We start from the raw sequence: 57,671 nt of genomic DNA on the forward strand, positions 1-57,671 counted from the left end.
GCCTCAATGGCGCCCGGGCGGGGGTAACTAGTCGACCTCTAGCGAGAGCAAATCGGCTAAGGTCTCGCGCCGCAGCATAGGTTTTACCTGCCCCGCGCGCACGGCGACCACCGCGGGCCGCACCGCGCCGTTGTAGCGCGAGGACATCATGTACTGGTAGGCGCCGCTGGCCGCCGTCGCCACGATGTCGCCGCTGGTGATGTCCTCCGGCAGGTCCCGCTCGTCGACCAGGATGTCGCCGGATTCGCAATGGAAACCCACCACGCGGGAAGGCACCTCGACGCCGTCGGTGTAGCGGCCCATGACCCGCAGGTCGTACTCGGAGCCGTACATGGCCGGGCGGATGTTGTCGCTCATGCCGCCGTCGACGGAGAGATAACGCCGCAGCGGCAGCTCCTGCTTGCCGGTCTCCACGTCCTTGACCGTTCCCACGGAGTAGACCGCGATGGCGGATCCGGCCACCAGCGCACGGCCCGGCTCGACCAGGACGAAGGGCGGGGTAATCCCCAGCGCGTCCGCCGTGGCGCCGACCGCGGTGAGCAGATCGTGGGCCACAGCCCGCACGTCCAGGGCCTCTTCGTAGGGCATGTACGGGATGCCGAAACCGCCGCCCAGGTCCAGCTCCGGCAACGTGACACCCAGCTCGGTATGGATGCGCGAGTACAGCGCCATGACGCGCTCGGCGGCCAGCTTGAAGCCCTCGGCGTTGAAGACCTGGGAACCGACGTGGCAGTGCAGGCCGACCAGCTCGAGGTTATCGGCGGCCAGGCAGGCGCGGGCGGCATCGAAAGCCGCGCCGGTGGCCAGCGAGATGCCGAATTTCTGATCCTCGTGGGAGGTGGCGATGAACTCGTGGGTGTGGGCGTCCACGCCCGGCTTCACGCGCACCATCACCTTCTGGACGCGCCCCAACTCGCCGGCGATCTGGTTGAGCATCTCCAGCTCGTCGGTGTTGTCGAGCACCACGTGGCCCACCCCGTGTTCCACGCAGTCGCGCAGGTAGCCCGGGCCCTTGTTGTTGCCGTGGGCGGTCATGCGCGCGGCCGGGAAGTTGCCGGCCAGGGCGATGAGCAGCTCGTTGTGGGAGGCCACGTCCAAGCACAGGCCCTCCTCGTTGACCCACTGCACGATCTTCTTGCAGATGAAGGCCTTGGAGGCGTAATGGACGTGAGCGGGCCCGCCGAAGGCGGCGGCCATGTCTCGGCAGCGGGAGCGAAAGTCGTCCTCGTCGAAGACGTAAAGCGGCGAGCCGTACTCTTCCACCAGGTCAGGCACGGGGACCCCGGCGACGGTGACCACACCGTCTTCCTCGCGCTGGGCGTTGCGGGGCCACACATGCGCCGGCAGATCGTTGAAATCGGCCATTACATCCGCTCCGGGGCGGTCACGCCCACCATGGTCAGGGCGTTGGCCAGGGTGGTGCGGGCGGCATCGGAAAGCGCGAAGCGGGCCGAGTGCACCGGCTGGGCCTCCTCGCCGGCCTTGGGCAGGACCTGACACTGGTCGTAGAAGCGGTGGAAGCTGGCGGCCAGCTCCTCGGCGTAGCGGGCGATACGGTGCGGCTCGCGCAGCTGCGCGGCCTCGGCCACCACGGCGGGGAACTCACCCAGGGTGCGGATGAGGTCACCCTCGCGGTCGTGGGTCAGAAGGGACAGGTCCGCGCCGTCGGCGGTCACGCCGGCCTCGGCCGCCTTGCGCGCCAGGGAGCACAGGCGCGCGTGCCCGTACTGCACGTAGTAGACCGGGTTATCGGAGGACTGGGACTGCCACAGGCCCAGGTCGATGTCGATGGACTGGTCCACGGACGAGCGCACCAGCGAGTAGCGGGCGGCGTCCACGCCGATGGCGGCCACCAGGTCCTCCAGCGTGATGACGGTGCCCGCGCGCTTGGACATGCGCACCGGCTTGCCGTCGCGCAGCAGGTTGACCATCTGGCCGATGAGGACCTCGACCGCGTCGGCGTCATAGCCCAGGGCCGCGGCGGCGGCCTTCAGGCGCGGCACGTAGCCGTGGTGGTCGGCGCCGAGCATGTAGATGTTCAGGGTGTGGCCACGGTCGAATTTGTCCGCGACGTAGGCGATATCGCCGGCGATGTAGGCGGCGTTGCCGTCGGACTTGACGACCACGCGGTCCTTGGAGTCTCCGTAGTCGGTGGATTTCAGCCACCAGGCGTTATCCGCCTCGTAGAGCTCGCCTTGGGCCTTGAGCTGGTCCAGGGCGCGCTCGACCGCGCCGGACTCGAACAGTGAGTTCTCGTGGAAGTAGACGTCGAAGTCCACGCCGAATTCGTGCAGGGACTGCTTGATCTGGGCGAACATCATGTCCACGCCGTCAGCGCGGAAGGCTTCCTGCACCTGCTCCGGGGAGCCGTCCAGGGCGGACGGGTTCTTCTCCAGCACCGCGCTGGCGATGTCCTGGATATAAGCCCCGCCGTAGCCGTCCTCCGGGGTGGGCTCGCCCTGGGCGGCCGCCACCAAGGAGCGGGCGAAGCGGTCGATCTGGCCGCCGTGGTCGTTGAAGTAGTACTCGCGGGTGACTTCCGCGCCGCTGGCCTCCAGCACGCGGCCCAGGGAGTCACCGACGGCCGCCCACCGGGTGCCCCCGAGGTGGATGGGCCCGGTCGGGTTCGCGGAGACGAACTCCAGGTTGATCTTCTGCCCGGCAAAGGTGGTGTTCTTGCCGAAGTCGGAACCGGCCTCGCGGATCTTGCCCACCACGTCGCCTTGGGCGGCGGCGGCCAGGCGGATGTTCAAAAAGCCTGGGCCAGCGACGTCGGTCTCCGCGATCGCGTCCTGCTCGTCCAACGCGACGGCCAGCCAGGTGGCCAGCTCGCGCGGCTGGGTGCCCGCCTTCTTAGCGACCTGCAGCGCCAGGTTGGTCGCGTAATCGCCGTGTTCCGGGTTGCGCGGGCGCTCCACGGTCACGGTCTCGGGGATAACGGAGATATCCAGGTCGTGTTCCGCCAACACGTCGGTTGCGGTGTCCTTAATCAGTTGTGCCAGTTCTGCCGGAGTCATAACCCTAAACTCTATCGAATATCCCGTTTGACTACCGCACTAACCCCGCTAGTGCATGAGATACCCCATAAGCAGATCGAAATGGTCTGCCAACGCACAGGTCCGCGCTATGCTTTTCTTAACTCAGTGTGAGTTTCTAAGTCGGTTTATCCCCGACTAACCACAATGAGGACCGTGTACTACCTGCTGAGCCCCGAATAGTCGGGGCCTCCCTATCTGGAGAATTCGAGGACGCATCTTGTTTGAGATCAACACCTCAGCGATCGGGGACAGCCTCGGGCTCACCGCGCTCGTGGCCACCCTGCCGCTCATCGCCTTTTTCATTATGTTGCTGGGCTTCAAGGCCCGTGCCCACACCTCCGGCGCGGTCGCACTGCTGACTTCCCTAGTGATCGCCATCGTGGGCTTCGCGATGCCCATCGACATGGCCCTCTCGTCCGCCGTCCGCGGCGGCCTCTTTGGCCTGCTGCCCATCGTCTGGGTCATTATCACCGCCATCTGGTTCTACGAAATTACCGTGGCCTCCGGCCGGTTTGAGGATCTGCGCAAGACCTTCGACCTGCTCGGCGACGGCGATATCCGCATCCAGGCCATCCTCATCGCCTTCTGCTTCGGTGGCCTGCTGGAGGCCTTGGCTGGCTTCGGCGCCCCGGTAGCCATTACCGCCACCATGATCATGGCGCTCGGTGTCAAGCCGCTGCGCGCTGCGACCGTGGTCCTTATCGCTAACACCGCGCCCGTGGCCTTCGGCGCCGTGGGCATCCCGGTGACGACCGCTGGCGAGGTCGGCGGCCGTACCTTGGAGCAGACCCACGACATCGCCGCGCTGATTTCGCTGCAGGTGCTGGTCATCGCCGCCACCGTGCCCTTCCTCATCGCGTTCATCCTAGACGGGGTGCGCGGCGTGAAGGAGACCGCTCCGGCGGCCGCCGTCATCGGCATTTCCTTCGCCGTGGCCCAGTGGCTCGCCGCGACCTTCTTCGCCTACCAGCTGACCAACGTCATCGCCTGCATTGTCTCCCTGGGCTGCGCCTTCGCCTTCCTGCGCGTCTGGAAGCCCAAGGGCGTGGCCGCCCTGCGCGAGCGCATGGAGCTGCCCGCCCAGGACGGCACCAGCGATCTCACCGGCCGCCGCATCTGGATGGCCCTGCTGCCCTACGCCGTGGTCACCGCGGTCTTCGCCGTGGCAACCACCATCCCGGCCCTGTTCGGCTTCTGGGTCATCAATACCGGCTGGCCCTTCCTGGACGGGACGATCGTGGACGCGACCGGCAACGTCATGGACACCAGCTTCAGCTTCAATGTCTTCGGCAATCCCGGCACGCTGCTGCTGATTTCCGGCATCATCGTCACGATCATCTACCACTTCTTCAACGAGAACGGTCGCTACAAGCTGAGCTTCGGCCAGCCGGTGAAGGCTTTCGGGGACGTCGTTTCCCGTATGAAGTTCTCCGCCCTGACCATCATATTGGTCCTGGCGCTGGCCTACACCATGAACTACTCCGGCCAGACCATCACCATTGGTGAGTTTGTCTCCTCGGCCGGCGGCATCTTCGCGTTGTTCTCCCCGGTGCTCGGCTGGATCGGTACCGCCGTGACCGGCTCGGACACCTCGGCCAACGCCCTGTTCGCCAACCTGCAGGTCGCCGCCGCCGAGCGCATCCACGTCAACCCGGACCTGATGCTGGCCGCCAACACCTCCGGCGGCGTAGTCGGCAAGATGATCTCCCCGCAGTCGCTGGCGATTGCGGCCACCGCCGTCAAGATGGAGGGCAAGGAGTCCGTCATCCTCAAGAACGTGGTGGCCTATTCGCTGGCCTTCCTGGCCGTCGTGTGCGTCATCGTCTTCCTGATGACCAACGTTCTCGGCTTCCTGGTGCCCTAACCAGTCCCGAGGGCTAGTCCCCTAAGGCTTTCCTTAGACACCCCTGATAACCCCGGATACCCCCAACCCGCCTGGGCCGGAAAACCCGCGCCCAGCGCGCGGGGCAGGCGCATGACCTGCGGACCATTTTCGCAACATTAATGTTTCGAAATATCCGCAGGTCATCGTCATTTTTGGGGGTGATTAAATACGGGATTCGCGCTAATATTTACTTCATACCCCCGTGAAATTTCTAGGAGCCTCACTTTCCGAGAGTCCCCTTAAGATCCCGCTAAACCAAGGAGCCTAATCGATGCGAATAGCATTGTTTTCCACGTGCATTGGCGACGCCCTTTTTCCGGACGCTCACAAAGCCACTGCCCTCATCCTTTCCCGCTTGGGCCACGAGGTGGTCTTCCCAGAGGAACAGACCTGTTGCGGGCAGATGCACGTCAACACCGGTTACCAGGAAGAAACGCTGGGCATGATCCGCACCTACGCGGACGCCTTCGCCGATCCTTCCATCGACTACGTGGTCTCCGCCTCCGGATCCTGCGTGGGCGCGGTGCGCGAGCAGCACGTCAAGATCGCCGACCGCTTCGGCAGCAAGGCCGACGTGGACGGCGCCAAGAAGGCCGCCGACAAGACCTACGACCTGCCGGAGTTTCTCGTCGACATCGCCCAGACCACCCAGCTGGGTGCCTTCTTCCCGCACCGGGTGACCTACCACTCTTCCTGCCACGGCCTGCGCTTTTTGAAGCTGGCGGACCGCCCCTACCAGCTGCTCAAGAACGTCGAGGGCATGGAGCTGGTCCCGCTGGAAAACGCAGAGGAATGCTGCGGCTTCGGCGGCACCTTCTCGCTGAAGAACCCCGAGGTCTCCCAGGCCATGGTCACGGACAAGACCCGCCACATCAAGGACACCCGCGCCGAGTACGTCACCGGCGGCGACTCCTCCTGCCTGATGAACATCGCCGGCGCCCTCTCGCGCCAGCAGGCCGGCATCCGCGCCGTGCACATGGCGGAGATCCTCGCCTCGACCAAGGAACACCCCTGGACGCCGAAGTCCGCAGCTTACCCGAAGGAGAAGATGCTCTAATGGCTGTTTTCACCGACACTACCCCGCCCCGTGCCCCCGAAAACTATGGCAACCTGCGCGGCGACCGCGGCTTCGTCGCCGCCGCTCACGACGGCCTGAACAACGCCACTCAGCGCCGCAACCTGGAGCATGCCACCACCACCATCCGCAACAAGCGCGCCCACGCCGTGGAGGAAACCCCAGACTGGGAGCAGCTGCGCTCGGCCGGCTCCGCACTCAAGGAGGACGTCGCCGCCCGCATGCCGGAGCTGCTGGAGCAGTTCGAAGAGGCAGTGACTGCCCGCGGCGGCATCGTCCACTGGGCCCGCGACGCCAAGGAAGCCAACGAGATCATCACGCAGCTCATCCAGGACACGGGTGAGACCGACGTGGTCAAGGTCAAGTCCATGGCCACCCAGGAGATCGGCCTGAACGAGCACCTCGAAGAGGCCGGCATCAGCGCCCGCGAGACCGACCTAGCCGAGCTCATCGTCCAGCTGGGCGAGGACAAGCCCTCCCACATCCTGGTCCCGGCCATCCACCGCAACCGCGCCGAGATCCGCGACATCTTCGTCCGGCAGATGCCGAACACGGACGAGTCCCTGCAGGCCAACCCGCCGGAGCTGGCCGAGGCTTCCCGCAAGTTCCTGCGCGAGCAATTCATGAAGGCCAAGGTGGCCATCTCCGGCGCGAACTTCGGCGTGGCCGAAAACGGCGTTATCAACATCGTCGAGTCCGAGGGCAACGGCCGCATGTGCGTGACCCTGCCGGAGACCCTGATTACGGTCATGGGCATCGAGAAGCTAGTACCGACCTTCCAGGACCTCGAGGTCTTCCTCCAGCTGCTGCCGCGCTCTTCCACCGCCGAGCGCATGAACCCGTACACCTCGATGTGGACGGGCGTGACCGAGGGCGACGGCCCGCAGAACTTCCACCTGGTCCTGCTGGACAACGGCCGCACCGCTGCCCTGTCGAACCCAGTGGGCTCCCAGGCGCTCAAGTGCATCCGCTGCTCGGCCTGCCTGAATGTCTGCCCGGTCTACGAGCGCGCCGGCGGCCACGCCTACGGCTCGGTCTACCCGGGCCCGATCGGTATCTCCCTGACCCCGCAGCTGACCGGTATGAAGGACCACCACGACCCGTCAGCCTCCCTGCCGTACGCCTGCTCCCTGTGCGGGCGCTGCGACGAGGTCTGCCCGGTCAAGATCCCGCTGTCCCAGGTCATCCTGGAAAATCGCTACCAGAAGGTCACCCACGCCACCCCGCCGGTCGAGTCCAAGCTCTTCGACCTGGTGGAGTTCGTCTGGGCCAAGCCGAAAGTCTGGAACACGCTGACCCGCCTGGTCGCCTTCGGCCGCGTGCTGGGCGGCTTCAACGGCACCATCGACAGCCTGCCGCTGTTCATGTCCGGCTGGTCGGAAGGCCGCGACACCGCCGTGCCGCCGAAGAAATCCTTCCGCCAGTGGTTCGAATCCGACGAGGCCCGCGACCTGCTCGCACAGGCCCGCGAGGAGGGCCTGCCCTCCGCCGCTGTCCAGTCCCCGGACCAGGGCTCTGAGAAGGAGAAGTAAGTCATGACCCGTACCGCTGAACAATCCCGCGCAGCCAAGAAGGAAATCCTGTCCCGCATCCGCTCCGCGCAGAAGTCCGCGGGCCTGGCCGACCACGTGGACGTCCCGCGCGATTACCAGCGCGACCGTGAGGTCGCCCCGGATGAGCTGCGCGACCTGCTGGTGGACCGCCTGGTGGACTACAAGGCCGACGTGCACGTCACCGACGCCGCGGAGCTGCCGGCCACCCTGGCGAAGATCCTGGTGGACAAGGACTGCCACGACATCCGCTACGCGCCGGGCATGGACACTGAGCTTTTCGCCCAGTTCGACGGGGAGGCCAAGCCGGACTCCAACGACGTCAACCCGCGCACGCTCAACGAGGTCGACGCCGTCGTCACGGAATCCCACGTCACCGCCGCCCAGACCGGCACGATCTCCCTCGAGGCCGGTGAGACCAACGGCCGCCGCGCGCTGACCCTGGTCCCGGACCGCCACGTGTGCATCGTCCGCCAGGAAAACATCGTCTACGGCGTGCCGGAGATGGTCTCCCGCATGAACCCGGAGCACCCGGCGACCTGGATTTCGGGCCCCTCGGCGACCTCCGATATCGAGCTCTCCCGCGTGGAGGGCGTGCACGGGCCGCGCGACCTGATCGTCGTCATCGTGAAGTAGCGCTTAGCCGCCCCCGTGGGGCCGGCGGTGCCAAAGTTGTCAGTTGTGGCGCCCTAGGGCACCCGCCGGCCCCCTTTTTGTTGAGCAAACGTGCAGTGCGTGGGAGGCGGCGATAGTGTAAAAACGCTCAGACCCTACGGTTTCCGTTATTTTCTATTTTCATTTTCTTTACTGACTCAGTTCCTAGGAGAATCAGGTGCTACGACCTTCTCAGAATCGCCCGGCCCGGGCCACTGTTTCCGTCCTGGCAGCGCTCGGGGTGGCCTGCAGCCTCGCCGCCGGCCCGGCGGTAGCCCACGAGCCCCAGAACGCCGCCCCGCAGATCCAGTGGGAGGACTGCCCCGAGCAGGTCACCGAGGACAACGCTGAGTGCGGCCGCATTGAGGTCCCCACGTACTACGACAACCCGTCGGCCGGCACCATCAGCGTCGGCTTCCTGCGCGTGCCGGCCGCCAACCCGCAGGCCAAGCGCGGCGTGCTCTTCGGCAACCCGGGCGGACCGGGCGGGGACGGCTACTCCTACTTCGGCAGTGAGCAGTTCACCTGGCCCGAGGGCATTGTCAACGAGTGGGACCGCGTAGCGGTCCAGCCGCGCGGCCTGCCCGGCTCCACCCCGGTGGAGTGCACCCAGCCGGGCGGCAACGACTTCGACGCCGCCACCCGCGCCGGCGCCTATATCCGCAACTCTTGCGAGAAGTCCACGCCCGGCTACACCAACTCGCTGACCACCGAAAACACCGCCCGCGACTGGGAAATGGTGCGCCAGGCCCTGGGCGAGGACCGGATTTCCATCATGGGGCTTAGCTACGGGACCTTGCTGGGCTCTACCTACGCCTCCTTCTACCCGCAGCACACCGACAAGGTCGTGCTGGACTCGGCCATGAGCCCCGCCCGCGCGTGGAACGGCACCCTGGCCGACCAGCAGGCCGGCTACGAGAACGCGCTGCACGATTTCTTCGACTACGTCGCGGCTAACGATGCCACCTACCACCTGGGCACCACTCCCCTCAAGGCCTACGAGGCGTGGTCGCGCAAGGTAGCCCGCGAAGCCGGCGTGCGCCCGACGGTGCTGCCGCCGGACGCCAAGATCGGCGACCTACCCCCGGGGCTGGAGTTTTCCAGCCAGCCGGCGGCCAACATCATGACTGCGACCGGTGAGCTGCGCGTCCAGGCCGAATTCCGGGGTGACAAGATCCGCAACCCGCAGGCCTCCCAGACCAACTCGAATACCCTGATGCTCACCCGCCTACTCGTGCCTTCGGCGGGCAGCTGGGAGGCGCTGGCTAAGCACATCGCCGGCATCGAGGACCTGGGCGGGCCCCAGGACCCGGAGCAGGCCCGCAAGGCTCTCGAGGCACAAACCCAGGCCCAGGCCATGCAGAACCTCATCCTGTGCAACGAGAACTCTTTCCCAGCCAACCCGGGCCTGGTCCCATCGTATGTGTGGTCGACCTATGTCACCCAGGACCCGTTCACGATGTTCAATTCCGTGTACGGGGCGGGGATCGCCTGCAATGGCCGAGGCCCGGTGACCTCCGTCCCAGCGCTGAGCGGCGCCGAGCTGGAGCACCGCCCGCTGCAGATCAACGCCACCGGCGACCCGCAGACCCCGTACCAGTTCCACGCCGATATGGCCCGCCAGATGGGCTCCCACGTCGTGACCGTCCATGGCCCGGGCCACGGCCACGTCGCGTCCGGCAACGCTGCTGTCGACGAGATCGTGGTGGACTATCTGCGCACCGGAACCAGCGACGTTAACGAAGCACCGGGGCTGATTTAACACTGACTGGCCCGATGGGTTAGAATTTCATCATTGTCGTTCCAAGAGACGGCAATGGTGAATATGTCTCCGTAGCTCAGCGGATTAGAGCATCGGTTTCCGGTACCGAAGGTCGCAGGTTCGATCCCTGTCGGGGACACCACAAAGAATGCCCGCACCCAGCAAGAAGCTCTGGGTGCGGGCCCTTTTGTTGCGGCTAGTCGTCGTCGCGCGGGGTAGGCCGCCACATGGCGATCTCCGGCGGATCGGCGAGCTTGTCGCCGGCGACCTCGATCGGGCCGAGCTCCACGAAGCCCAGCGAGCGGTACAGAGCCGCGGACTTCGGCGTGGATGCCTCCAGGTAGACCGGGGCATCGCCGGCGCGGCGCAGGCCGTGCTTGAGCATCGTCGAGCCAATCCCCTTGCCCTGGACGCGGGAGCTCACCGCGATGGCAAAGAGGTACCAATGGGCGAACCCCGGGTGGGCGTTGGCGGTGCGCGCCTCCCGCCGGGCCACGAACGGCACCGCGCGGCGAAACAGGTTGATGTACTTCGGCAGCAGCGCCATGAACTTGGGCGTCGACATCTGCTTATTCGGCCGTGCCCACAGGCCCACGCCGACGATTTCGCCGTCGTCAATGGCCAGGTCGACCTCCCCTTTGGGGAAATAGTGGCCGTAGACCTGGATTTCATAAATGGCGCGCGCGAAATCCACGTTGTTGTGCTGGCCGCCGGTGTGCGCCATGATGGAGCGCACCGCGCGGTCCTGGGCGAAGGTGTGGGCGAGCACCTCGATGGCAGCGGGAAGCTCGTCCTCGCGCGCGGGCCGAATCTCTACGTCTGCTGACTTAGTATTCATAGCTTCCAATCTAACACCGCGCAGACAAAACGCTCCCCGACCACCGTGGTCAGGGAGCGTGCAGAAACTAAAGCGGGATTAGAAGAGATCCATGGGGCCCGACTCCAGGGCGAGCATCCCGGTCATCAGCAGGCCCATCACGACGACCATGATGATGCCCATCGGGATCCACTCCAGGATGACCTTGCCGACGCCGTCACCGCGGTCGCGAGCTTCTGCCTCGCGCTTTTCCTGCTCCAAACGAGAAGTCATTACTTCGCTTCCTTTCGACTCCACTGGCCGTGACCGGCCCGATTCAACCGCTATCTTAGCAGTATCTACGTACTAGTTTCGACTCCGCCCTCCGGGCAGCTACACCCCTATAGGCTAGGCCTCAGGGTCGATGCCTTCCTCGAGGGCGGCGACGAATTCCTCCCGCGCGTTAAACAGCGCCTCGACGTCTGCCTCCGCGCCGGCGATCCACAGGCCCGTCGCCGCGTCGAAGGTCAGGGCCTTATCGGGGTGCGCCTCAAGCAGCTTTTCCATGATCTCAGCCTGCTCGGCGGTCGGCTCCCCGTCTGGGAAGTGTTCCGGATCGCCCAGGGCGGCGGATTCTTCCGGGAAGGCGGTGAGGTGGTACTGCTCGTATTGCTTGTGCGGTTGCTCGAACAACTCTTGGCCCATCATGGCCCTTACTCTACCTTCTCGCCCAGGCGGGCATCGGGGACGAAGCCGGGTTGGCCGGGGATGTTGTCCACGGCGAGCACGCCCTCGCAAAAACGCCGCAGCCCCGCGCGGTCCGCGTCCGATAAATGATCAAAGACCAGGCGGCGGACGGATTCCACGTGGGCCGGAGCGGCGCGCTCCAGGCGGCGGCGCCCCTCGTTGGTGAGCTCGATGAGCACTCCGCGGGCATCGCCAGCGCACTTGCCCTTGGTGACCAGGCCACGCTTCAGCATCCGGTTGACCTGGTGGGAGGCGCGGGAGCGGTCCCAACCCAGGTTCTTGCACAGGTCGCGCAGCCGCAGCGCCTGGCCGTCGGCCTCGGAGAGCGGAACCAGGATGGAGAAATCCGCGAGGGAGAGGTCGCTGCCGTAGAGCAGGGAATCCTCCATGCCGCGGTCGATCTTCCGCATGGAGTCGAGGAGCATTCGCCAGAGGTCCTGCTCGTCATCGTCAAGCCAACGCGTTTGCTTAGTCATAGACTCAACGTACCCTATCCCACGCGCTAGTTAACAGCTCGCTACCGCGGCTTCCCCGGGGTCTTCTCCGGCCACCTCCGCCGCCACCCGCCCCACAAGGCCGGCCTCGCGGGGCGTGAGCCCGTCGAAAACCGTGCGCTGCAGCTGCGCGGTATAGGCCGGCACGGCGCGCCCCAGCTCCTCCTTTCCGGCCTCCGTCATCCGGGCCCGCACCGCCCGCCGGTCGCTCCCATCGGTCGACTTGCTGACCAGGCCGCGCCGCGACATCCGGCTAATCTGGCGCGAGACCCGAGCGTGTGCCCAGCCGAGGACCTCGCTCAGATCCTTCAGGCGCAGCGTATACCCGGGCGCTTGAAACAGCGCCGCCAAAAGGTGGAACTCAGTCTGGGTGAGCGTGCCGCAGGATTCCAGCGCCTGGTCAAGCTTCGCCTCAACCTGCTGGGCCGCGGAGTTTAAAAGCTCCCACAGGCGCTCCTGCTCCGGGCTTAGCCAGCCGGAGAAGACAGTCTGCCGCGCAGCTGCCTCCGACTGGTCCTGCCCGGGCTGCGTCATTGCCCTAGTCCGCCCGCTTGAGATCTTCGATGTCCAGGGCCACCCTTCCTGGCACGCGCGAGTAGCGCTGCGGCATGCAGGTCAGCACGATGACCTGGGAGCGCTTGCCCACCTCGCTAAACAGCGTGGACATCAGCCGGATGCGCTCGGAGTCGGTCGAGCCCAGCGCGTCGTCGATGACCACCGGCACCGGCCTAGCACCGCCCTCTTCCCCACCGCCGGCGGACTCCTCCACCAGCTCCGCGATGGCAAACCGGGTCAGGATAGCTAGCTGCTCCCGGGCGCCGCCGGACAGCTCGTTGAGGTTGATGGTGACGTCGTCCTGGGTGCGCTGGGTGACCTCGAGGTTTTCGTTCAGCTGGAATTCGACTTCGCCGCCGTAGACCCGGCGGGCCAGCCGGCCCAGGCGGTCGGCGAACGGCGCCGAGTACTTGCGGCGGGCCTCCTCGCGGTGGCGCAGGAGCACCGCGCGCAGGTACTTCACAGCCTGCGCGCGCCGGTCCAGGGAGTCGTAACGGTTGCGGGCGTTCTCGACCTCGGCTTGGGCCTTCTCCGCGCGCTCGGCACTACCTTGGTCCCGCTCGATATATCCGGTGAGCGTGGCGATGGTCCGGTCGGCTTGCGACCAGGCGTCCTCCAGCGACTTCAGGTGCGCCTGCGCGCCCGCGTGCAGCTGCTCCGCGCGTTCCGGATCCGCCGCGTCCAAGGCCGCCCGCGCTTGCTCCCGCGCGTCGTGGGCCGCCGTCAGCCGTTCGGAGACCACGGCAAGCGCCTGGTCCAGCTCGTCGTCGCTGCGGTGCTCGCGTGCCCGGGCCAGGGACTGCTCGGCCCGGGCGACGGCGTCGCGCAGGCTTTCCACCGTGACCTGGTGGCGCATGAGCGTCTCCGAGAGGTTAAGCTCTTCCTCGCGCGCTACCGCCGCGGCGGCGTCCTCTTGCGCCTTCTGGGCCTTCTCTTCCGCCTCCTCAGCGGCAGCCAGCGCGGCCGAGGCAGTTGCGGCATCCACCAGGTCCGCGGTGTCCACGTCCGTCAGGGCTTCGCTCAGCGCGCGGTGCTCGGCTCGCAGTTGCTCCACGTCTTCGCCGGCGGCCAGCGTGTCCATCTCGTGACGCAGCCGCTCGGCCGCACGGTCCTGCTCGGCCTGGTGCTCACGCAGCGCGCGGGCCGCCTCCACGCTGTCGCAGCCTAGCGCCTCCAGTAGGTCCGCAAGCCGGCGCTGCGCGTGCTCGTATTCCTCCCGCGCTGAACGCGCGGCAGTCCCCTGCTGCCCGGCGGCAAACCGGGCCCGCAGGGCGCCGATGATCAGCTCCGTGCCGTCCTCGACGGGAACCTCGAGTTCCTCGGCCCCGGCCGCCACGGTCTGCGACTGACAGTCGACGGTAATCTCCGTGTCCGCGCCGGACTCGGAGCGGAAAAACAGCTTCGACTGCGCGGCCTCCCGCAGGCGCCGGTGCAGCTGGACGTCCTGGGACAACTGCTCCACGTCAGCCAGTTCCGCCTCGGTCACGGCGTGGCCGCGCGCGGCGATGTCTTGGCGCAGCGCGTCCAGCTGCTCGGCAACCCCATCGATCCGGCCCAACTGCTTACCCAGCTTGGCCAGCCGCTCGCTGTCTACCACCCGTTTGTGCTCGGCAGCGGCGTCCTTGCGCTGCTGGCGCGCCTCGGCCAGCGCCTTGGCATACTCCGCCGACTGCTCCCGGGCGGTCTTGAGGCGTTCGTCGGCAGCCGCGGCCTGCTCGGCCACCGGGGCGAGTTCTTCCTGCGCCGCGGCGAGCTGCTTGTGGTTGCTCTCAATCTCCGCGATCAGATCCTGGCGGCCGCGCAGATCCTCCTGGGCTCGCTCCTCGGCCTCCTGGGCCTGGTTGAAGTCCTGTTCCCGGGCCGCGAAGGCGTCCTGGGCCTGGTGCGCCGCGTTCAGCTCCGCGGTGCGTTGCTCCAGCTCCGCACGGGCCGGGTCCTGTTCTTGGGCGGCCTGCTCGCGCTGGTCGACCGCCCGCTCGTAGTCACGGACGTAGCCTTCCAGCTCCGCGAGCTCCTTGCCCGCCTGCTCGGCCGCGTCCTGGGCGGCCGATAGCTCGGTGGCCGCGCGCTTGTACTCGCCGGTCGGCTCGCCCTTCTTGCCGGTGAAATACCGCTGGTATTCCTCCTCAACCTTGTCCATGAGGCCGGAATCCTGCCCCTCCCCAAGGACCTGGCTGCCGGAGCTTTGCTCCAGGGCGTTGCGCAGCGAGGGGATGCCGACAGCCTCGACCGCCGCGCCGAGGTCGTCCTGCTTGAGGAACAGGGCTTTCACGAGATCCTGGTCTAGGTGCTCGTCCAGAATTTCTTCGAGGCGCTTATCGGCGGCGCGGCCGGTGTGGTTTTCCGGGCGCGGCACGAAGACGGTCAGCTCCGCGGCCTGCTTACTAAACCACCGCTTGAAGATCCGGAAGCGGTACGGCCCCACGGTCGCCTCCAAGGTGATTTCGGGCGAGATGTCCTTGCCCACCGGGCGTAGGACGCCCACCGTCTTCTTTGCGTGGGAGCTGTGTGCCAGTTTGAGGACCACGTCGATGGCCTCGACCAGGGTGGACTTGCCGGCCTCATTGTCGCCGTGGATGACCACCACGCCGTGGTCGGGCAGGTCTTCCAGCTTGAGGTGTTCAATGGCGCGCACATTGCGCAGCTCGAGCGAATGGATCCGCATTACTTAGCCCCTTTCCGCGCGCCCGGCGAGGAAAGCCGGAACAACAAATTCGCCGCGTCCCGGGCCACCGGGTCCGCGTCCATGTCCGCAATGATTTCTTCCAGCGCCCCGGCCGCATAGCCGCTCAAGTCCAGGTCCGCGAGCTCGTCCTCGGACGGGGCGAGGTGCAGATCCATGGTCCGGCCGCGTTCGCGCAGGTCAGCGAAGACCGGCTCCAGTGCCTCCAACTCGTGCTGCAGGCGCTGGGTGTCGTGGATACCCAGGGTCCCCTGCAGGCCATACTTGATGACGGTGCGGTCCTTGTGCGGGTAGGCCTTCAATTTCTCGATGAAGTGGTCCACGTCCTGGCTGGTGGCCAGCTCGGCGCTAAGGGCCTCGAAGCGCCACTCGCCCAGCTGGTGCTGCTCCACCGTCACCGAGGCATTGCCCGCGGCGGTCTTCTCGATGGTCACGGCCAGGGCCTTGCCGGAGTTGTTCTCGCCGGCGTCTTTGTCCACCTCGTGGAAGGCGGTAGTCTCCGGAGCCCCGGAAAACCACACCGCCCCGGTGCTGCCCAGCGGCATGGCCGAGTGGGTGTCCCCCAGCGCGAGATAGTCGATGGCCCCGGCGCGGATCTTGTCCTCGACCAGGCTTAAGTCGATCAGCTCTGCGTCATCCTCTGACGTGCGGGATTCGACCTGCCCGTGGCCGACGGCCACGCGGATCGTCTCGATGGGCTCCAGCGGCTCGAGGGCGGCCGCCACCAGGTCATGGTTGGAGCGCTTCGACAGGTACGGGGCGCCGACCAGTTCGACGCCGTCCGCGACTGGGATGGGCTCCGAGTCCCCAATGACGTGGATCCCCTCAGCCTGGGTGCGGAAGAAGATGGAGTCCGCAACCAGCGGGTCGTGGTTGCCGGGCAGCAGGTAGACCGGAACATCCAGGTGGGCAAGCGCCTCCCGGGCGCGCCCGGTGGTCTGGGGCGAGAGCGAGTTGTGTTCGAAGACGTCCCCGGCCACCACGATGAAGTCCGCGCCTACCTCGGCGGCGAGCTCGCCCAATTTGTCAATGCTGGCCAGCCGGGCCGCGTTGAAACGCGCCTGGCCGTCGCTGCCTAAGAAGCCACGCTCCATCCCGATCTGCAGGTCGGAGGTGTGGATGAACGTCGTTGAAGTCATACCCCATGTCTAACACAGCCACCGGACACACGCCCGAAGCTACTATCGAACACCCGTTTAAAGAAGCTAGCGGGTGGTCAGGTGGTGGTACATGTCCTCGATATCGGAGAGCGAGCGCAGCAAATCCACGTTGGTGTGCGAGACCGCCCGCATGGCCTTGCGCAGTAGATCCGGGTCGGAATCCTCCAGTGCCGGTGCGACCTTGGGCCGCGGCAGGTCCGGCAGCTGTCGCCCCTTCCAGAACAGGTCGTTGCGCTCGTCGTTGGTCAAGCCGGCATCGTTAGCCAAGGCATCCTGGGACGCGGCCTGCGACTCCTCCAAGACCGCTTGCTCCAGGGTCAGGAAATTCAGGCCGCGGAAGGCAAAGACCACCGACGCGTCGGCGTCGATACGGCTGGCCAGGCGATCTGCCACGGCCACCACGTGCTTGCAGACCGGGGTGGAATCCGGGCAGGAGCAGCTCAGCCGCAGGTCGTCGGCCGTGGGGGCGAAGAGCAGGTCGAGGACCTCTTCGCTTAAGTGGCCCTCGTGGGCGTTGCGCAGGGCGTTCGGGGTGCGCGCCAGCAGCTCGTTGATGCGCGCTAGGTCGTCGTTGGAGCGGTACGGCAGCTGCATCAGGACCGTGAAGGGCTCGTTTTGGGAGCCGGCGACGCGGCCGTGGATGGCGCCGTTGCGCACGTCGAGGCCCACCACGTGCCCGGCGCGCGCGTACTGGCGCCCGCGGGTGAGCCGGCCGTCGTCGGTGGCCTTGCTGATGACGGACCAGACGCGCTGGGCGGCCGGGGAGAGCACAGGCCCGGTAGCCCCGCTGCGGGTTACCTTGTTGGTCTCCTCCGCCGTGGTCACGCGCTTGCGGGTGCCGAAGTTGGCGTAGATGACGTTGTCTTTAGACACGCTCATGTCCTCGTCCTCCTACTCTCTGCCCCGGTAGCTCATCAGGGAAGCCAGCTGCTCCGGATCCAGCTCGGTGAGCCAGCCTTCGCCCTCGCCGACCACGGAGCCGGCCAGGTTGGTCTTGCCGTCCAGGATATCCTGGATGCTCTCCTCCAAGGTGCCGGCGGTGATCATCTTGTAGACCTGGACGTTTTTACGCTGGCCGATGCGGAAGGCGCGGTCGGTGGCTTGGTTTTCCACCGCGGGGTTCCACCAGCGGTCCATGTGCACCACCACGTTGGCGGCGGTCAAGTTCAGGCCCGTGCCGCCGGCCTTGAGCGACAGGATCATCGCCGGCGGGCCATCCGGGTCTTGGAAGTCCTCGACCATCTGGTCGCGTTTGTTCTTGATGACCCCGCCGTGCAGGAACGGGATTTCCCGCCCCAGCTGCTCACTCAGGTAGGGCTTCAAAATATCGCCGAAGGCGCGGTACTGGGTGAAGACCAGCAGGCGCTCGCCGGCCTGGATCGATTCGTCGACAATCCGCATGAGCTCGGCGACCTTCCCGGAGCGGTGCTTGCCCTTGATGGTCACCGGCGAGCCGTCGCCTAGGAAGTGGGCCGGATGGTTGCAGATCTGCTTGATGCGGGTCAGCGAGGACAGTACTAGCCCGCGGCGGGCCATGCCCTGGCGCTGTTCGAGTTGGACCTGGACGTCGTCCACGAAGGCCTTGTAGAGGGAGGCCTGCTCGGCGGTCATGGACACGGTGAGGATCTGCTCGGACTTCTCCGGCAGGTCGTCGATGATCTTCGGGTCCGTCTTCAGCCGGCGCATGATAAACGGCGCGGTGAGCAGGCGCAGGCGCTCGGTCATGGTGGGGTCCTGCTCCCGCTCGATGGCTTTAGCGAAGTGGTTGCGAAAAAAGCTGGTCGAGCCCAGGATGCCGGGGTTGCAGAAGTCCAGGATGGAACGCATCTCCGACAGGCGGTTTTCCACCGGCGTGCCGGTCAGCGCAACGCGGTGGCGCGACGGCAGGGAGCGCACTGCCCGGGAGCTGCGGGTCGCGGAGTTTTTAATCGCCTGCGCCTCGTCGAGGACCACGCGGTCCCACTCGACTAGGCCGAGCTGCTTGAAGTCGCGGCCGACGGTGCCGTAGGAGGTGATGACCAGGTCGGCATCGGCAGCCGCGGTCAGCAGCTCCTTATCCTTCAGGCGGCCGGATCCGTGCTGGACCAGGACGGTGAAATCCGGGACGAAACGCGCGGCCTCGCGCGCCCAGTTGCCCACGACGGACGTCGGTGCGACCACCAGGGTGGGGCCGAGCTCCTTGCCGTCCTTGCGGGCCTTTTCCTTTTCGACCGCCAGCAGGGTCAGCAACTGGAGGGTCTTGCCCAGGCCCATGTCATCGGCCAGCACGGCGCCGATATTGTTCTGCGACATCCAGTACAGCCAGTCGACGCCGCGGCGCTGGTATTCGCGCAGCTCCGCATGCACGGTGTCCGGCACCGCGACGCGCTGCGGGGCGATGGTGTCCATGCCTCCCAGCAGGCCGTTGAACCACTTCGAGCCGGTAAATTCGATCGGCTCGTTGGCCATGGATTCCAGGGCCAGCTGGCGCAGCTCGGCGAGGGTGACCTCGCCGAATTCGTCCGTGTCCTTGTCCGCTTGGTTGAACTCGGCGAGCTGGCGCTCTACGTCGGCGACCAGCTGCTCCCAGCCCGGCGTTTCCAGCAGGCGGGCGCGCTCGGCCTCCTTGGCGGCCGCCTCCAGCTGTTTCTTCCGGCGCTTGTAGGCCGTCTGGTTGAGCTTGTCCATGTAGTCGGTAATGCGGCTGAGCGCCTGCGTGTCCGCCATGACCCACTCGCCGCGTAGACGGATAAGCCCCGACTTGGAGTTGACCAGCTCCTCCATTTCTTGTTCGCTCAGCTGCACGTCGCCGACGGAGATGTGCCAGTCGTATTCGACCAGCTTCTCCAGGCCCACCTGCGACTTGGTGGCCGCAACCGCGGGGTCCGTGACCTCGCGGGTTTCCAGCTGGGCCTTGGTTTCCGCCTGCGCCCAGGCCTTGGGCAACATCACAGTGAAGCCGGCGGCCTTGAGTGCGGAGACGTCGCTGCCGATGAACTGCACCAGCGCGTCCGTGCTCAGGTAGACGTCCCAGTCCCCGGCGTTGTCGTACCAGCGGGGTGCGGGCCGCGAGGAGCTGGGGTTGAGCGCGGGGGCAATGCCGATGGCCCGGCGCTGCGAGTCGCGCAGCTTCTCCACCGAGCGGGCGTCGAGCTGATCGACGCGGATGGGCTGCGGCGAGTCCGTGCCGGAGCGGACCCGCAGGCGCACTGGCCACACCGCCTGGGAGGGCTCCAGTAAGGTCTCTTCTTCGCCGGGTTCCTCGACGATGATGACCAGCTGCAGGTCGACCGAGGCGATCGAGTCCTTCCACTCATTCAAGCCCCGCAGCAGCTGCGCCCGGCCGCGCTTAATGGGCGAGGTGGTCAGCATGGCCTGCGCGAAATCGTGCCAGGCGTACGGGCGCGGCGTGTGCAGCAGGTCTTTGAGCTCCATGAAGGCGATCCAGTGGGTGAGCTCATCGATGAGGTCGTCCGACAGGGACCGGTTATTGATGGTCAAAATCCCCGGGGCCGCGGCGATCATCTCCGCCAGCCAGCCGCGCTCCCCCAGCCCGGCGGCCAGCTGCCACATGGGGAACCACTCGCCCGCCTGGTAGGACAGGCGGATGGTCACGCGCCCCGCGCGCACGAACTTGGCCAGCCCGCGGTAGGCCCGGATGAGCCAATAGAGATCTGGGGCAATAGAGGCGCGTTGTTCGGCGGTCGCCGCCGGTGTCCGCTCGTCCAAGAAGGATAACTGGGACAGCGCCACGATGGCGTCCTGCGGCCCGAACATGGCCATCGGCGCCATGAGCGAGACGTCCTTACCCTTCGGCGTGCGCAGCGAGACCCGGGCGCGGTTGCGGAAAGACTTCTTGGAAAGCAGGCTCTCGACGGCTTCTGGAAAGGTCCCTTCCGGCACGGAGGCGGGCGTAACGATCTTGTGCCCCTCCACCTGTTCGACCCACAGGCTAAACCCAGACACAGGCAGCCACAGGCCGTGCAGAAGGTATCCAGACATGCCGAATAGTCTAACACCGATGGCCTACACGCGACCTTTTCCGCCAGCCACACTGTTTGGGGGCGTTGGCCTGCCGCCCCCACTTAGATGCCCACTTAGGCCACTGGCCAGCACAGATGCCTACCCTCCTTTGAGGGGAGGAAACGGGGCGTTTTCCGCGCAAACGACGGTGGGACGCCCACCACCTGCGATTGTTACCGTCTCGTTATAAACGGTGGTGAACCTCCTCATTGCTTCATAAAACCCTTCCACGCACCTGTGAGGGGGAGTTTCATAGCTTGGGCAGTTCTGTGAGTCTCGTTACCCTTGTTATGTTCCGCAGGTCATACTCCCACGGCACCACCTGGGAAAAAGACTCTGTAGGCAACCGTTCTTTCCTGCCCCTGGGCCGCTTGAGCTTTATCGCGCCCGGGTGGCGCACTGTTTTACACATCAATTACTGCAAGGAGCCTTCGTGGATACCTCAACCTGGTATGTCATCGCGATCATCATTTATATCTTCGCGATGCTCGCCATCGGTTACTGGAGCTACAAGCAAACCGATCAATACGACGACTACGTTCTGGGCGGGCGCGGGCTACACCCCTTCGTAGCGGCCCTGTCCGCGGGCGCCTCCGACATGTCCGGCTGGCTGCTCATGGGTCTGCCCGGCGCCCTCTTTCTCACCGGCATGTCCGAGGTCTGGATGGCCATCGGCCTGACCTGTGGTGCCTGGGCTAACTGGAAGTGGGTCGCCCCGCGCCTGCGCGCCTATTCGGAGGTGGCCGGAAACTCCATCACGGTCCCGTCCTTCTTCGAAAATCGCCTGCGCGACAAGTCCCGCCTGCTGCGCATTATCGCCGCGCTGATCATCATCTTCTTCTTCACTTTCTACGTCTCCTCCGGCATGGTCTCCGGCGGCCGCTACTTCGAGTCCACCTTCGGCGGCGACTACCTGACCGGCATGCTGATTATCGCCGCGGTCACCGTCGCCTACACCTTCGTCGGCGGCTTCCTTGCCGTGTCCTACACCGACGTCGTCCAGGGCGTTTTGATGTTCTGCTCGCTCATCATCGTGCCCGTCATGGCGATCATCTCCCTGGACAACCCGTCCGATATCTTCTCCTTCGCGGCGGAGAACCCGTACGCCACCAACGGCGTGCTGGAGAACCCGAACTACTTCTCCCTGGTCTCCGGCGTGACCGCGGGCGTCATCATCGGCAACGTCGCCTGGGGCCTAGGCTACTTCGGCCAGCCGCACATCATCGTTCGCTTCATGGCGTTGCGCAAGCCCTCCGATGCCCGCCAGGGCCGGTTCTACGGCGTGACCTGGATGGCCCTGTCCGTCCTCGGCGCCATCTTCGTGGCCCTGTCCGCCACGGTCTTTTTCACCCAGAACGACTACTCCATCACCGACCAGGAGAACTTTGAGACCGTCTTCCTGGACATGGCCCAGGTCATGTTCCACCCGCTGCCGGCCGGCCTGGTACTGACTGCGGTGCTAGCCGCCATCATGTCCACCATGTCCTCCCAGCTGCTAGTGGTCTCCACCTCGCTCATCGAGGACCTGTGGAAGATCTTCTCCAAGAAGTCGCCCTCCCAGGGCCTGCTGATCAACCTCTCGCGCACCGCCGTCGTCGCCGTCGCGGTGGTTGCCGCCCTGCTGGCCATCAACCCGTCGGATTCCATCCTGGGTCTGGTCGGTTTCGCCTGGGCCGGCTTCGGCGCCGCCTTCGGTCCGCTGGTGCTTTTGTCCCTGTACTGGAAGCGCCTGAACGCCACCGGCGCCATCGCCGGCATGGTCGTCGGCGCGCTGACCACCATCATCTGGGGCAACATCCCGGCGCTGACCGAGACGCTCTACGAAATCGTCCCGGGCTTCGCCCTCTCGCTCATCGTGACCGTCGTGGTCTCCCTGGCGACCAAGCAGCCGCCGAAGGAAGTCCAGGACGAGTTCGACCAGGCAGAAAACCTCGTCAAGATCGTCTCCAAGGACGAGGACGTCGCCTTCGAGGACGCCGCCCAGCAGGTCAAGGACTAGTTCCGTCTGACCCGCACGGCGCCTTCCCAAACAGAAGAAAAACCCCGCCTTCCCCGCCGCGTTCGTGCGCGGTCAGGAAAGCGGGATTTTTGCTTGCCGATGCCCCTTTAAGGTCTTAGAGGAACATCAGGATGGCGATGACAACCCACAGCAGGTTGAAGATGCCGCTGAACATGGCCAGCTGCTTCTTATTCTTGGCGAAATCGGTGGTGCCCTCACCGGCCAGGGCGGCCATGGCCTGCTTCTGGCGCGGGATGATCAGGAAAAACAGCAGCGCCCAGGCGATAATCGCCAGCACGATGGACGCGTGGAACTGGCCCTGGGTGCCGTAGGTAGACATATCCATCAGGAAGACGGCGATACCCAAAATCGGCACGATCGCGGAGATATAGCCGTAGGAATTGGTGATGTTGTGCAGGGTGCGGGTGGCACCGAGGGCCTTGTCGTCGCCCTCGGCGGCCTTCAGCATCTGCGGGCCGAACTGCGACGTCGCCACGGTGACCGGGCCCAACAGCAAGATCGCGGCGATCACGTGCGCGGCGATGAACAAAGAAGTCATAATAGTTGCTCCAGAACCTTTCTCACGGGTTTTTGCGACGGCTAAGGGAAAGCGCCGCTCATAGGAAAACTGCCGTGCATGGGACACGGCTTCCGCAGTTAACCCTATCGTTAAACCGGGTCAAATGGTCAACCGGCACTGCGCCCGCATGACCTGGACGTCCCGCCGCGGCAGGGGCAGGCCGTATTCCGCGGCGACAGCCGCCAGCCGGCGCACATACCAGCAACGCTGCCCCGCCGCCGGGGGCAGCCACCGGGCCGGCAGATCGTCGGACTTGTCGCGATTGACCTCGTCCCGGGTCACCACCAGGTTAAGCGGATCGTTGGCAAAGTCCTGCCGCCGCTGCGCCGACCAGGTGTGCGCGCCCAGGTCCCACGCGGCAGACAGCGGGAAGACGTGGTCGACCTCCACCGGGATATCCCCGCGGCGCAGGGGCACCTCGGTGTCGGCATAAGGATCGTGGAGACTGCCCCGGCTGATGTCACAGGCGCCGCTGCGGCGCAGCTGCGAGGTCTGCTCCAGGATGGCGACCTCCCGGGTGGTGCACGCCGACCGCGGGGCCGCAGCCCACCCGGAACCGAAGGCCTCGCGCTCGTAGCCCAGCACGCGCTGGCGCTGTTCGATCGCCTCCACCCGTGCCAGGCTAGCGCTAAGCTCCGGTAGCCCGTCGGGCGCCGCGGGCTTAACAAACGGGGCGACTTGCGCGCAGAGGTAAACCAGAGTGCACAGACAAAGGAACCACAGGAAACGTTGGCGCATGCCTTTATAGACTGCGCCGGGCTTCCTGTGGTTCCCTGGCTGGCTGTGGAGCTCTCCGGTTAGCGTGCTAGTCGTGCCAGCGGCCGCGGCCGCCCTTGTCGCCGCGGCGTCCGCCGTCGCGGCGACGGCCCCCGCGGTTGTCGCGGTTATCGTCGCGGTGGAATCCGCGGCGCGGCGGGCGCCCGGTGTCCTTCTGGATGTTGATGAGCTGCCCGGAGATCCGGGTGTCCTTCAACCGGTCCAGCACGGCCGGGTCCAGGTTCTTCGGCAGGTCGACCAAGGTGTGGCCAACCGCGATGGTGATCCGCCCGAAGTCCTTGGAGGACAGGCCGCCCTCGTTGGCGATGGCCCCCACGATGGCCCCCGGGCGGACGTTCTGGCGCTTGCCCACGTCCAGGCGGTAGGTCTCAAAGTCGCCGTCCGGGCGCTTCGGGCCGCGGTCCCGGTCGCGGTCCCTAAAGCGGCCGCCGCGCTTGTCGCCGCGGTCGCCGCGATCGTCCCGGCGGAAGCGCTCCTTGTCGCGCTTGTCCTTCTTGCTGACCGGCTGTTCCTTCATCAGGAACTCAGAGCCGGCCTGCAGCTGTACCGCCAGGGAGGCCGCGATGTCGTCCATGCCGACGTTGTTGACCTCGGAGTACTTGCGAACCAGGCCGCGGAAGAGCTCCATCTGCTTGTCGCCCAGGGTCTCCGTGATGGACTGCGCGAACTTCTCCTTGCGCTTGACGTTGACCTCGTCGACGGTGGGTAGCTCCATCTCCTCCAGCCGCGCGTTGGTCACGCGCTCGATGGAGCGCAGCATACGCCGCTCGCGCGGGGTAACGAACAGGATGGCCTCGCCGGTGCGGCCGGCACGCCCCGTGCGGCCGATGCGGTGGACGTAGGACTCCGTGTCGTTCGGGATGTCGTAGTTGACCACGTGGGTGATGCGCTCGACGTCTAGGCCGCGGGCGGCCACGTCGGTAGCCACCAGGATGTCCAGGCGGCCGTCCTTGAGCTGATCCACGGTGCGCTCGCGCTGGTTCTGCGCGATGTCGCCGTTGATAGCGGCGGCGGAATAGCCGGCATCGGACAGCTTTTCGGCGACCTCTTCGGTCTCGTGCTTGGTCCGGCAGAAGACGATGATGGCGTCGTAGTCCGTGACCTCGAGGATCCGGGTGAACGCGTCCATCTTCGCGCGGTGCGGGGTCAGCAGGAAGCGCTGCGTGATGTTGTCGTTGGTGCGGCGCTCGGACTTGACGGTCACCTCGGCCGGGCTGTCCAGGTACTGCTTGGACAGGCGGCGGATGCTGTTTGGCATGGTGGCCGAGAACAGCGCGACCTGCTTGTTATCCGGGGTGTCTTCTAGGATGCGCTCGACGTCCTCCTGGAAGCCCATGTTCAGCATCTCATCGGCCTCGTCGAGGACCAGGAAGCGCAGCTGGGACAGGTCCAGCGACCCCTTCTCCAGGTGGTCGATGACGCGGCCCGGGGTGCCGACGATGATCTGGGCGCCGCGGCGCAGGCCGGACAGCTGGATGCCGTAGGCCTGGCCGCCGTAGATCGGTAGGACCTCGATGTTGCCCAGGTGATCGGCGAAGGACTGGAAGGAGTCCGCGACCTGCAGGGCCAGCTCGCGTGTCGGAGCCAGCACGAGGGCCTGCGGGTGGCGGGCCTGCTCGTCGATGCGGGCCAGGATCGGCAGCGCGAAGGCCGCCGTCTTGCCGGTACCGGTCTGGGCGAGGCCGACCACGTCGCGGCCTTCCATCAGGATCGGGATGGTTTCCGCTTGGATGGGAGAAGGGGTGGTGAAACCAACGCTGGCCACGGCGTCAAGCACTTCGCTTGGCAGGCCTAGGCCGTCAAACCCCTGGGAGTTGTCATTGGCCGAATCCTGGGATTCGGCGCCGGCGCCCTCAGAAGCTTGCGCAGCCCCGGTGTTCTCCGCAGCTTCTGCTGCCACACCTTGCGCGTTGTCCTGAGATTCCGACTGTTGAGAAAATTCTTCCGGCTCGTTGACGCCGCCGGTGGCGTTATCGGTAATGCTCATTGCCCGCCCAACATTACGCTAATGGGCGGGCAAACACCATTGGGACTAGCCCCGGCGCGTTGGGGCCCGGCCGGCTAGCTGTTCTCGGCGACCAATTCCCCGGCTACGTAGGTGCGCCACGTGGCCGGCATGCCCGGGCGGTACGCCAAGTTAATGGCGTTTTCCGCGGTCAACACGTGCAGGTCTGCGGCCGCGCCGACCACCAGCTGGCCCTTGGCCGGGCGCCCGGCTGCGTCCTTGCCGCCGTCGACGGCGTGGCGGCGCAGCGCCTTCGCCCCGCCCAGGGTGGCCGCGGCGATGGCCTCGTCCAGGCTCAGGTGCTGCTGGAGCACCGCCGTGGTCACGCAGAAATTCATCGAGGAGGTATAGCTCGTGCCCGGGTTCAGGTTAGAGGCGATCGCGACGGTCACGCCGGCATCGATGAGCGTGCGGCCCGGCGCGAGCGGCTGCCTGGTGGACAGATCGCAGGCCGGCAGCATGGTCGCCACAGTCTCCGAATCCGCCAGGCGCGCGATGTCCGCGTCGCTTAAGTAGTTGACGTGGTCGACGGAGGCGGCACCGAGCTCGACGGCCAGCGCCACGCCCGGGCCCTCGCCCAGCTGGTTGCCGTGCACGCGCAGCCCCAGCCCCGCGGCGCGGCCGGCCTCCAAGACGCGGCGGGATTGTTCCTCGTTGAACGCGCCGCGCTCGCAGAAGACGTCGATCCAGCCGCAGTAGGGCGCGACTTTGTCCAGCATCGGCCCGACGACCTGCTCGACGTAGGCCTCGGCCTCCTGCCCCGGCGGCACCAGGTGCGCGCCGAGGAAGGTCACCTCGTCCACGTACTGGCTGGCCACCCGGGCGGCCTCGACCTCGGAGTCCACTTCCAGGCCGTAGCCGGTCTTGGTCTCGAACGTCGTGGTGCCGCCTGCGTGCCCGGCTGCCACGCGCTCGCGCACCAGCTGGCTCAGCCGCTCCGCGCCGGCCGAGCGCGTGGCCTCCATGGTCACCGCGATTCCGCCGGCTGCGTAGTCGCCGCCGGCCATCCGGGCCTCGAATTCCTCGGCGCGGTTGCCATCGAAGACCATGTGCGTGTGGGAGTCCACCCAGCCGGGCAGGACGGCACGCCCGCCCAGGTCAACGGTCTCGGCGTCTGCGTATTTCCCGGGCAGCTCGGCGGCGGGGCCGACCCAGGCGATGGTGCCGGCGTCGTCAGCCACCAGCGCGGCGTCAGTGATGGTGCCGGCTTCGGCTACCGTGCGGAGCTCGGAAATATTGCGAAATACCTTGGTCATGCGTCCTGCCTTTCTGCAGCGGGCTTGGTCGAGGGGGCAAACGGTGCTTTGTCGCTTTAGTCGCGGGACTTAAACTCCATCGGAATGCGCACGCCGCGTTCTTCGGCGACGTCGTGGGCCCGAGTGTAGCCCGCGTCCACGTGGCGGATAACGCCCATGCCCGGGTCGTTGGTCAGCACCGAGCGCAGCTTGGCGGCGGCCAGCTCGGTGCCGTCGGCCACGCTGACCTGCCCGGCGTGGATGGAGCGGCCCATCCCTACGCCGCCGCCGTGATGGATGGAGACCCAGGTCGCCCCGGAGGACACCGCGGTCATCGCGTTGAGCAGCGGCCAGTCGGCCACCGCGTCGGTGCCGTCCAGCATGGCCTCGGTCTCGCGGTACGGCGAGGCCACGGAACCGGAGTCGAGGTGGTCGCGGCCGATGACGATCGGAGCGGAGATCTTGCCCTCGGCGACCAGCTCGTTGAACCGCAGGCCGGCCTTGTGGCGCTCGTTGTAGCCCAGCCAGCAGATGCGCGCCGGCAGGCCCTCGAACTCGACGTATTCCTCGGCGGCGTCCAGCCAGTTGTGCAGGTGCTCGTTGTCCGGGAAGAGCTCCTTGAGCGCCTGGTCGGTGACCTTGATGTCTTCCGGGTCGCCGGACAGCGCGGCCCAGCGGAACGGGCCCAGGCCCTCGCAGAACAGCGGGCGGATATAGGCCGGGACGAAGCCCGGGAACTCGAAGGCGCGGGTGTAGCCGGCGTGGCGGGCTTCGTCGCGGATGGAGTTGCCGTAGTCGAAGACCTCGGCGCCGGCGTCCTGGAATTCGACCATGGCCTGGACCTGGCGGGCCATGGACTCGCGGGACTTCTTGGTGAAGGTGGCCGGATCGGACTGGGCCTCGGTGTGCCAGTCAGAGACGGTGATTTCGGTCGGCAGGTAGCTGAGCGGATCATGCGCCGAGGTCTGGTCGGTGACCACGTCCACGGTCAGCTCGCCCGCCCGCTGGCGGCGCAGGATCTCCGGGAAGACGTCCGCAGCGTTGCCCACCAGGCCCACGGATAGGGCGCGCTTTTCTTCCTTGGCGGCCAGGGCCAGCTTGAGGGCCTCGTCCAGGTCGGTGACGACCTCGTCCAGGTAGCGCTTGGACTGGCGGCGCTTCAGGCGGGTCTCGTCCACGTCGACGATGAGGCACACGCCGCCGTTCAAGGTCACGGCCAGCGGCTGGGCGCCGCCCATGCCGCCGCAGCCACCGGTCAGGGTAAGGGTCCCGGCGAGCGTGCCGTCGAAGCGCTTGCGGGCCACGGCCGCGAAGGTCTCGTAGGTGCCCTGCAGGATGCCCTGGGTGGCGATGTAGATCCAGGACCCGGCGGTCATCTGGCCGTACATCATCAGGCCTTCGGCCTCCAGCTCGCGGAAGTGCTCCCAGTTAGCCCAGTCGCCGACCAGGTTGGAGTTGGCGATCAGCACGCGCGGGGCCCACTCGTTGGTCTTGAACACGCCGACTGGCTTGCCGGACTGCACCAGGAGGGTCTCGTCCGCCTCGAGGTCGCGCAGCGTGTCCACGATGGTGTCGAAAGCCTCCCAGCTGCGGGCAGCCTTGCCGGTGCCGCCGTAGACCACCAGGTCCTCGGGGCGCTCGGCCACCTCCGGGTCCAGATTGTTCATCAACATGCGCAGCGGGGCCTCGGTGGCCCAGGACTTGGCGCTAATTTCGGTCCCGCGCGGGGCGCGGACTTCACGAGCTTCCGACATTTACTATTCCTTCCTCTGAATTCCGGCGGCAGGTCAGCACGCGCTTGCCGATGCCGCCTCGCCTTCCCCGGGGCGTTGGGGACCGGTTTCCCGGGGCTGTCTCCCCGATTACCCCTGAAGTGGGTGGGCGGCACCGCGCACATGCACGGAGGTGGAGCAACCACATGTGGGATTGTGCTCCACCGCGTGCCGTGCAATAAAAGTAACCCGCGTCATACTAAAAAGTCCCGTACCCGAGGACCTAGCTGTCTCAGATACGGGATTGCGCTGGTGTACGCTGGTTTATTGCAGCTGGCCGACCGCGGATTCGGCCGCCCGCAGGAAGGTGCCGTCCTGCACCATCTGCACCGCAGCGGCGATTTCCGGGGCCAGGTAGCGGTCCGGCCCCGCCCCCGGGACCCGTTCCCGGAGCGCTGCCACCACCGCGGCCACGCCGGCGCCGGGGGTGGTCCCCCGCAGGTCGATGCCGCGTGCCGCAGTCAGGATCTCAATCGCCACCACGCGCTGTGCGCCGTCGATGCCGCGCCGCAGCTTGCGCGCCGCCGACCAGCCCATGGAGACGTGGTCTTCCTGCATGGCCGACGACGGGATGGAATCCGCCGACGCCGGGGCCGCCAGGCGCTTCAGCTCGCCGACGATGCCGGCCTGCGTGTACTGCGCGATCATGTGGCCGGAGTCCACGCCCGGATCGTCCGCGACGAACGCGGGCAGGCCGCGGTTGCGTGCCACGTCCAAAAAGCGGTCCGTGCGCCGCTCCGAGACGGAGGCGAGATCCGCTACCACGATCGCCAGAAAGTCGAGCACATAAGCCACGGGCGCGCCGTGGAAATTGCCGTTGGAGACCACCCGGCCGTCCAGGGCCACGACCGGGTTGTCTACCGCCGCGGCCAGCTCGTTGACGGCCACCTGGCGGGCGTGCTCCAGCGTGTCCCGGAAGCCGCCGGCCACCTGCGGGGCGCAGCGCACCGAGTAGGCATCCTGGACGTGCGACTGCGCGAACTCGTCGTGGGCCTGGGACAGGTTCTCCGATGCGGCGGCCAGCGCGCGGACGTTCGCCGCCGCGGCGGCCTGACCGGGGTGCGGGCGTAGCTGCTGCAGGTCGTCGGCGAAGACGTCGAGGCTGCCCTGCAGGCCCTCCAGCGTCAGCGCGGTCGCGATATCCGCCTGCCGGGCCAGCGCCTCCAGGTCCGCGATAGCCAGGCACAGCTGTCCCAGCATCCCGTCGGTGCCGTTGATCAGCGCCAGGCCCTCCTTCTCCCGCAGCTGCAGCGGCTGGATCCCGGCGCCCTCCAAGGCCTCGGCCGCCGGCTGCCGCTTGCCCTCCACGCGAACCTCCCCCTCGCCCAGCAGCGCCAGGGCGCAGTGCGCCAGCGGGGCCAGATCGCCGGAGCAGCCCAGCGAGCCGTACTCGTAGACCACCGGCACGATCCCGGCGTTCAGCGCCGCCGCGTAAGTGTCCACCACGACGGGGCGCACGCCGGTGCGCCCCGTGCACAGCGTGGACAGACGCAGCAACATCAGCGCGCGGATGACCTCTTCTTCCACCTCTGGCCCCGAGCCGGCCGCGTGGGAGCGCACCAGGGACAGCTGCAGCTGGGCGCGCTTTTCGGCGGGTATATGCCGGTGGGCCAGCGCGCCGAAGCCGGTGGAAATCCCATAGACCAGCGTCTCCGCAGCGGCCAAGTCTTCGACCCGCCGCCGGGTGGCCGCCACCTCTTCCCGCGCGTCCGGGGCCACCGTCACGCGTGCGCCGTGGCGGGCCACCGCCACGACCTCGGCGATACTCAGCCCGCCGATCCCTACTTCCACTTCCCTAATATCTCTGCTATCTCCGCCCGTGAAAGCGGTCTTGTCAGCCTTAAATTCAGCCATGGTCAGTTGTCTCCTTCTCGTAGCCTGGACCGTCCCCAGCCTTGTGCGCCGCGGAACGCTACTTCCAGACACTAACCCCAATTTGTGTCATTTACCGCACGTTTGGCTGAAAATGCTGTGCCTCTCTTTGGCCGGTTGTTCCGTGGGCGGTGGCCTTTGCCCTCACTACCGGGAGCCGTACATCCGCGCCGCTATCTGACGAGCAGAGGACTGCAGGTGGTCGAGGACGGCCGCGCGGGTGGCATCGCCCAGCCGGCCCACCCCGAAGGTCACCGCCAGGCTGGCGGCCGGGCGCGCCAAGTGATCCAGCACCGGCACGGCCAACGATGCCTGACCGCGCGAGATCTCCTCCGTCTCCTCCTCCCAGCCGCGCTCGCGTACCTGGGCCAAGCGCTCGCGGAACTGCCGCAGGCTACCCTCTTGCCCCGCGGTGGCGAAGGTGGCACGCGCCTCGGCCTCCGGCAGGTAGGCCAGCATGACCCGGCCGGAGGCCGAGCGCAGCGCCTGCAAGCGCACACCCACCTCCGTGACCAGGGAGACCGCCCCGGGGCTGCGGACCTCGTGCAGGTAAACCACCTCCGAGCCCGCCAGCCGAGATAGGTGCCCGGACCCGCCCGCCAGGTTCGCCGCCTGCTCGACATAGCGGTGGCTCATCCGCACCAAAGGCTGCTGCGTCGTATACGCCGAGGCCATCGCGTACGCCGCCAGCCCCAGCCCGTAGGTTTGGTTCTCCGACAGGTGCACCACGAAGCCCGACTCCACCAGCTCGTTGAGCAGGTGATAGGTGCTCGACCGCGGCAGATCCAGTTCGCTGCGAATACGCGCGGCCGAAATCGGCACGTCGATGGTAGACAACAGCGACAGAATCCGCAGGGCATTGTGGGCGGCGGGCACCTGAATCTTTCTCACGCGACAATTGTAGGAAATTTCCCCGCAAACTCGCGGTACAAAGCGCCTACAGTGGAAGGCTATGAACACCATCAGCGACCAACCGCTCTTTGCCCCCGCCCCCGAATGGACCGGCCGCGACGACGGCCCCGGCCCCGAACACGCCCGCTGGCACAGCGTCGTCCAGCCCCTGCCGGCTGACGGCGCCGCTTCTGCTACCGATGCCACCGTGCTCATCGGTTACGCCTCCGACGAGGGCGTACTGCGCAACGGCGGCCGTCAGGGAGCCGCCGCCGGCCCGACCGCGCTGCGCTCCGCCTTGGGCGGCCTGGCCGTCCACGACTCCTTCCCCCGCTTCGACGCCGGCACCGTAACCACCCAGAACGACGATCTGGAAGGCTCCCAGGCGGAACTGAGCCGGCGCGTCGGCGACATCGTCGGCAACGGCAACCTCGCCGTGGTGCTGGGCGGCGGGCACGAAACGGCGTTTGCCACCCACTGCGGCGCCTTCCGCGGCAATAGCGAGCAGCCGCTGAAGATCGTCAACCTCGACGCCCACTTCGACCTGCGCACCGCCGACCGGGCCACCTCCGGTACGCCGTTCAAACAGATCTCCGAGTTCGTCCAGAACGCCTGCCCCGACCAGCCGGCCGCCTTCGACTACTCCGTCTTCGGCATCTCCGAGGCCAACAACACCGCGGTGCTGTTCAACACCGCCGACGAGCTCGGCGTGGAGACCGTCCTCGACGAGGACCTGATTGATCTCAGCCCCTCCCAGGCCGCCGGCCTGGTGGCCAAGTCTGTGCAGAACCAGCCGGCCATCCACCTGTCCATCGACCTCGACGTCCTGCCGGCCGCCGCCGCGCCGGGCGTGTCCGCCCCGGCATCGTTGGGCGTGGACTTCGCCAAAATCCGCGCGATGGCACTCGCCGCGGCGGCCACCGGCAAGCTCCGCTTGGTCGACGTCGTCGAGCTCAACCCCGACTTCGACGTCGACGACCGGACCGCCAAGCTGGCGGCCCGGCTCATCGCCGATATCGTGGCCACCCACGCGTCCGCCCACGCTTAAAGCCCCCTTGGCTTTAAGCCCCCAGGCTTTAAGTCCCGAGCCCTAAGACCTCGAAGAGCACGTAGGCGATCGGGGTGGCCAGCACGATGGTCAGGGCCACCCGCTCGAACCAGATGGACAGCATGTGCCAGAGCTTGATCGGGATCTTGGTCGCCAGGATGCAAGGCACCAGCGCCGAGAAGAAGATAATCGCCGAGACCGAGACCACCCCGATCACGAACTTCAGCACCAGGCTGGACGAGTCCGCCACCGCAGTGGCCGGCAGGAACATCTCCGCCACGCCCATCGCCGAGGCCTTGCCGGCCAGCACCGGCTCCGGCAGCCGCACGATCCAAGCGAACGGGTAGAACAGGTAGCCAATCCACTCGAAGATCGGGGTGAACCGGGCCAGCAGCAGGCCGATGAGCCCGACGGACATGATGGAGGGCACGATGGCCCCCGACAGCTTCAGCCCGTCCAAGAAGTTTTCGCCGATGCCCTTGCGCAGCGACGGCGCCGTCGCCAGCGCCTGCAGGGCCTCGCGCCAGGCTTCGCGGAAGCGGTTGCCCTGCACGGTGCGCTCCGGGTCCGGCTCAGCGGAGTGGTAATACTCGTCCGGGATGGTGCGCAGCGGCGGAATACGCACGGTCACCGCGGTGACCAAGAACGTCACCACCAGGGTGACGGTGAAATAGATGCCCCAGATATTCATGATGTCCAGCGACTTGGCGACGATGACCATGAAGGCGGCCGAGACCGTCGAAAAACCCGTGGCCACGATCGAGGCCTCGCGCGCGGTGTAGCCGCCGCTCTGGTAGACGCGGTCGGTAATGAGGATGCCCAGGGAATAAGAGCCGACGAAGGACGCGACGGCATCGATAGCCGAGCGCCCCGGGGTCTTCCACAGCGGGCGCATGATGGACTGCATGAGCACCCCGACGAATTCCAGCAGGCCGTAGCCGATGAGCAGGGCCAAAAACGCCCCGCCGATAGGAACGATCAGCCCGACCTGGACCGCGATCTTATTCCACAGGAACGGGACCAGATCCTCCTCGCCTAGGACCCACGGTAGCTTGTCGATGACCATCAGGAAGCTGACCACCAGCCCCACGACGTTGAGCACCGTGAAGACCGCCTGGAGCGGGCCCTGCTCCCAGTTCTTATTGGCGATGGAGCGCCACGTACCGTAGGCGGCCAGCGCCAGGATGATCCACGGCACGACCCCGGGCAGATACTGCTGGATGATGGTCACCAGGTGATCCAGCGGGATGGACTGCTTCCCGTCGTAGGTGACGGGGAAGAAAAAGACGAAGGCGCCGATGGCGCTGTAGACGAACAGGCGCCACTTGCCGTCCACCCGCGGCAAGGGGGCGGCTTCGACCCGCTCATCGGCGGGCGGTTGGGATTGAGTAGTCACTGCTTACTCCTGGTCGATCGGGGTTTCGACGGGCCCGAAAAGCCACGAGAAGCGCGCACGCCAATAGGGGGCATACGGCCCTCCCGGGTTTTGGGCAACCGGGTTGAGGTCTGTGATGCCCGCGCGACAGCCAGACGCGAGTAGCACTAAATGTAACCTAGCGCACTTTCAATGTCCAGTAGGTTCCCAATTACTAGACTGGGCAGCGCCCCCATCCCCTATCCGCACCACGCACACCCGCACCTTTCGGTAGAAAACTCGGGAATAACATGACCACCATGAAGGCAATCCGCCCCATCGGCCTGCACGCTTCCCCGAGCTCAAAGACATCGAACGCCCCACCCCAGCACCCACGGAGGCCCTGCTGAACGTCGCCGACGCCGGCCTGCCCCCTACCGCGCCATCAAGAAGGCCCTGCCGACGCTCAACCAGGGCGGCCAGTACGTCCTGGTCATCGGTCTGGGAGGGCTGGGTACGAGTTCGCCTGGTTGACCTCGCCGCGCGAGACCGAGCTGATTTCCACCTACTGGGACACCCTGCCCGAGCTGCACTGGCCGGTCGAGATCTTCCGCGACGGCTACCTCGAGCCGATGTAGACCACCTACCCGCTCAGCGAGGGCCTCGAGGCCTACCGCAAGCTGCAGGCGGGCCAGGCCTCCGGCCGCGCCGTCATCGTCCCACACGGTAGCGACTAGGCTAACGATGCCTCCGCGGCCGCCGCGGTCCCCCAATCAGGCGCGGGATAACCCGCAGCTTGGCCGGGGTGGCAGGCAGCGGCTCGCGGGAGAAAGCCCACGCGACAACGCCCATAAGCGCTACCGCCCCACTGACCGCGAAGGCGGTCTTAAAGCCGTAGATATCCGCCAGCGCGCCCACCACGACGGGCCCGAAGATGGAGCCCAAATCCATGGCCATCTGGAAGGTGGAGAGCACCTGCCCACCGGAGCGCTCAGAACCGATGATGTCGGCCAGCGTGGCCTGCTGGGCGGGGTTAATGAACCCGGCCGCGGCGCCGGTCAACACCGAAAACCCAATCAGCAGGGGCAGCGAGTCCGCGTGCCCCAGCAGCCAGGTGAAAACGGCCGAACCGCACAGGCCAACCAGGATCATCGGGCGGCGGCCAAAGGTATCCGCCCAGCGGCCGGAGAACTGCAGGACCACGGCGTTGCCGGCGGCAAACGCCGCCAGTGCGTAGCCCGCGGCGGCGGAGCTGTTGGCAAAAACCGCGGCGGCAAAGAGCGGGATGACCGACACGCGCACCCCCATATTCACCCAGCCATGGGCGAAGCTGGAGGTCAGCGCGGCCCGAAAGGCGGTGTCCTGCCAAGCCTGCGAAAGCTTCATCGGCGGCAGGCTGGACTTTGCGGTGGTCTCTCCCGCCGAGCGCGGCATCAGCCACCAGACCACCCCGGCTGCCAGCGCCACGCCCAGGCCGTAGATGAAAAACGGCCAGCGGAAGCCCAGGAACGCCAACCCGGCGCCCAACAGCGGCCCGGCGATATTGCCCAGCAGGAACGCGGTCCCGTACAACGCCGAGCACCGGCCGCGAATCTGCGCCGGCGACAGGCTGACAATGAGCCCCATGGCCGATACCGTGAACATCGTCGAACCAATCCCGGCCAGAAAGCGCAGCGCGATGATGTGCCAATAAGCCTGGGCCAGCGAGACCAAGCCCGTCATCACCGCCACGGTCAAAAGGCCCGTCAGATAGATCCGCCGGGAGCCAATCCGGTTAATCAGGTAGCCCGAGGCCGGGGCGAAGAGCAGCCGGGAGGCGGAAAAGATCGACACGACTAGGCCCGCCGCGGCCATCGAAACGTCGAAGCTCACCACGAACTGCGGCAACAGCGGCGCGATCAGCCCATAGCCCAGCGCGATGATGAAGGCAGCGGCCACCAGCACCCAGATCTGCCGGGGAATGGCCGGGGTGGCTGGGCTGGACTGCGGGGAATCTGACACGGTATCTGACATGGTAAATCCCTAGCTTAGCCGGTGGCCCCAAATCCGCCAGACCAATTCGAACACGAGTTCTATTTTCCGCGGGCTGTGTCCCGTCGAGCCACTAACGTTTCCGGCATGAAGAACACGAACTACCGCCCCCAGCCCACCGCCACCTCGACCGTCTCCCCTAGCCGCTTGGCCTCCGAAATCCAGTTCACCGCTTGGGAGGAAACCCGGGCACTGACCAGCATCATGCGCCACCCGCGCTCGCTGGCGCGGCCGCTGGTCAACTGGCGCCCGCCCTCGGTCTCCCTGCCACCCGTGGCCGGCAGCCCCGGGCTCAACGTGGCCATCACTCGCCACCGCGTCGGCCCCCGCGCCAAGGCCCGGGCGAAGGGCTACGGCGCCGAGCGCGAGCCCGCCTACGTGGTCTCCCTCCGCTTTACCCACGCCGGCGGCGACTTCGTCGACAGCACCACCCCGGAGGCCTGGGTCCGCGCCGTCATCGACAAAGAGCTTATCGATGCCGTCCACGAGCTCAGCTCCGGCACAGCCCACACCTTCATTTGGCTGGTCGACCGCGACTTCCGCCCCGTCCATTCCCCCATCTCACTGTTCACCGGCTTCGACCAGGCCGCCTAACCGGCCGATGGTTCAGCGTTCGGTTAGCGCCCACCTAGCGGCCGGTTAGCAGAAAAATCCGTCAGGTGGCGCAGCCCCACGGCGTTGGTTTCAGAGTGCGGCCGCAGCCGGGGCGGGCACGAGGCCAGCCCGGTAGCCAAGCCGATGGCTCACCCGGCGCCCAGGATGCGCAAGACCGAGGCACACCACCCGCGCTTTGCCGCCGCGCCGAAGAGCAGCTCGGTCAACGCCCCCCACAGAGGCGAATGCCAGGTGAGCCGGCGACCCACACGGCGATGAGCAGCGCGGTGGCTACGCCGACGACAGCCTTCCGCCAGGCCATCAGTCCTCGCCGGTGGTGTCCTCGTAATCGGCGAAATCGGCATCGTCGACGTCCTCGCCGAAGATGTCGTAGACATCCGGCTCATCGAATTCACCCGCGTCGAAGGAGACCAGCTGGGCCTCCCAGTCAAGCGCCTGCTCGGAGACCAAGCCCAGCACGTCGAAGAGGCGGTCGAAGTCCGTGTAGGTCCCCAGTTCCAGGGCCTCGGCTGGCACCTCGATGATAGGCGCGCCCTCGGCCAGCTCGCCGCTCTCGAAGAGCGCGATCCGGTCTTCTTCCACGATGCCCTCGGCCTCGCCTTGGTCCCAGGCCTCCGAGATGGCCTCGTCCTCGGCGGCGTCGAGCTCGTCCTCGTCGAAGTCGAAGGCTAGGAAACGCACGATCGCCTGCGGGATTCCGTCTACGGTCTCCACGAGCACGCGGAGCTCGGAGTCCTCGCCCACCTCGGCGACGACCAGGTTCGGGTTGAAGGAGTCCTGCTCGAATTCCAGGTCAGAAATCCGCTCGTCGGTGCCCTCGATGAGGTCCCGCAGGACCGTGACCACCTGGTCGGTGGCGATGTGGCGGGCGACCGCCTCGGTCGCGTCCTCGACGGAAAACGCCACCGAGACCAGCACTGCCTCGAAGTTCTCGTCATCCTCGTCGACGTCCGCGGCAGCGATGTAGACGTTGGCAGCGGGCAGCAGCGGGTCAATCTCCACGAACTGGATCTCCAACTCCGCGGTAATCGGGACGAACAAAACGTCGTCGTTGACCCGGGATTCAATTCCTTCGGCGTCCAAGGCAATTGCAATATCTTCGAAAAAGCTCATGTTCAGCAATCCGTCCTTGTGTTTAGGCAGTGGTGCACCGGCCCTAGCCTACCGCTAATCGGGTTCGCTCGTGATGAAACCCAGTTCCGCCAGAAGCTCCGGGCGGCCCGCACCCCATTCCAACATGGAATAGTCCTCCCAGGCACGGCGCTGCTCGGCCTTGGGGTCGTGGTCCACGCGCGGCGGGATGTCGAAAACCTGGGTCGCGCGCAACTCGGATTCTTCCCCGCCGTCCACCCGGTAGCGCGGCCAGCTGGGTGCCGGCTCCGACTCCCAGATGAACCGCGCCCAGTGTTCCTGCATCAGCTGGGTCATCGACTCCCCCGCGCCCCCGTTGCCCAGCTTGGTCACCAGCGACATTCGCGAAGAATTCGGATCCCCGAAGACGTTGGACAGCTCCAGCGAATGCACCGCGCCGAGCCCCAGCCAGCGCAGCGCCATCGGCGTGTAGTCGAAGCGGTACATCCACGTCGGGTAGCGCTGGGCGTGAGCACCGGCGGCGCGTACGGTGGGCGCCCAGAAGAGGGCATCGGAAAGCAAGTCAGCGAAATCCCGCCGCCCTTCGGCCCGGCCGTAGGCGTCCACGACCTGCTCGGCGTTGTGTTCGTCGAAAGAGCGCAGCAGCCGCAGCCCGGCGCGGGCGCGGGAGCCCTCCCGCTGGAACAGGTACTTCGCGAAGCTGGTCTCGCCCGAGTTGGTTCCCACCAGCAGCGGCACGCCGGCCTGGGTGCCCTTCTCGAAGGCCTCCAACGGGTGCACGGGCAAAACGTCGTCGTCGAGCGTGGGCGCGTAGCAGGAATTAAGGTGCAGCAATTCTCCGGCGCGCCACATCATCGACTGCCCGGCACGCACCAGGTCCGGCCACCCCTCCGCGCGCAGCTCTTCGATGCCACTTCCCCGCGGCAAGGCCAAACGCTTGACTAGCTCGCGCGCCCACAGGGTCGACTGCGCGCGGGAATGAATCAGCCCGATGGGTGGCGACTGGGCGATGGCCTTGTGGAAAAGCCCCTGCGCCGCCGGACTCGTCATGAGGGAAAGCACCGCGGCCGCCCCGGCCGACTCGCCCATCAGCGTGATGTTGTCCGGATCCCCGCCGAACTGGGCGATATTGTCCCGCACCCATTCCAGCGCCAGCAGCTGGTCCAGCACCGCTGGGTTGGCCACGCACTCGCCGGGCAGGCTGCGCAGATCCAGGTAGCCCAGCGCGCCGAGCCGGAAGTTGATGGAAACATAGACGACGTTCATCGACTGCGCCAGGTGGAAACCACGCAGCATCAGCATGTGCGACGAGCCCATGATGAAAGACCCGCCGTGCAGGTAAACCACCACCGGCAAGCGCTGCGTGCCCGTGGGCCGCACCACGTCTAGGTTCAGGCAGTCCTCGCTGCCGATGACCCGCTCGGTCCAAGAATAGGTCGACTGCGGCGCCACCTGGCCGAAGTCCCGGCATTCGCGCACGCCCTCCCAGGCCTCCACCGGCTCAGGGGCGCAAAACCGCCCGGTGCGTGCGGTGTCCTTGCCGAAGGGAATGCCCTTCCAGGAGCTGACGTCAAGCCCGTCGTCGTCATGCTCGCGCTTGCCGTGGACCCACCCGGCCGCAGTCCGGATGGTTAGCCCGTCCCCGGGGTGCGCATGGGCGGCTGCCTGGGCTGCGGCGGCGCGGGCATGGGCGGCCGCCGCTTGCCGGCGCGCGGCAGCGACTGATTCTTCTTCCCACTCCTCGTCCCAGGGCCCCATGGATTCCAGCGTAGTAAGCTCGCATCGGGTTTGCGCAACCTTGCGCCCGCTTAACGATGCCCCACCGCTCTTTCCCCTAGGGTGGTATAGGACCTATTTATCGGAGGAGACGAAACGTGTTTGGAATTGGTAAGAAGGACAAAGAAGGCGGCGCCGTCGACACCGTCACCCCGGAGGAAGCCGCGGCAAACCTGGAACGGTACGACATCGACCCCGATCACGCCGACAAATGGACGGCCACCCTACTCAAAAGTCTAGATAAGGCCGTCAAGATCCAGGCCGGCACCATCGTCAAATACGTCGAGTCGGTTAAAAAGCGCAACCCGACTGCCACGCCGGAGCAGCTCCAGGAGATTATCGACAAGCACTTCCGCAACATCACCACCGGAACGGGCGCGGGCGCCGGCGCGGCTGCCTCTGTCCCGGGCGTCGGCTTTTTCACCGGCGCGGCCGCCATCGGGGCGGATTCGTTGGTCTTCCTGGAGGCCGCCGCCTGGTACATCCTGGCCTCCGCGCACCTGCGGGGCATCGATGTCAGCAACGAGGAGCAGCGCCGCGCGCTGGTGCTGCTGGTGCTGACTGGCTCGAAAGGCTCGGCCATCGTCGACACCATCGTCGGCGACCTGGGCCAGGGCGCCAGCCTGTCGAGTGCGGCATCGCTCACGCGTTTTTCCGCCCCCACCCTGTCCGGGATGAACGCCCGCCTGGGCAAGCTGTTTGCCAAGCAGATCACCAAGCGCTTCAAGTGGGCGTGGGTCTCCAAGCTGATGCCACTGGGAATCGGCGCGGTGTTGGGCTCGGTGGCCAACCGCAAGCTGGCTCGACAGGTCATCGATCACGCACGCGCCAACCTCGATCCACTGCCCGCTATCAACAATTAAGAAGCGAGATTGTCAGCGCGGTTGCGCCCCGTATCATTGGGAGCGAACCACTTTGCTGGGGGCATTACCCCCGCCGTGGATGTTTACCACTAAAGTTGATGTGACTACCCGACAAAGCTAAAGGAAAAGAGGCGAGCACCTGCCGTGAGCAAGTCGAATATATTCGGCCCGAACGCGTGGCTGATTGACGAACAGTTCCAGCAGTATTCCCAAGATCCATCCTCCGTAGATAAGGAATGGCGGGAGTTTTTCGAGGCCAACGGCGCCCCTAAAAAGTCGGCTGACGCCGGCAAATCGGGGCCGGCCAAGCCGAAGAAGAACAAGCCGGCTAAGGCGGCCAAGGAATCTGAAGGCACGACTGCCAAGACCAAGCAGAACGTCCGCGAGACCGAGGTCTCCAAAAACGTGAAGAAGGCCCAGAAGGAATCCGCCAAGGCCAACACCCCGGCTAAGGAAAAGGCCCCGACCTCACCCCTGGATCGCATCGGCGCTACCCCCGAACCGGGCCAGAAGCCGCTCAAGGGTACCTTCAAGGCCATCGCCAAGAACATGGACGAGTCGCTGGAGATCCCGACCGCGACCACCGTGCGCGACATGCCGGTCAAGCTCATGTGGGAAAACCGCTCCATGATCAACGACCACCTCAAGCGCACCCGCGGTGGCAAGATCTCCTTTACTCACATCATCGGCTACGCACTGGTCAAGGCCACGCAGATCCACCCGGCCATGAACGTGCGCTACGAGGTTTCCGACGGCAAGCCGACCGTCGTCCAGCCCGAGCACATCAACCTGGGTCTGGCCATCGACCTGCCGCAGAAGGATGGCTCCCGCGCGCTGGTCGTCGCCGCCATCAAGGAATGTGAAAACAAGGGCTTTGCCGAGTTCGTCGACGCCTACGAGGACATCGTCACCCGTTCCCGCAACGGCAAGCTGACGATGGACGACTTCTCCGGCGTGACCATCAACCTGACGAACCCGGGCGGCATCGGCACTCGCCACTCCATCGCCCGCCTGACCAAGGGCTCCGGCTCCATCATCGGCGTGGGCTCCATGGACTACCCGGCCGAGTTCGCCGGCGCCTCCGCGGACCGCCTGGCGGACCTGGGCGTGGGCCGCCTGGTCACCCTGACCTCCACCTACGACCACCGCGTCATCCAGGGTGCCGAGTCCGGCGAGTTCCTGCGCACCATCGGCCAGCTGCTGGTCGACGACAAGTTCTGGGACGAGCTCTTCGCCGAGATGGGCGTTCCCTACCAGCCGTTCCGCTGGGCCCAGGACGTGCCGAACTCCGGCGTGGACAAGAACACCCGCGTCATGCAGCTCATCGAGGCCTACCGCTCCCGCGGACACCTGCTGGCCGACGTCAACCCGCTGGGCTGGCACCAGCCGGGTCTGCCGTCGCCGGATCACCGCGACCTGGACATGGCCACCCACGGCCTGACCATCTGGGACCTGGATCGCACCTTCAACGTCGGCGGTTTCGGTGGCAAGGAATCCATGACGCTGCGCGAGGTCCTGTCCCGCTTGCGTTCGGCCTACACCCTGAAGGTCGGCTCCGAGTACGCCCACATCCTCGATCGCGACGAGCGCAGCTGGCTGCAGGATCGCCTCGAAGACGGCATGCCCAAGCCGACCAACGCCGAGCAGAAGTACATCCTGCAGAAGGTCAACGCCGCCGAGGCTTTCGAGAACTTCCTGCAGACCAAGTACGTCGGCCAGAAGCGCTTCTCCCTGGAGGGCGCCGAGTCTCTCATCCCGCTGATGGACTCCATCATCGACACCGCCGCCGGCCAGGGCCTGGACGAGGTCGTCATCGGCATGCCGCACCGCGGCCGCCTGAACGTCCTGTTCAACATCGTGGGCAAGCCGCTGGCCGAGCTCTTCGAAGAGTTCGACGGTAACTACCGCGGCGGCCAGCTGGGTGGCTCCGGCGACGTCAAGTACCACCTGGGCGCCAGCGGCGAGCACCTCCAGATGTTCGGCGACGGCGAGATTAAGGTCTCCCTGACCGCCAACCCGTCCCACCTGGAGGCCGTCGACCCGGTACTGGTTGGCATGGCCCGCGCCAAGCAGGACATCATCGACCAGGGCGACGAGGGTTACTCCGTCGTCCCGCTGATGCTGCACGGCGATGCCTCCTTCACCGGCCTGGGCGTCGTCCAGGAGACCATCAACCTGTCCAACCTGCGCGGCTACACCGTCGGCGGCACCATCCACATCGTGGTCAACAACCAGATCGGTTTCACCACCACCCCGGATTCCGGTCGCTCGACCCACTACGCCACGGACCTGGCCAAGGGCTTCGACTGCCCGGTCTTCCACGTCAACGGCGACGACCCAGAGGCCGTCGTCTGGGTCGGCCAGCTGGCTACCGAGTACCGCCGCCAGTTCGGCAAGGACGTTTTCATCGACCTGCTGTGCTACCGCCTGCGCGGCCACAACGAGGCCGACGACCCGTCGATGACCCAGCCGGTCCTCTACGACCTCATCAACGACCACAAGGGCGTGCGCGAGTCCTACACCGAGGACCTTATCGGCCGTGGCGACCTCTCGGCGGAGGACGCCGAGGCCGCCGCCCGCGACTTCCACGACCAGATGGAATCCGTGTTCACCGAGGTCAAGGAAGCCGAAAAGACCGGCCCGCAGGAGCAGACCGGCATCACCTCCTCCCAGGAGCTGACCCGGGGTCTGGACACCTCCATCACCGCCGAGGAGATGAACGAGCTGGGCCAGGCCTTCGTCAACCCGCCGGAGGGCTTCGACCTGCACAAGCGCGTGTCCAAGGTAGCCAAGGAGCGCGCCAAGACCGCCCAGGAAGGCGGCATCGACTGGGCCTGGGGCGAGCTGCTTGCCTTCGGCTCACTGGCTAACTCCGGCAAGGTCATTCGCATCGCCGGTGAGGATACCCGCCGCGGTACCTTCACCCAGCGCCACGCGGTCCTGTTCGACCCGGAAACCGGCGAGGAGTACAACCCGCTCAACCACGTGGCCGACGCCAAGGGCAATGGCGGCAAGTTCCTCATCTACAACTCCGCCCTGACCGAGTACGCCGGCATGGGCTTCGAGTACGGCTATTCTCTGGGCAACCAGGATGCCCTGGTAGCCTGGGAAGCCCAGTTCGGCGACTTCGCCAACGGCGCGCAGACCATCATCGATGAGTACGTCGCCTCCGGCGAGGCCAAGTGGGGCCAGACCTCCTCGCTCGTGCTACTGCTGCCGCACGGCTACGAGGGCCAGGGCCCGGACCACTCCTCCGCCCGTATCGAGCGCTACCTGCAGCTGTGCGCCGAGGGCTCGATGACCGTGGCCCAGCCGACCACCCCGGCCAACCACTTCCACCTGCTGCGCCGCCAGGCACTCGGCACGATGAAGCGCCCGCTGGTCGTCTTCACCCCGAAGTCCATGCTGCGTAACAAGCAGGCCACCTCGGCCGTGGAGGACTTCACCGAGGTGACCTCCTTCCGCTCGGTCATCAACGACCCGAACCAGGTGGATCACAACGGCAAGGTAGTCGGCGACCCGGACAAGGTTAAGACCATCATGCTCTGCTCCGGCAAGATCTACTACGACCTGGAGAAGAAGCGCGAGAAGGACGGCCGCGACGACGTCGCCATCGTGCGCGTCGAGATGCTGCACCCGATCCCGTTCAACCGCCTGCGCGAGGCCTTCGAGTCCTACCCGAACGCCACCCAGGTGCGCTTCGTCCAGGACGAGCCGGCCAACCAGGGTCCGTGGCCGTTCTACAACGAGCACCTGCGCGAGCTGATTCCGGACATGCCGGAATTGGTCCGCGTGTCCCGCCGCGCGCAGTCCTCGACTGCCACCGGCGTGTCCAAGGTCCACCAGCTCGAGCAGAAGAACCTGCTCGATGAGGCCTTCGACGTCTAGACCGCGCTCAAGGCACGCCAACTAGCCGGCCCGCTGCCCTCCCTCAGTCAGGGAGGCGGCGGGTCGGTTTTTATCTCTGGGCGGGCCTACCGGGGCGGTATCCACACCGTCTTTCCGCGCACCCGGGCCATCCTGCCCCGCGATGCCGGCCCACCGCGCCCCGCGTCATCGTTCGCGCCGTTGTGGTGCGGGCACAAGGTCACCAGGTTGTCCATGTTGGTCGGCCCTCCCCGCTCCCAGGGTCTCATGTGGTGTATCTGGCACTCGTCGCCGCCGACCAGGCAGTCCGGCCAGGCGCAGACCGGGTTTTCCATCAGCGCCAGGCGCCGCTGCTTGTCGGAGGCAAATCGCTCGATGCGGTAGAGGTTCACCGGCCCGCGCACCGGGTCCACCAAGCCGACGAAGCCGAACTCGCTGAGCTTGCGGCGCACCAGCTCGGCGCCGCTGATGATGGCGCCGTTGGTCAGCTGGACGGTGATGTCTTCGGCGCCGGTGGTGCCTTCGGCGCCGAAGGGGGCATCGCTAAGCAGGCGGCCGAAGTCGCTGATGTCCATGACCGCGTTGGTGGTCGCGGGCGTGGCCGCCCCGCCTCCGCCTAGAAGGGCGGCCCGGGCGTCGTCGACCGAGTCGATATTGGCGTGCAGATCCGCGATGAACGCCGAGTCCGCGGTAATCTTCCACGACCACAGTCCGTCCTTGCCGCGGCGCATCTCGACGCCGGGCGTGCGGGTCGGGCTCGGGTTGGCCTCGCGCACCTTCCGGCGAGCGATGCGCCCCATCGCCTCCTCGTCCGCCGCAATGCCCGCGAGCTCCTCGAAGATGCGCCAGGCGTCGTCCTGCTTGCGGGCGCGCCCGACGTGGTAGGCAATCACCAGCAGCACTGCCAGGTCGTGGCCAATCCGCCGCGCGGCGGCTAGGGCGCGGCGTTGGCGGCCGTGGTAGCGGGTCGCCCCGAAAAAGAGGTCGCGCACTCCCAGCAGCTCTTCGGCGCCGGCGCGCGTGGCCCCGGCGTGCTTTACGAGGTCGTCGGTACTGGCGCCGCGGACCTCCTCCAGCAGGTCGATGCCCGTCGCCCGCGCCCCGAAATACGCCCGCGTGCGTTCTAAACGGTCTGGATCAAATTCTGTGTACATGCCTCCACAACAGCAGCCGACGCCGCCGCGCTCAACCACGCGCAGCGGCAGCCTGTGGATAACTGGCCCAAAATATATGCGGGCGCATAGACCGCGGGGTTATCCACAGGCCAAGGCGCTATTGACCGGCGCACCATCTACCAGCGCGCTATTCTTCGGTGGAATCCGAGTCGCTGTTGGCCTCCAACTCGCCTTCGGGGACGCTGTTCTGGCTCCAGCGGGCAACGACCTTCTCGATGTCGCCGTCGCCGGACTCGACTTCCTCGACCAGCTCGTTGATGTCCTGCTCGATGAGGAACCTCGACAACGAGCCCAGCATCTCCTTTTCCTCTCGGTCCAAAAGGCCCTTCGTGAAGATGGGGCTGTAGTTCTGGGGCAGCTCGCTGGCGGGGCTCGCGCTGCAGCCCTGGGCGGTGGACGGGTCGACGGTGGTCAGCGTGGTGGGCAGCGATTCCATCATCGCGATATGGGTTTGCCCGTTGCGGTCCTCGTGTCGGCTGGCCTCGCCGGCGCTGAAGTCTTGCTCCATCTCCCGGGCGCGGTCGGGGTCGAGAGCGAAGAGGGCGTCGCCGGTACAGGCGGCCCAGAAATTACCGTCCTCGCCCATCTTTTCCACCAGCGAGGAACCGGCCGTGTTGTCCTCAACGACCAGCTCGGCGCTGCGGTCGTTGCGGGCGAAGGCCTGCTTGAAGATCTCGGCGACGACCTTGCCCTCCGTGTCCTGCGAATCCACCAGAATGCGGATGTCCCCGTCCTCCCGCGGGTCGGCGGAGCTGCCGGGTTCGGCCTCCGCGCACCCGCTCAAGGCCACCGCCGCGGCGACGAGGCAGGCGGCACCGGCTTGCACACGCATCGAGTCTCCTCCCAACGTTGAAATTCCCTGTCATCTTACACCGCTTGCCCCGAGGTGTATTTTTCCCAGCCCGGTTACTACGATGGTTCATGATATGACTAGTGCACTAACCGAATCCGCTGTCCGCAGCGCGCTCTCCCGCGTAGAAGATCCCGAAATCGGGCGCCCGATTACTGAACTCGACATGGTCAAGTCCATTGCCATCGACGGCAACGACGTCGCCGTGGAAATCTACCTGACCATCGCCGGCTGCCCGATGAAAAACACCATCCAGTCCAACACCCAGGCGGCGTTGGAGGACATCGACGGCGTCGGCGACGTCACCGTGACGCTGGACGCGATGAACGACGAGCAGCGCCTCGCGCTGAAAGAGAAACTCCGCGGCGGCAAAGCCGAGCCGGAGATCCCGTTTGCGAAGCCCGATTCGACCACCCGCGTCTTCGCGGTGGCGTCGGGCAAGGGCGGCGTGGGCAAGTCGTCGGTTACCGTCAACCTGGCCTCCGCCCTGCAGCGCAAGGGCCTCAAGGTGGGCATTATCGATGCCGACATCTACGGCCACTCCGTCCCCGGCCTGCTGGGCTCCACCGCGGGCCCCACCGTGCTGGACGAAGAGATGCTGCTGCCGCCCATCGCGCACGATATTAAGCACATCTCCATCGGGCAGTTCGTCGAGGGCAACGCGCCCGTCGTCTGGCGCGGGCCGATGCTCCACCGCGCCCTCCAGCAGTTCTTGGTCGACGTCTTCTGGGGCGACCTAGACGTGCTACTGCTGGACCTGCCGCCCGGCACCGGCGATGTCGCGCTCTCGGTGGCCCAGCTCATCCCCAACGCCGAGCTGCTTATCGTCACCACCCCGCAGGCCGCGGCCGCGGAGGTCGCCGAGCGCGCCGGCTCCATCTCCCAGCAGACGCGCCAGCGCGTGGCCGGCGTCATCGAGAACATGGGCGCGATGGTAATGCCGGACGGCACCACCATGGATATCTTCGGCAGCGGCGGCGGCCAGATCGTCGCCGACCGGCTGAGCACCCTTCTGGGCCACGAGGTCCCGCTACTGGGCCAGATCCCGCTGGATCCGGCGCTGCGCACCGGGGGCGATGCCGGCGTACCCATCCTCGAGCAGGCCGCAGACTCGGCCGCAGCGCAGGCCGTTGCCTCCATCGCGGACAAGATCGCGGTGCGCAAGGATTCCCTGGCCGGCAAGCCGCTCGGCCTGGGCGTTACCCGCCACTAGGCGCCACTAGGCGCTAGCTGATATCCGACCAGCTAAAGCCCGACGGCTGGTCGGGGTGGGGTTCGTCGCGGCGCTGCCCGGCCTGCTGCGGCTTAGCCTGCCGTGGCTGAGCCTGCGGTTGCTGCTCAGCCTGCGTCGCGGGGGTGGCATCGGCAGCATAAATCTGCGAATAGTCGAAGCCCTGCGTGGCCGCCGCGGTGTTGGTCTCGCGCGGCTGGTCGGTGTACGGGCTGTAGCTTTCCTCGCGCTGCTCGACCTTCGCAGCCGGCTCGTCTAAGAACTTCTTCGGGTTGAAGTCGTCCCAGGCGCTGTCATCGCCGTCGAAAAGCGCCTTGGTCAGAACGCCGCGGGGTCCGAGCCGTCCCCACTCCATGGCCTGGTTGAGCGGCCCACGCAGGTCGTCGAATTCCTTGGAGAACTCCCCCACCTCGCCGTTGAGCTCGGCCTTGGCGTTATTGATCGCCCGCCGAGCGGCGAAGATCGCGGCGCGCACGTCCTGGAGCACCCCGGGCAGCCGCTCTGGGCCGATGACGACGACGGCGATCAGCACGATCACCACGATCTCGGTAACGCCTAAATTCGAAAACACGTGACTTATTCTAGTCTTTCTCCGCGGCCCTGGTTGTGCCTGATCGCCCGCACCATCATCTCCAGCCGGTCAAACAGATCCTGCTCGGGGCGGTAGGCCGGCGTGGAGGCGTCCGGCCCCGGCCCCACCGCGGAGCTCGCGATGCTGGTCAGCTTATCCACCAGCGAATGAGGTGCGCGCACCTGGTGGTCGACGTTGCACATGCGCACCCATTCCGACGCACCGCGCTGCACGTGGACCTCGCGGCGGCACTCGGCGCAGTGGACCAGGTGCACGCGCACGCGGTGGGCTGCCTTGCGCTCCATCTCGCCATCAACGAAGGCCACGACGGCCTCGGGGCCCAAGTGCCCGATGGTGTCCATGCGGCGCGCCCGCGCCTTAGCCTTGTCGCGGATCTTGCGGGCCCGCGCAATCCCAGCCGCGCCCGCCGAACCCGCCGAGCCGACAGCTCCGGCCGAGCCAGCCGAGCTCAGCGAAGAAAAGCGCGATACCTGCGGGTGCACAGCTGTGGCCTCCTTTCAGCCCCGAAGTACTAGTCCTAACAACAGCCTAGGGAATTTTTCTAGGACTTGGTGGGAAGCAGGAGGCGAGCGTCGGCATCGTTAGCCGCGGCGGACTCGATGGCCGCCCGCAGTTGGGACCGGCCGCGGTGAATGCGGGAGCGCACCGTGCCCATCTTGACGCCCAGGGTTTCGGCGATTTCGTCGTAGCTCATGCCCACGACGTCGCAGAGCACGACAACGACGCGGAACTCAGGGCTCAGCGAGTCCAGCGCGGCCTGCAGGGCCGGGTCCAGGTTGGCCACGGTGTAGGCCTGCTCGGGCGTCATGTCGTTGCCCGGCACGCGGTCGTAGTCCTCGGGCAGGGCCTCCATGCGGATCTTCGCGCGGTGGCGCACCATGTCCAGAAAAAGGTTGGTGGTAATCCGGTGCAGCCAGCCCTCGAAGGTCCCGGGCTGGTAGTTGTGCAGGGACCTAAACACGCGCATGAAGGTCTCTTGGGTCAGATCTTCCGCGTCGTGTTGGTTACCGGACAGGCGGTAGGCTAGGCGGTAGACGCTGTCGGCGTGCTCGGCCACCAGGTCGGCCCAGGACGGCATGGCTGCCTGCCCGGCATCGAAAGCAGCGGTGCTCACGGGGGCAGTGTTCGACGAGGAAGAGTCTTTTGCCATAACAGGTATTGTGCTACATCTTTCTTCCAAACTCCAGACGGTGGGCTGTACATTTGCTGTTAACCGTTTTGCCACCCACGACTCGGGGCGTTATCCCCACCTAAGTGGGGCGTTATGCCTAGACTGAAGGCTGTGACTACTACGGCTTTTGACGCACTGCAATCCTATATTGGCTCGACTTCCGCGCCCTCGGAGGCGCTCGCGCACGCCCGCGACCACGCGCAGGAGTATTCCCTGCCGCTGCCGGACGAGCCGTTGGGCCAGCTGATTAGCACCCTCGCCGCCGCCTCCACGGGGCATGCGGCCACGCCGAAGGCCCAAGCAATTGTCATTTCGCCGGCCGCGGCGGTCGTCGGCCTCTACGTTTTGGAGGGCCTTTCCGAGTCGGGCTCGCTGACCTGCATCGACCCGGAGGCCGAGCACCAAGCCGCGGCCAAGGCCTCCTTCCGCGAGGCCGGCTACCCGCCGAGCCGCGTGCGCTACCTACCGTCCCGCCCGCTGGACGTGATGAGCCGCCTGGCCAGCGAGTCCTACCAGGTCATCTACGCCGACGTGCACAGCCTGGATCTGCCCGCGCTAGTCGATGCCGCCTGGCCCCTCCTGTCCCCGCACGGCACCCTGGTCCTGCCGAATGCCCTGCTGGACGGGACCCTGGGCGATAGCTCGCGCACGGACCGGGCCACCCAGTCCGCCCGCCAGGCCGACGCCGCCATCCGCGAGCTCGAGGGCACCGTGGTCACCCGCCTGCCGCTGGGCGGCGGCGTCACGCTCGTAACGAAGCTCTAGACGCGCTGGTTCTTGCCGACGACGACCACGCCGCCGGCCGAAATCTGAAAGCGCTCGGCGTCGCGTTCGGGGTCGACGCCGACGATGGCCCCCTCGCCTACCTCGACGTTTTTATCCAGGATGGCCCGGCGCACCACGGCCCCGCGGCCGACGCGCACGCCCGGCAGCAACACGGAGCCCTCGACGGTCGCGCCGTCAGCGACGTGCACGTCAGAAGCCAGCACCGAGTTGCGCACCGTGCCGCCGGAGATGATGCAGCCCGGGGCCACCATCGACGACTGCGCGATGCCGTTTTGCACGAACTTCGCCGGCGGGAAGTTGGAATCATCCGTCGAGTGGATGGGCCAGTTCCGGTTGTAGAGGTTGAAGATGGGGTGCACGGAGATGAGATCCATGTGCGCCTCGTAGAAGGAGTCGATAGTCCCCACGTCGCGCCAGTATCCGTGGTCGCGCTCGGTGGAGCCGGGCACCTGGTTGGACATAAAGTCGTAGACGTGAGCCTGGCCGCGTTCCACGAAGTACGGGATGATGTTGCCTCCCATGTCGTGCGCGGATTCAGGGTCGTCCTCGTCGGCCAAAAGGGCATCGATAAGTGCCTGGGCGGTGAAGACGTAGTTGCCCATGGAAGCATACGTCTGCGTCGGGTCGTCGGGGGTGGACGGCGGATCGGCCGGCTTCTCGACGAACTCAGTGATAGTGCCCATGCCGTCGGCCTGGATGCAGCCGAAGGCACTGGCCTCGGAGCGGGGCACGCGGATGCCGGCGACGGAGCAGTCCAGGCCGGTCGCGATGTGCTCGTCGACCATCTGAGCTGGGTCCATGCGGTAGACGTGGTCGGCGCCGAAGACGATGACGTAGTCCGGCTTCTCGTCGTGGATGAGGTTCAGCGACTGGACGATGGCGTCGGCCGAGCCGTTGTACCAGCGCTTGCCGCGCCGCTGCTGGGCCGGCACGGAGGCGATGTATTGCGGCGTGGGCCCAGACAGGTTCCAGGCCTGGGAGATGTGGCGGTCGAGCGAGTGCGACTTGTACTGGGTCAGCACCGCGATTTTGAGGAAGCGGGCGTTGACTAGATTAGACAGGACGAAATCGATGAGACGGTAGGAACCGCCGAAGGGCACGGCGGGTTTGGCGCGGTCTTCCGTCAGCGGAAAGAGGCGTTTGCCCTCTCCGCCGGCAAGAACGATGGCAAGGACGTTAGGCTGGCTTCTCACGACCTCCAACCTATCCGCACGAAGGAAACTACGCAGCGGAAATTAGTAGTATTTACCCCTTGTTTACCTTCGGTGCGCGCCGCGGCATTAATCATTATTCTGGGAGGGCATGAGAGCCGGAATCTTTTCCAAGGAATACCCTCCCGAGATCTACGGCGGCGCCGGGGTCCACGTGGCCGAGCTGACTCGCTTCATGCGCGACATCATCGACGTCGATGTCCACTGCATGGGCGCCGACCGCGACGAGGCCGGTGTCTTTGCCCACGGCCCCGACAGCGCGCTGGCCGACGCCAACCCCGCCCTCAAGCCCCTGTCGACCGGCCTGCGGATGGCGCACGCGGCCGACAACCTGGACGTGGTGCACTCGCACACCTGGTATTCCGGCTTGGGCGGCCACCTGACGGGCCTACTCTACGGCATCCCGCACGTGGTAACGGCCCACTCCTTGGAGCCGCACCGCCCGTGGAAGCGCGAGCAGCTGGGCGGCGGCTACGGCATCTCCAGCTGGTCCGAGCGCAACGCCATGGAATCCGCCGACGCCGTCATCGCCGTCTCCGCCGGCATGAAGGAATCCATCTTGGACGCCTACCCGCGCATCGACGCGGACAAGGTGCATGTGGTGCTCAACGGCATCGATACGCAGCGCTGGCAGCCGCGCCACGGCGACTACCTGGCACAGCTGGGCGTGGACAGCCAGCGGCAGGTGGTCGCCTTCGTGGGCCGGATTACCCGCCAGAAGGGCGTGGAACACCTGCTGCGCGCCGCCCGCTCCTTCGACCCGGACATCCAGCTGGTGCTGTGCGCCGGCGCCCCCGATACCCCCGAGATCGCCGCGCGCACCGAGGCCTTAGTCGACACGCTGCGCGCCGAGCGCGACGGGGTTTTCTGGGTCAAGGAGATGCTCGACCACGACCGCGTCCAGCAGGTCTACACCAGCGCGGATGTTTTCGTGTGCCCGTCCATCTACGAGCCCCTGGGAATAGTTAACCTCGAGGCCATGGCGTGCGGCACCGCGGTCGTGGCCTCCCGCGTGGGAGGCATTCCGGAAGTCGTGCGCGACGGGGTTACGGGTACGCTGGTGGCCTACGACGCTGACGACGCCGCCACCTTCGAGGCGGACATCGCCCAGGCAGTCAACGACCTTGCGGCAGACCCCGACCGCGCCCGCCAGTACGGCGAGGCCGGCCGGCAGCGCGCCGTGGAGGAGTTTTCCTGGGCGACAATCGCGCAGCACACGGTCGATATCTACCGCTCGCTGGTCTGAGTTTTAAGGAGTTTTTCTTGCCAATCCACATTCATCATCCCGAGCTTCACTTCGCTCCGGAAAGCGGGATCCTGGACGCTCCCGCCGGCGCGCTGCTGGACGGGACGACCTGGCACCTGTACTTCCAGTACCGCGCGCAGCCCGGGCAGGGCGCCCGGTGGGTCACGTCTTCTCCGAGGAGATGCCCTTCGACTGGCTAGAGTGCGACGACGTGCTCGCCCCCGCCGGCGGCGAAATCACCCTGCGTGCCGGCGCTGTCGCGGCTGTCGATGCCGGCGTCAACCTGTACTTCACCGCCGTGACGTCCACGGGCAGCACCGTGGCCCTAGCCCAGGACAAGGACTTCGACCGCGTCTGCGAGGTCTCCGACGACCCGTCCACCCTGGACGCGGCCATCCAGCGGGTGGGCACCGTCGCCGCCGACACCACCGATTTCTTCCGCTTCCGCTCCCCCTGCGTCGTGCCCGGCTGGGCCGAGGCCGACCGCGACGAGGGGCACGCCGGCTGGATCATGCTGGCACTGACCGGCACCACGGAGACCCCGCAGCCGGTCATCCTCCACTCCGAGGACGGCACCTCCTGGACCTTTTCCGGACCGCTGACCTTCGCGGGCGACACCGGCCTGTCCGGCTGGAGCGCCGGCGGGGACTTGCCGCCAGTGGTCTCGCCGCGCATCATCCGCCTGCGCGACCAGGTCGACGACCACATCTACGACGTGCTGTTGGTAACCATCGAGCGCGGCGACCGGGAGGTCTCCGGTTACCTGGTCGGGCGCCTGGAGGGCACCGTGTTTACTGTGCGCACCGGCTTCCAGCAGCTCGACTTCGGGCACGACTTCACCCGCCCGCGCACCACGAACTACATGCCGGGCACGGTCGACCAGCAGCAGCGCTTCGAGCAGTCGCGCCTGTTTGGCCTCATGAACGGCCAGGGCCGCGCTGACGATGCCACCACGCACCCCTCCTTCACCGAGGAAGGCTGGGCCAACGTGCTCTCCCTGCCGCGGCACGTCACGCTACAAGGCGGCAAGCTCTTCCAGACCCCGGCGGTGGGCCTGCCGGACGCGGTCGCCGAGTCCTCCCGGGCGCGCTCCTGGGTCGGCCTGCTCAACGTCCCGGCCGGCTCGCACCTCGCGGTGGAGCTACTAGACGCCGACGGGGATCCGGCCGCGGTCGTGACCCACTCCGGCGAGGAGCTCACCCTCAAACGCTGCTCCAAGTTCCAGGATCTCTACGCCGACGACGCCCCCGCCACCGCCACCCTCGCCGAAGATGACTCTGACTCGCTGACCATCATCATCGACGGCTCTACCGTCGAGGTCTTCGCCGACGGCGGCCAGGTGGCCATGGCCTCGCGCGTCTACTTCACCGGCGGCTGCAGCGGCCTGCGCACCAGCGGCGACGCCGAAATCCTGCGCGAGTGGGAGCGCGCCGGCTCTTAGGAGAAACGGACCCGGCTTAGACCGCGCGCAGACGGTCGAGGCGGGCGCGGGCGGTGACCGACAGCGTCGTCGGCAGGGCCGCCAGGCGCTCGTCGAGCTCGGCGGCGCTGATGTGTCGCGCCGAGGGGCTCATCCCGACCTGGTCGCGGATGGACTCCTTGTCCAGGGTGATGGGGAAAGAGATATCGACCGGGTCGGCGGCCTGCTCGAGGTAGCCGCTGGCCTGCTCGTACATGCGGTCAATCTTGCCTTCTTCCACGCCCAGGATGCCCAGCGGCTCGCGCAGCTCGTCCAGGTGTCCCACCTCGGGAGTGAGCACGACTACCTGTCCGCCCGGGGCCAGAATGCGGCGGAACTCGGCGGGGTTGCGCGGCGCGAAAACCACGGAGATGGCGTGCACGCTGTTATCGCGCAGCGGCAAGCGCTCCCAGACGTCGGCGACCACGGCGCCGATCCGCGGGTGGGCCTTGGCCAGGTGCTTGGCCGCGTGCGGGGAGATGTCCAGGCCCACCCCGCGCGAGCCCGCTATCGAGTCGAGCGTGTGCGCCAGATAGTAGCCAGTGCCGGCGCCGACCTCGAGGATGCTCGGGGCGACATCGTCAGCCACCGGCTCCACGACGTCCTGGATGCTGCCGGTCACGGCCTCGACGAAGGGGGCGAAATGGCCACGGGCCAGGTAGGTCTCGCGGGCGTTGACCATGTCCATGTTATCGCCCTGGTGCTTGAGCCCCGCCCCGGCCGCAAGCGTCACGTAGCCCTGCTTGGCCACGTCGTAGCTGTGGCCGGTCTCGGACTCGAGGCGAGAAAACTCATCCGCGCCCAAAAGGGCACTTCCGTCGGCGGGATCCGCCAAAAGATCAATGATGTCGGAAAGCATAGACCTACTCTAGCTGGCGACTTCGGTCAGCAACGAACCGAGCTCCGCCGCCTCTTCCTTGGACAGCTCGATGACGATTCGCCCGCCGCCGTCGGAGGGGATCCGCATGACAATCTTGCGCGATTCTTCCACCGCTTCCATCGCTCCGCCCGTGGTACGAGGTTTCATAGCTGCCATGGTTTCCACACTTTCTTTACAAAGGATTACTGCTTCTTCCCAGTCTATCCTTTATTCAGATCCGGGGTGGCGGCCCGGTACCGTTCCAGCTCGGCGGACAGCGCCGCGATCACGCGGTCAACTTGGTCCTGGCGGTAGCCGTGGCGGGCGACGTCGAATTCCAGGGCAGCGTAGTTGCCGGCGGCGAGGGCGGCATCGTTGTGCTGGTCCGCGGTCTGCGGGTTCGGCACGGCCTCCATGACGGGCCCGGGGCCAATCAGCTTGCCCCACAGCCACGTGCCTACGACGACGAGGGCGCCCAGCACCACAATCAGCACGAGCCAAGAAATCATGGTTTGAGGATACCAGCAAGCGCCGGCCGCTCGGCCACCTCCGGGACGCCTGCGCCGGCGCGCGCCAGGATGGTCTGCGCCACGACTTCCGCCATGGGTGCCAGCTGCTCCAGCGGTTTGTTGCGGTGGCGCCGCGGGGCCAGCGGCACCTGCGCTATCGATGCTCTCCCGAAGGCCCGCCACGCATCAATCAGCAGGCCGGCCTCGACCCCGTAGTCGGAGACGAAGGGCAGCTGAAGCGCGGTTTCGCGGCGCAGGGCGTACTCGCCGCCCAGCGGCTGGTAGATATCGGTAAGCTCCGGGAAGAACAGGCGCAGCAGCGGCTTGGCGGCAAGCTCCGTGACCCTGCCGCCGCCGCTGGCCTGCCCGCCCAAGGTACGCTCGTAATGGGCCTTGACCAGGTGGATCCCCGGGTCCTGAAAGGGGCTGGCCAGGGCGTTGACCATGCCGGGTTCGGCCGAGTCCAAGTCGGCGTCGACGAAGACCACGACGTCGCCGCTCGCCGCGGCGACCCCGCGCCACAGAGACTCGCCCTTGCCGGGCACCGGCGCAATGCTTCCGAGCACCTCGCGCCAGTTGACCACCGTCGCCCCCGCGCCCGCGGCCTCGGCGGCGGTGGCGTCGGTGGAGTCTGAGTCGATGACTAAGACCTCGTGCGGGCAATCGGCCAGGCAGGCGGTAACGACCCGGGCCACGGTGGCTTCCTCGTTGAGCGCCGGGATGACAACGGAGACTCTCACGCGAGCCCCCGCGTGGTGGCCAGCGGGACGCACTGCCCGGCGATGGCCCCGGTCATGCGAATGGCATCGACGGTCTCGGCGACCTCGTGCACGCGGAAGGCCGCCACCCCGCGGGCCGCGGCCCAGGCCGTGGCCGCCAGCGTCCCGGCGACGCGCTCCCCCACCCCGCGACCGACGGTCTCGCCCACGAAGTCCTTGTTCGACAGCGCCATGAGCACCGGCCAGCCGGTGCCCACGATCTCGTCGATGCGCCGCAGCAGCTCGAGCCCGTGGAAGGTGTTCTTGCCGAAGTCGTGCGTGGGGTCGATAAAAACCAGCTCCTTCGGGCAGCCTAAACCGGCGGCCTTCTCGGCCAAGGCGGTGGTCTCCGCGATGACGTCGGCGACCACGTCGTCGAAGTGCACGCGGTGCGGGCGGGTGCGCGGGGTGATCCCGCCGGTGTGCGAGCAGACGTAGCCGACGCGGTGCTGGCCGGCGACTTCGATGAGCTGCGGGTCGAAGCCCGCCCAGGTGTCGTTGACGAGTCCTGCGCCGGCAGCGATGGCGGCATCGGCAACCTCTGCGCGCCAGGTGTCTACGGACACGACGACGTCCGGGTAGCGCTCGGCGATGGCCGCGATGGTGGGCACGACGCGGTCGATCTCCTCGGCGGCATCCACCTGCGTGCCGGGCCCGGCTTTGACGCCGCCGACATCGACTATCGATGCCCCCTCCGCAACGACCTGCCCGCAGCGCGCCAAGGCGCGGTCCAGCTCGAAGGTGCTGCCCTTGTCGTAGAAAGAATCCGGAGTGCGGTTAATAATCGCCATGACTTGGGCGATAGCGTGGTGTGGCATGGGGCTAGAGATCGCGGATGCGCCCGTCGGTCATGATGGCGTGCGCGCTGACGATGTGCTCGACGGCCTCGTCCACCGAGTCCGTAACCAGGAAGAGATCCAGATCGGTCTCGTTGATGTAGCCGTCGGCGACCAAGCGCTTTTTCATCCACTCCACCAGGCCGGACCAGTACTCGGTGTCGAGCAGGACAATCGGGTAGTTGGTCACCTTGCCAGTCTGGACCATGCAGGCAACCTCGAAGAACTCATCCATGGTGCCCATCCCGCCCGGCAGGCAGACGAAAGCCTGGGAGTACTTCAGGAACATGGTCTTGCGGGCGAAGAAATAGCGGAAGTTCAGGCCCAAGTCGACGTACTGGTTCAGTCCCTGCTCGAAGGGCAGCTCGATACCTAAGCCGATGGACATGCCGCCGGCCTCGTGCGCGCCCCGGTTGGCGGCCTCCATGATACCGGGCCCGCCGCCGGTAATGACGGCGTAGTCCGCGTCGACCAGCTTGTTGCCCAGCTCGACGGCCTGCGCGTAGGAGGGGGCATCCTCCGGCGTGCGCGCCGAGCCGAAGACGGTCACGGCCTTAGGCAGCTTCGACAGGGCGTCAAAGCCGGCCACGAACTCGCCCTGGATACGCAGCACGCGCCACGGGTCGGCGTGCTGCCACTCGTGGTCCGCGCCCGACTGCAGCAGGCGCTGGTCGTAGGTCGACTCCTGCTCGCCCTCGGTGCGCAGAAGCAGCGGCCCGCGCAGGGTGCGGTGGTAGTCCTCAGAAAGGTGCTTCTGATTGTTTTTCTGCGGTGCCATCGGCAACGGCTCCCCTTCTTGGTTTTTAAGAG

48 protein-coding genes and 1 tRNA gene are annotated in these 57,671 nt (G+C 66.6%); 15 read left to right on the forward strand and 34 right to left on the reverse strand.

The genetic code is table 11. The features are described from left to right. Positions 1 to 27: 27 nt before the first annotated feature. The gene (gene lysA / locus HMPREF3067_RS08925; protein ID WP_070769378.1) at positions 28 to 1,365 is read right to left on the reverse strand and encodes a diaminopimelate decarboxylase; all 1,338 of its coding nucleotides are present in this window, start codon (positions 1,363 to 1,365) and stop codon (positions 28 to 30) included. Then, positions 1,365 to 3,017, reverse strand: coding sequence for an arginine--tRNA ligase (gene argS, locus HMPREF3067_RS08930; protein ID WP_070769379.1), 1,653 nt, complete (start codon positions 3,015 to 3,017; stop codon positions 1,365 to 1,367). The genes lysA and argS overlap by 1 nt, the downstream gene beginning before the upstream one ends. A 238-nt stretch (positions 3,018 to 3,255) precedes the next feature. Here argS and HMPREF3067_RS08935 point away from each other — a divergent pair, with 238 nt between their 5' ends. The 6 genes from HMPREF3067_RS08935 (at position 3,256) to HMPREF3067_RS08960 (ending at position 10,106) form a co-directional block, all read left to right on the forward strand. Further along, complete coding sequence (locus tag HMPREF3067_RS08935) at positions 3,256 to 4,902, forward strand: L-lactate permease (protein WP_070769380.1); 1,647 nt, start codon at positions 3,256 to 3,258, stop codon at positions 4,900 to 4,902. Positions 4,903 to 5,194: 292 nt separating this feature from the next. Beyond that, the gene (locus HMPREF3067_RS08940; protein WP_070769381.1) at positions 5,195 to 5,980 is read left to right on the forward strand and encodes a (Fe-S)-binding protein; all 786 of its coding nucleotides are present in this window, start codon (positions 5,195 to 5,197) and stop codon (positions 5,978 to 5,980) included. Then, complete coding sequence (locus HMPREF3067_RS08945; protein ID WP_070769382.1) at positions 5,980 to 7,530, forward strand: lactate utilization protein B; 1,551 nt, start codon at positions 5,980 to 5,982, stop codon at positions 7,528 to 7,530. Before HMPREF3067_RS08940 ends, HMPREF3067_RS08945 begins: the two co-directional genes overlap by 1 nt. A 3-nt stretch (positions 7,531 to 7,533) precedes the next feature. Next, entirely contained in the window at positions 7,534 to 8,184 is a 651-nt protein-coding gene (locus tag HMPREF3067_RS08950) for a LutC/YkgG family protein (RefSeq protein ID WP_070769383.1), read from the forward strand. A 196-nt stretch (positions 8,185 to 8,380) separates the two neighbouring features. Next, a complete protein-coding gene (locus HMPREF3067_RS08955) occupies positions 8,381 to 9,964 on the forward strand; it encodes an alpha/beta hydrolase (protein WP_070769384.1) in 1,584 nt (527 codons plus the stop codon). Between the two features lie 65 nt (positions 9,965 to 10,029). After that, positions 10,030 to 10,106, forward strand: a tRNA-Arg gene (locus tag HMPREF3067_RS08960). Between the two features lie 54 nt (positions 10,107 to 10,160). Here the strand turns inward: HMPREF3067_RS08960 and HMPREF3067_RS08965 are convergent. The 9 genes from HMPREF3067_RS08965 to HMPREF3067_RS09000 all read right to left on the reverse strand — a co-directional run bounded on the left by HMPREF3067_RS08965 (position 10,161) and on the right by HMPREF3067_RS09000 (position 20,380). After that, a complete protein-coding gene (locus HMPREF3067_RS08965; RefSeq protein ID WP_070769385.1) occupies positions 10,161 to 10,802 on the reverse strand; it encodes a GNAT family N-acetyltransferase in 642 nt (213 codons plus the stop codon). Positions 10,803 to 10,880: 78 nt separating this feature from the next. Further along, a complete protein-coding gene (locus HMPREF3067_RS11390) occupies positions 10,881 to 11,054 on the reverse strand; it encodes a hypothetical protein (RefSeq protein ID WP_168166965.1) in 174 nt (57 codons plus the stop codon). Between the two features lie 114 nt (positions 11,055 to 11,168). Next, the gene (locus HMPREF3067_RS08970) at positions 11,169 to 11,468 is read right to left on the reverse strand and encodes a molecular chaperone GrpE (protein ID WP_070769386.1); all 300 of its coding nucleotides are present in this window, start codon (positions 11,466 to 11,468) and stop codon (positions 11,169 to 11,171) included. Between the two features lie 5 nt (positions 11,469 to 11,473). Next, positions 11,474 to 11,983 (reverse strand): MarR family winged helix-turn-helix transcriptional regulator, encoded by a 510-nt coding sequence (locus tag HMPREF3067_RS08975; RefSeq protein ID WP_070769387.1) that lies wholly within the window; start codon positions 11,981 to 11,983, stop codon positions 11,474 to 11,476. Between the two features lie 30 nt (positions 11,984 to 12,013). Beyond that, positions 12,014 to 12,535 (reverse strand): MarR family winged helix-turn-helix transcriptional regulator, encoded by a 522-nt coding sequence (locus HMPREF3067_RS08980; protein ID WP_070769388.1) that lies wholly within the window; start codon positions 12,533 to 12,535, stop codon positions 12,014 to 12,016. A 4-nt stretch (positions 12,536 to 12,539) separates the two neighbouring features. Then, positions 12,540 to 15,221: an AAA family ATPase gene (locus tag HMPREF3067_RS08985; RefSeq protein WP_070769389.1), complete on the reverse strand. Its 2,682-nt coding sequence runs from the start codon at positions 15,219 to 15,221 to the stop codon at positions 12,540 to 12,542. Beyond that, on the reverse strand, positions 15,221 to 16,378 hold the full coding sequence (locus HMPREF3067_RS08990) for a metallophosphoesterase family protein (RefSeq protein ID WP_070769390.1): 1,158 nt from the start codon (positions 16,376 to 16,378) through the stop codon (positions 15,221 to 15,223). Before HMPREF3067_RS08990 ends, HMPREF3067_RS08985 begins: the two co-directional genes overlap by 1 nt. A gap of 66 nt (positions 16,379 to 16,444) precedes the next feature. Then, on the reverse strand, positions 16,445 to 17,278 hold the full coding sequence (locus HMPREF3067_RS08995; protein WP_070769391.1) for an SWIM zinc finger family protein: 834 nt from the start codon (positions 17,276 to 17,278) through the stop codon (positions 16,445 to 16,447). A 12-nt stretch (positions 17,279 to 17,290) separates the two neighbouring features. Beyond that, the gene (locus HMPREF3067_RS09000) at positions 17,291 to 20,380 is read right to left on the reverse strand and encodes a DEAD/DEAH box helicase (protein ID WP_070769392.1); all 3,090 of its coding nucleotides are present in this window, start codon (positions 20,378 to 20,380) and stop codon (positions 17,291 to 17,293) included. A gap of 454 nt (positions 20,381 to 20,834) precedes the next feature. Here HMPREF3067_RS09000 and putP point away from each other — a divergent pair, with 454 nt between their 5' ends. Continuing rightward, on the forward strand, positions 20,835 to 22,400 hold the full coding sequence (gene putP, locus HMPREF3067_RS09005; RefSeq protein ID WP_083319241.1) for a sodium/proline symporter PutP: 1,566 nt from the start codon (positions 20,835 to 20,837) through the stop codon (positions 22,398 to 22,400). Positions 22,401 to 22,515: 115 nt separating this feature from the next. Here the strand turns inward: putP and HMPREF3067_RS09010 are convergent, their stop codons facing one another. From HMPREF3067_RS09010 to HMPREF3067_RS09040, 7 genes are all read right to left on the reverse strand, one after another. Then, the gene (locus HMPREF3067_RS09010; protein WP_070769393.1) at positions 22,516 to 22,959 is read right to left on the reverse strand and encodes a DUF2269 domain-containing protein; all 444 of its coding nucleotides are present in this window, start codon (positions 22,957 to 22,959) and stop codon (positions 22,516 to 22,518) included. Between the two features lie 120 nt (positions 22,960 to 23,079). Further along, positions 23,080 to 23,592 (reverse strand): HNH endonuclease family protein, encoded by a 513-nt coding sequence (locus HMPREF3067_RS09015; protein WP_246819282.1) that lies wholly within the window; start codon positions 23,590 to 23,592, stop codon positions 23,080 to 23,082. A 193-nt stretch (positions 23,593 to 23,785) separates the two neighbouring features. Then, complete coding sequence (locus HMPREF3067_RS09020) at positions 23,786 to 25,744, reverse strand: DEAD/DEAH box helicase (protein WP_070769395.1); 1,959 nt, start codon at positions 25,742 to 25,744, stop codon at positions 23,786 to 23,788. A 74-nt stretch (positions 25,745 to 25,818) separates the two neighbouring features. Next, the gene (hutI, locus tag HMPREF3067_RS09025) at positions 25,819 to 27,018 is read right to left on the reverse strand and encodes an imidazolonepropionase (protein WP_070769396.1); all 1,200 of its coding nucleotides are present in this window, start codon (positions 27,016 to 27,018) and stop codon (positions 25,819 to 25,821) included. 56 nt (positions 27,019 to 27,074) lie between these two features. Beyond that, complete coding sequence (locus tag HMPREF3067_RS09030; protein ID WP_070769397.1) at positions 27,075 to 28,751, reverse strand: urocanate hydratase; 1,677 nt, start codon at positions 28,749 to 28,751, stop codon at positions 27,075 to 27,077. Positions 28,752 to 29,033: 282 nt separating this feature from the next. Continuing rightward, entirely contained in the window at positions 29,034 to 30,623 is a 1,590-nt protein-coding gene (hutH, locus tag HMPREF3067_RS09035; protein WP_083319242.1) for a histidine ammonia-lyase, read from the reverse strand. A gap of 165 nt (positions 30,624 to 30,788) precedes the next feature. Beyond that, positions 30,789 to 31,532 (reverse strand): IclR family transcriptional regulator, encoded by a 744-nt coding sequence (locus tag HMPREF3067_RS09040; RefSeq protein ID WP_070769398.1) that lies wholly within the window; start codon positions 31,530 to 31,532, stop codon positions 30,789 to 30,791. Positions 31,533 to 31,593: 61 nt separating this feature from the next. Here HMPREF3067_RS09040 and hutG point away from each other — a divergent pair, with 61 nt between their 5' ends. After that, positions 31,594 to 32,580 (forward strand): formimidoylglutamase, encoded by a 987-nt coding sequence (gene hutG / locus HMPREF3067_RS09045; RefSeq protein WP_070769399.1) that lies wholly within the window; start codon positions 31,594 to 31,596, stop codon positions 32,578 to 32,580. 28 nt (positions 32,581 to 32,608) lie between these two features. Here hutG and HMPREF3067_RS09050 read toward each other — a convergent pair whose 3' ends face one another. Next, on the reverse strand, positions 32,609 to 33,925 hold the full coding sequence (locus HMPREF3067_RS09050; protein ID WP_070769436.1) for a YjiH family protein: 1,317 nt from the start codon (positions 33,923 to 33,925) through the stop codon (positions 32,609 to 32,611). 747 nt (positions 33,926 to 34,672) lie between these two features. Continuing rightward, a complete protein-coding gene (locus HMPREF3067_RS09055; protein WP_070769400.1) occupies positions 34,673 to 35,947 on the reverse strand; it encodes an MFS transporter in 1,275 nt (424 codons plus the stop codon). A gap of 105 nt (positions 35,948 to 36,052) precedes the next feature. Here HMPREF3067_RS09055 and HMPREF3067_RS09060 point away from each other — a divergent pair, with 105 nt between their 5' ends. After that, entirely contained in the window at positions 36,053 to 36,559 is a 507-nt protein-coding gene (locus HMPREF3067_RS09060; RefSeq protein WP_070769401.1) for a hypothetical protein, read from the forward strand. A gap of 321 nt (positions 36,560 to 36,880) precedes the next feature. On the opposite strand, the gene HMPREF3067_RS09065 is transcribed toward HMPREF3067_RS09060, so the two are convergent. Then, positions 36,881 to 37,693: a DNA primase gene (locus tag HMPREF3067_RS09065; RefSeq protein ID WP_070769402.1), complete on the reverse strand. Its 813-nt coding sequence runs from the start codon at positions 37,691 to 37,693 to the stop codon at positions 36,881 to 36,883. Positions 37,694 to 37,747: 54 nt separating this feature from the next. Further along, entirely contained in the window at positions 37,748 to 39,430 is a 1,683-nt protein-coding gene (locus HMPREF3067_RS09070) for a carboxylesterase/lipase family protein (protein ID WP_070769403.1), read from the reverse strand. A gap of 116 nt (positions 39,431 to 39,546) precedes the next feature. Here HMPREF3067_RS09070 and HMPREF3067_RS09075 point away from each other — a divergent pair, with 116 nt between their 5' ends. Both HMPREF3067_RS09075 and HMPREF3067_RS09080 read left to right on the forward strand, forming a co-directional pair. Then, the gene (locus HMPREF3067_RS09075) at positions 39,547 to 40,311 is read left to right on the forward strand and encodes a hypothetical protein (protein WP_070769404.1); all 765 of its coding nucleotides are present in this window, start codon (positions 39,547 to 39,549) and stop codon (positions 40,309 to 40,311) included. 144 nt (positions 40,312 to 40,455) lie between these two features. After that, on the forward strand, positions 40,456 to 44,199 hold the full coding sequence (locus HMPREF3067_RS09080) for a multifunctional oxoglutarate decarboxylase/oxoglutarate dehydrogenase thiamine pyrophosphate-binding subunit/dihydrolipoyllysine-residue succinyltransferase subunit (RefSeq protein WP_070769405.1): 3,744 nt from the start codon (positions 40,456 to 40,458) through the stop codon (positions 44,197 to 44,199). An 86-nt stretch (positions 44,200 to 44,285) separates the two neighbouring features. Here the strand turns inward: HMPREF3067_RS09080 and HMPREF3067_RS09085 are convergent, their stop codons facing one another. Together HMPREF3067_RS09085 and HMPREF3067_RS09090 are read right to left on the reverse strand one after the other, a co-directional pair. Beyond that, a complete protein-coding gene (locus HMPREF3067_RS09085) occupies positions 44,286 to 45,332 on the reverse strand; it encodes an HNH endonuclease signature motif containing protein (RefSeq protein WP_070769406.1) in 1,047 nt (348 codons plus the stop codon). Between the two features lie 148 nt (positions 45,333 to 45,480). Next, positions 45,481 to 46,185 carry a hypothetical protein gene (locus HMPREF3067_RS09090; RefSeq protein WP_070769407.1) on the reverse strand — a complete coding sequence of 235 codons (705 nt, stop codon included), beginning with the start codon at positions 46,183 to 46,185 and terminating at the stop codon, positions 45,481 to 45,483. 94 nt (positions 46,186 to 46,279) lie between these two features. On the opposite strand from HMPREF3067_RS09090, the gene HMPREF3067_RS09095 reads away from it, so the two are divergent. Further along, positions 46,280 to 47,416 (forward strand): P-loop NTPase, encoded by a 1,137-nt coding sequence (locus HMPREF3067_RS09095; protein ID WP_070769408.1) that lies wholly within the window; start codon positions 46,280 to 46,282, stop codon positions 47,414 to 47,416. 13 nt (positions 47,417 to 47,429) lie between these two features. Here HMPREF3067_RS09095 and HMPREF3067_RS09100 read toward each other — a convergent pair whose 3' ends face one another. The 3 genes from HMPREF3067_RS09100 to sigE all read right to left on the reverse strand — a co-directional run bounded on the left by HMPREF3067_RS09100 (position 47,430) and on the right by sigE (position 49,176). Next, positions 47,430 to 48,005 (reverse strand): twin-arginine translocase TatA/TatE family subunit, encoded by a 576-nt coding sequence (locus tag HMPREF3067_RS09100; RefSeq protein ID WP_070769409.1) that lies wholly within the window; start codon positions 48,003 to 48,005, stop codon positions 47,430 to 47,432. Between the two features lie 5 nt (positions 48,006 to 48,010). Beyond that, positions 48,011 to 48,418 (reverse strand): zf-HC2 domain-containing protein, encoded by a 408-nt coding sequence (locus HMPREF3067_RS09105; RefSeq protein WP_070769437.1) that lies wholly within the window; start codon positions 48,416 to 48,418, stop codon positions 48,011 to 48,013. 149 nt (positions 48,419 to 48,567) lie between these two features. After that, positions 48,568 to 49,176: an RNA polymerase sigma factor SigE gene (gene sigE / locus HMPREF3067_RS09110; RefSeq protein ID WP_070769410.1), complete on the reverse strand. Its 609-nt coding sequence runs from the start codon at positions 49,174 to 49,176 to the stop codon at positions 48,568 to 48,570. A 114-nt stretch (positions 49,177 to 49,290) separates the two neighbouring features. On the opposite strand from sigE, the gene HMPREF3067_RS09115 reads away from it, so the two are divergent. Then, the gene (locus HMPREF3067_RS09115) at positions 49,291 to 49,962 is read left to right on the forward strand and encodes an O-methyltransferase (RefSeq protein WP_168166966.1); all 672 of its coding nucleotides are present in this window, start codon (positions 49,291 to 49,293) and stop codon (positions 49,960 to 49,962) included. Here HMPREF3067_RS09115 and glgC read toward each other — a convergent pair. Next, entirely contained in the window at positions 49,959 to 51,176 is a 1,218-nt protein-coding gene (gene glgC / locus HMPREF3067_RS09120; protein WP_070769438.1) for a glucose-1-phosphate adenylyltransferase, read from the reverse strand. The genes HMPREF3067_RS09115 and glgC overlap by 4 nt on opposite strands. A gap of 109 nt (positions 51,177 to 51,285) precedes the next feature. Between glgC and glgA the strand changes: the two genes are divergently transcribed. After that, a complete protein-coding gene (gene glgA, locus HMPREF3067_RS09125; protein ID WP_070769412.1) occupies positions 51,286 to 52,440 on the forward strand; it encodes a glycogen synthase in 1,155 nt (384 codons plus the stop codon). Between the two features lie 157 nt (positions 52,441 to 52,597). Then, complete coding sequence (locus tag HMPREF3067_RS09130; protein WP_371259791.1) at positions 52,598 to 53,881, forward strand: GH32 C-terminal domain-containing protein; 1,284 nt, start codon at positions 52,598 to 52,600, stop codon at positions 53,879 to 53,881. A gap of 16 nt (positions 53,882 to 53,897) precedes the next feature. Here the strand turns inward: HMPREF3067_RS09130 and HMPREF3067_RS09135 are convergent, their stop codons facing one another. The 6 genes from HMPREF3067_RS09135 to HMPREF3067_RS09160 are packed head-to-tail and all read right to left on the reverse strand — an operon-like array spanning position 53,898 to position 57,639. After that, the gene (locus tag HMPREF3067_RS09135) at positions 53,898 to 54,758 is read right to left on the reverse strand and encodes a methyltransferase domain-containing protein (protein ID WP_070769413.1); all 861 of its coding nucleotides are present in this window, start codon (positions 54,756 to 54,758) and stop codon (positions 53,898 to 53,900) included. Between the two features lie 9 nt (positions 54,759 to 54,767). Then, positions 54,768 to 54,935: a DUF3117 domain-containing protein gene (locus tag HMPREF3067_RS09140; RefSeq protein ID WP_070769414.1), complete on the reverse strand. Its 168-nt coding sequence runs from the start codon at positions 54,933 to 54,935 to the stop codon at positions 54,768 to 54,770. Between the two features lie 44 nt (positions 54,936 to 54,979). Continuing rightward, positions 54,980 to 55,267, reverse strand: coding sequence for a hypothetical protein (locus HMPREF3067_RS09145; protein ID WP_070769415.1), 288 nt, complete (start codon positions 55,265 to 55,267; stop codon positions 54,980 to 54,982). Further along, a complete protein-coding gene (locus tag HMPREF3067_RS09150) occupies positions 55,264 to 56,007 on the reverse strand; it encodes a glucosyl-3-phosphoglycerate synthase (protein WP_070769416.1) in 744 nt (247 codons plus the stop codon). Before HMPREF3067_RS09150 ends, HMPREF3067_RS09145 begins: the two co-directional genes overlap by 4 nt. Continuing rightward, positions 56,004 to 56,816, reverse strand: coding sequence for a dihydropteroate synthase (folP, locus tag HMPREF3067_RS09155; RefSeq protein ID WP_070769439.1), 813 nt, complete (start codon positions 56,814 to 56,816; stop codon positions 56,004 to 56,006). Before folP ends, HMPREF3067_RS09150 begins: the two co-directional genes overlap by 4 nt. A gap of 31 nt (positions 56,817 to 56,847) precedes the next feature. After that, positions 56,848 to 57,639, reverse strand: a complete 792-nt coding sequence (locus tag HMPREF3067_RS09160) for an LOG family protein (RefSeq protein WP_070769417.1) — start codon at positions 57,637 to 57,639, stop codon at positions 56,848 to 56,850. Positions 57,640 to 57,671: the final 32 nt, after the last annotated feature.

It is taken from the genome of Corynebacterium sp. HMSC04H06, assembly GCF_001815935.1.
GTDB lineage: Bacteria > Actinomycetota > Actinomycetes > Mycobacteriales > Mycobacteriaceae > Corynebacterium.

Bases quoted from the DNA above. Each gene is read 5' to 3' on its own strand.
- lysA (WP_070769378.1), bottom strand. From the start codon at position 1,365: ATGGCCGATTTCAACGATCTGCCGGCGCATGTGTGGCCCCGCAACGCC.
- argS (WP_070769379.1), bottom strand. From the start codon at position 3,017: ATGACTCCGGCAGAACTGGCACAACTGATTAAGGACACCGCAACCGAC.
- HMPREF3067_RS08940 (WP_070769381.1), top strand. From the start codon at position 5,195: ATGCGAATAGCATTGTTTTCCACGTGCATTGGCGACGCCCTTTTTCCG.
- HMPREF3067_RS08945 (WP_070769382.1), top strand. From the start codon at position 5,980: ATGGCTGTTTTCACCGACACTACCCCGCCCCGTGCCCCCGAAAACTAT.
- HMPREF3067_RS08950 (WP_070769383.1), top strand. From the start codon at position 7,534: ATGACCCGTACCGCTGAACAATCCCGCGCAGCCAAGAAGGAAATCCTG.
- HMPREF3067_RS08965 (WP_070769385.1), bottom strand. From the start codon at position 10,802: ATGAATACTAAGTCAGCAGACGTAGAGATTCGGCCCGCGCGCGAGGAC.
- HMPREF3067_RS11390 (WP_168166965.1), bottom strand. From the start codon at position 11,054: ATGACTTCTCGTTTGGAGCAGGAAAAGCGCGAGGCAGAAGCTCGCGAC.
- HMPREF3067_RS08970 (WP_070769386.1), bottom strand. From the start codon at position 11,468: ATGATGGGCCAAGAGTTGTTCGAGCAACCGCACAAGCAATACGAGCAG.
- HMPREF3067_RS08975 (WP_070769387.1), bottom strand. From the start codon at position 11,983: ATGACTAAGCAAACGCGTTGGCTTGACGATGACGAGCAGGACCTCTGG.
- HMPREF3067_RS08980 (WP_070769388.1), bottom strand. From the start codon at position 12,535: ATGACGCAGCCCGGGCAGGACCAGTCGGAGGCAGCTGCGCGGCAGACT.
- HMPREF3067_RS08985 (WP_070769389.1), bottom strand. From the start codon at position 15,221: ATGCGGATCCATTCGCTCGAGCTGCGCAATGTGCGCGCCATTGAACAC.
- HMPREF3067_RS08990 (WP_070769390.1), bottom strand. From the start codon at position 16,378: ATGACTTCAACGACGTTCATCCACACCTCCGACCTGCAGATCGGGATG.
- HMPREF3067_RS08995 (WP_070769391.1), bottom strand. From the start codon at position 17,278: ATGAGCGTGTCTAAAGACAACGTCATCTACGCCAACTTCGGCACCCGC.
- HMPREF3067_RS09000 (WP_070769392.1), bottom strand. From the start codon at position 20,380: ATGTCTGGATACCTTCTGCACGGCCTGTGGCTGCCTGTGTCTGGGTTT.
- HMPREF3067_RS09010 (WP_070769393.1), bottom strand. From the start codon at position 22,959: ATGACTTCTTTGTTCATCGCCGCGCACGTGATCGCCGCGATCTTGCTG.
- HMPREF3067_RS09020 (WP_070769395.1), bottom strand. From the start codon at position 25,744: ATGAGCATTACCGATAACGCCACCGGCGGCGTCAACGAGCCGGAAGAA.
- hutI (WP_070769396.1), bottom strand. From the start codon at position 27,018: ATGACCAAGGTATTTCGCAATATTTCCGAGCTCCGCACGGTAGCCGAA.
- HMPREF3067_RS09030 (WP_070769397.1), bottom strand. From the start codon at position 28,751: ATGTCGGAAGCTCGTGAAGTCCGCGCCCCGCGCGGGACCGAAATTAGC.
- hutH (WP_083319242.1), bottom strand. From the start codon at position 30,623: ATGGCTGAATTTAAGGCTGACAAGACCGCTTTCACGGGCGGAGATAGC.
- hutG (WP_070769399.1), top strand. From the start codon at position 31,594: ATGAACACCATCAGCGACCAACCGCTCTTTGCCCCCGCCCCCGAATGG.
- HMPREF3067_RS09055 (WP_070769400.1), bottom strand. From the start codon at position 35,947: ATGTCAGATACCGTGTCAGATTCCCCGCAGTCCAGCCCAGCCACCCCG.
- HMPREF3067_RS09060 (WP_070769401.1), top strand. From the start codon at position 36,053: ATGAAGAACACGAACTACCGCCCCCAGCCCACCGCCACCTCGACCGTC.
- HMPREF3067_RS09065 (WP_070769402.1), bottom strand. From the start codon at position 37,693: ATGAGCTTTTTCGAAGATATTGCAATTGCCTTGGACGCCGAAGGAATT.
- HMPREF3067_RS09070 (WP_070769403.1), bottom strand. From the start codon at position 39,430: ATGGGGCCCTGGGACGAGGAGTGGGAAGAAGAATCAGTCGCTGCCGCG.
- HMPREF3067_RS09085 (WP_070769406.1), bottom strand. From the start codon at position 45,332: ATGTACACAGAATTTGATCCAGACCGTTTAGAACGCACGCGGGCGTAT.
- HMPREF3067_RS09090 (WP_070769407.1), bottom strand. From the start codon at position 46,185: ATGCGTGTGCAAGCCGGTGCCGCCTGCCTCGTCGCCGCGGCGGTGGCC.
- HMPREF3067_RS09095 (WP_070769408.1), top strand. From the start codon at position 46,280: ATGACTAGTGCACTAACCGAATCCGCTGTCCGCAGCGCGCTCTCCCGC.
- sigE (WP_070769410.1), bottom strand. From the start codon at position 49,176: ATGGCAAAAGACTCTTCCTCGTCGAACACTGCCCCCGTGAGCACCGCT.
- HMPREF3067_RS09115 (WP_168166966.1), top strand. From the start codon at position 49,291: ATGCCTAGACTGAAGGCTGTGACTACTACGGCTTTTGACGCACTGCAA.
- glgA (WP_070769412.1), top strand. From the start codon at position 51,286: ATGAGAGCCGGAATCTTTTCCAAGGAATACCCTCCCGAGATCTACGGC.
- HMPREF3067_RS09135 (WP_070769413.1), bottom strand. From the start codon at position 54,758: ATGCTTTCCGACATCATTGATCTTTTGGCGGATCCCGCCGACGGAAGT.
- HMPREF3067_RS09140 (WP_070769414.1), bottom strand. From the start codon at position 54,935: ATGGCAGCTATGAAACCTCGTACCACGGGCGGAGCGATGGAAGCGGTG.
- HMPREF3067_RS09145 (WP_070769415.1), bottom strand. From the start codon at position 55,267: ATGATTTCTTGGCTCGTGCTGATTGTGGTGCTGGGCGCCCTCGTCGTC.
- folP (WP_070769439.1), bottom strand. From the start codon at position 56,816: ATGGCGATTATTAACCGCACTCCGGATTCTTTCTACGACAAGGGCAGC.
- HMPREF3067_RS09160 (WP_070769417.1), bottom strand. From the start codon at position 57,639: ATGGCACCGCAGAAAAACAATCAGAAGCACCTTTCTGAGGACTACCAC.